This is a genomic window from Asanoa sp. WMMD1127, assembly GCF_029626225.1.
In the GTDB taxonomy this organism is placed as follows: domain Bacteria; phylum Actinomycetota; class Actinomycetes; order Mycobacteriales; family Micromonosporaceae; genus Asanoa.
Window position 1 is genome coordinate 3,244,113 of record NZ_JARUBP010000001.1, and the last position, 57,671, is coordinate 3,301,783.

At 68.1% G+C, this 57,671-nt stretch carries 45 protein-coding genes, 1 tRNA gene and 1 pseudogene (1 of these 47 only partly in view); 25 read left to right on the forward strand and 22 right to left on the reverse strand.

Annotated elements, in window-relative coordinates:
* Positions 1-41, reverse strand: the start of a protein-coding gene (locus tag O7635_RS15520; protein ID WP_278081134.1) for a PIG-L family deacetylase. It extends 661 nt beyond the left edge of the window; 41 of the gene's 702 nt are visible here — the first part of the coding sequence; the start codon lies at positions 39-41; its stop codon lies off the left edge, out of view.
* A 65-nt stretch (positions 42-106) separates the two neighbouring features.
* Between O7635_RS15520 and O7635_RS15525 the strand changes: the two genes are divergently transcribed.
* Together O7635_RS15525 and O7635_RS15530 are read left to right on the forward strand one after the other, a co-directional pair.
* The gene (locus O7635_RS15525; RefSeq protein WP_278081135.1) at positions 107-2,926 is read left to right on the forward strand and encodes a BTAD domain-containing putative transcriptional regulator; all 2,820 of its coding nucleotides are present in this window, start codon (positions 107-109) and stop codon (positions 2,924-2,926) included.
* A 35-nt stretch (positions 2,927-2,961) separates the two neighbouring features.
* A complete protein-coding gene (locus O7635_RS15530) occupies positions 2,962-4,023 on the forward strand; it encodes a class I SAM-dependent methyltransferase (protein WP_278081136.1) in 1,062 nt (353 codons plus the stop codon).
* 64 nt (positions 4,024-4,087) lie between these two features.
* Here O7635_RS15530 and O7635_RS15535 read toward each other — a convergent pair whose 3' ends face one another.
* From O7635_RS15535 to O7635_RS15565, 7 genes are all read right to left on the reverse strand, one after another.
* Positions 4,088-4,861, reverse strand: a complete 774-nt coding sequence (locus O7635_RS15535; RefSeq protein ID WP_278081137.1) for a hypothetical protein — start codon at positions 4,859-4,861, stop codon at positions 4,088-4,090.
* A 70-nt stretch (positions 4,862-4,931) separates the two neighbouring features.
* Positions 4,932-5,693: an alpha/beta hydrolase family protein gene (locus O7635_RS15540; RefSeq protein ID WP_278081138.1), complete on the reverse strand. Its 762-nt coding sequence runs from the start codon at positions 5,691-5,693 to the stop codon at positions 4,932-4,934.
* The gene (locus O7635_RS15545; RefSeq protein WP_278081139.1) at positions 5,694-6,224 is read right to left on the reverse strand and encodes a helix-turn-helix domain-containing protein; all 531 of its coding nucleotides are present in this window, start codon (positions 6,222-6,224) and stop codon (positions 5,694-5,696) included.
* 22 nt (positions 6,225-6,246) lie between these two features.
* A complete protein-coding gene (locus tag O7635_RS15550; protein WP_278081140.1) occupies positions 6,247-7,071 on the reverse strand; it encodes a hypothetical protein in 825 nt (274 codons plus the stop codon).
* On the reverse strand, positions 7,068-7,580 hold the full coding sequence (locus tag O7635_RS15555) for a SigE family RNA polymerase sigma factor (RefSeq protein WP_278081141.1): 513 nt from the start codon (positions 7,578-7,580) through the stop codon (positions 7,068-7,070). The genes O7635_RS15550 and O7635_RS15555 overlap by 4 nt, the downstream gene beginning before the upstream one ends.
* Before the next feature lie 898 nt (positions 7,581-8,478).
* A complete protein-coding gene (locus O7635_RS15560; protein ID WP_278081142.1) occupies positions 8,479-9,018 on the reverse strand; it encodes a hypothetical protein in 540 nt (179 codons plus the stop codon).
* Positions 9,019-9,079: 61 nt separating this feature from the next.
* Positions 9,080-9,991 carry a hypothetical protein gene (locus tag O7635_RS15565; protein WP_278081143.1) on the reverse strand — a complete coding sequence of 304 codons (912 nt, stop codon included), beginning with the start codon at positions 9,989-9,991 and terminating at the stop codon, positions 9,080-9,082.
* A gap of 454 nt (positions 9,992-10,445) precedes the next feature.
* Between O7635_RS15565 and O7635_RS15570 the strand changes: the two genes are divergently transcribed.
* From O7635_RS15570 to O7635_RS15590, 5 genes are all read left to right on the forward strand, one after another.
* Positions 10,446-11,921 carry a hypothetical protein gene (locus tag O7635_RS15570; RefSeq protein ID WP_278081144.1) on the forward strand — a complete coding sequence of 492 codons (1,476 nt, stop codon included), beginning with the start codon at positions 10,446-10,448 and terminating at the stop codon, positions 11,919-11,921.
* A 143-nt stretch (positions 11,922-12,064) separates the two neighbouring features.
* On the forward strand, positions 12,065-13,843 hold the full coding sequence (locus tag O7635_RS15575) for a DEAD/DEAH box helicase (protein ID WP_278085487.1): 1,779 nt from the start codon (positions 12,065-12,067) through the stop codon (positions 13,841-13,843).
* An 866-nt stretch (positions 13,844-14,709) separates the two neighbouring features.
* The gene (locus O7635_RS15580; RefSeq protein WP_278081145.1) at positions 14,710-16,605 is read left to right on the forward strand and encodes an Eco57I restriction-modification methylase domain-containing protein; all 1,896 of its coding nucleotides are present in this window, start codon (positions 14,710-14,712) and stop codon (positions 16,603-16,605) included.
* A gap of 647 nt (positions 16,606-17,252) precedes the next feature.
* Entirely contained in the window at positions 17,253-18,767 is a 1,515-nt protein-coding gene (locus O7635_RS15585) for a PIN-like domain-containing protein (RefSeq protein WP_278081146.1), read from the forward strand.
* A gap of 458 nt (positions 18,768-19,225) precedes the next feature.
* Positions 19,226-21,439: a P-loop NTPase fold protein gene (locus O7635_RS15590; RefSeq protein ID WP_278081147.1), complete on the forward strand. Its 2,214-nt coding sequence runs from the start codon at positions 19,226-19,228 to the stop codon at positions 21,437-21,439.
* 185 nt (positions 21,440-21,624) lie between these two features.
* Here the strand turns inward: O7635_RS15590 and O7635_RS15595 are convergent, their stop codons facing one another.
* The 3 genes and pseudogenes from O7635_RS15595 to O7635_RS15605 all read right to left on the reverse strand — a co-directional run bounded on the left by O7635_RS15595 (position 21,625) and on the right by O7635_RS15605 (position 23,475).
* Entirely contained in the window at positions 21,625-22,032 is a 408-nt protein-coding gene (locus O7635_RS15595) for a zinc ribbon domain-containing protein (protein WP_278085488.1), read from the reverse strand.
* Positions 22,033-22,074: 42 nt separating this feature from the next.
* Positions 22,075-22,491: a hypothetical protein gene (locus O7635_RS15600; protein WP_278081148.1), complete on the reverse strand. Its 417-nt coding sequence runs from the start codon at positions 22,489-22,491 to the stop codon at positions 22,075-22,077.
* A gap of 100 nt (positions 22,492-22,591) precedes the next feature.
* A pseudogene (locus O7635_RS15605) lies at positions 22,592-23,475 on the reverse strand (IS5 family transposase).
* 378 nt (positions 23,476-23,853) lie between these two features.
* On the opposite strand from O7635_RS15605, the gene O7635_RS15610 reads away from it, so the two are divergent.
* Both O7635_RS15610 and O7635_RS15615 read left to right on the forward strand, forming a co-directional pair.
* On the forward strand, positions 23,854-24,267 hold the full coding sequence (locus tag O7635_RS15610) for a hypothetical protein (RefSeq protein WP_278081149.1): 414 nt from the start codon (positions 23,854-23,856) through the stop codon (positions 24,265-24,267).
* On the forward strand, positions 24,264-24,629 hold the full coding sequence (locus O7635_RS15615) for a hypothetical protein (RefSeq protein ID WP_278081150.1): 366 nt from the start codon (positions 24,264-24,266) through the stop codon (positions 24,627-24,629). Before O7635_RS15610 ends, O7635_RS15615 begins: the two co-directional genes overlap by 4 nt.
* A gap of 81 nt (positions 24,630-24,710) precedes the next feature.
* Here O7635_RS15615 and O7635_RS15620 read toward each other — a convergent pair whose 3' ends face one another.
* Both O7635_RS15620 and O7635_RS15625 read right to left on the reverse strand, forming a co-directional pair.
* Entirely contained in the window at positions 24,711-25,547 is an 837-nt protein-coding gene (locus tag O7635_RS15620; protein WP_278081151.1) for an excalibur calcium-binding domain-containing protein, read from the reverse strand.
* A 359-nt stretch (positions 25,548-25,906) separates the two neighbouring features.
* Positions 25,907-26,608 (reverse strand): hypothetical protein, encoded by a 702-nt coding sequence (locus O7635_RS15625; RefSeq protein ID WP_278081152.1) that lies wholly within the window; start codon positions 26,606-26,608, stop codon positions 25,907-25,909.
* Between the two features lie 1,344 nt (positions 26,609-27,952).
* Here O7635_RS15625 and O7635_RS15630 point away from each other — a divergent pair.
* Complete coding sequence (locus O7635_RS15630; RefSeq protein ID WP_278081153.1) at positions 27,953-28,123, forward strand: hypothetical protein; 171 nt, start codon at positions 27,953-27,955, stop codon at positions 28,121-28,123.
* Between the two features lie 592 nt (positions 28,124-28,715).
* Here O7635_RS15630 and O7635_RS15635 read toward each other — a convergent pair.
* From O7635_RS15635 to O7635_RS15650, 4 genes are all read right to left on the reverse strand, one after another.
* Positions 28,716-28,787 (reverse strand) — tRNA-Arg (locus O7635_RS15635).
* Positions 28,788-29,439: 652 nt separating this feature from the next.
* A complete protein-coding gene (locus O7635_RS15640; RefSeq protein WP_278081154.1) occupies positions 29,440-30,090 on the reverse strand; it encodes a winged helix-turn-helix domain-containing protein in 651 nt (216 codons plus the stop codon).
* A 46-nt stretch (positions 30,091-30,136) separates the two neighbouring features.
* Positions 30,137-30,787, reverse strand: coding sequence for a DUF305 domain-containing protein (locus O7635_RS15645; RefSeq protein WP_278081155.1), 651 nt, complete (start codon positions 30,785-30,787; stop codon positions 30,137-30,139).
* A gap of 4 nt (positions 30,788-30,791) precedes the next feature.
* Positions 30,792-31,610 (reverse strand): DUF3105 domain-containing protein, encoded by an 819-nt coding sequence (locus O7635_RS15650; protein WP_278081156.1) that lies wholly within the window; start codon positions 31,608-31,610, stop codon positions 30,792-30,794.
* Between the two features lie 96 nt (positions 31,611-31,706).
* Between O7635_RS15650 and argS the strand changes: the two genes are divergently transcribed.
* From argS to O7635_RS15665, 3 genes are read left to right on the forward strand one after another with little or no spacing between them, the layout of a single operon-like run.
* Positions 31,707-33,371 (forward strand): arginine--tRNA ligase, encoded by a 1,665-nt coding sequence (gene argS, locus O7635_RS15655; protein WP_278081157.1) that lies wholly within the window; start codon positions 31,707-31,709, stop codon positions 33,369-33,371.
* An 8-nt stretch (positions 33,372-33,379) separates the two neighbouring features.
* Entirely contained in the window at positions 33,380-34,765 is a 1,386-nt protein-coding gene (gene lysA, locus O7635_RS15660) for a diaminopimelate decarboxylase (protein ID WP_278081158.1), read from the forward strand.
* Positions 34,766-34,773: 8 nt separating this feature from the next.
* On the forward strand, positions 34,774-36,066 hold the full coding sequence (locus O7635_RS15665) for a homoserine dehydrogenase (RefSeq protein ID WP_278081159.1): 1,293 nt from the start codon (positions 34,774-34,776) through the stop codon (positions 36,064-36,066).
* Here O7635_RS15665 and O7635_RS15670 read toward each other — a convergent pair.
* A complete protein-coding gene (locus O7635_RS15670; RefSeq protein ID WP_278081160.1) occupies positions 36,063-36,545 on the reverse strand; it encodes a tetratricopeptide repeat protein in 483 nt (160 codons plus the stop codon). The genes O7635_RS15665 and O7635_RS15670 overlap by 4 nt on opposite strands.
* A 73-nt stretch (positions 36,546-36,618) precedes the next feature.
* Here O7635_RS15670 and O7635_RS15675 point away from each other — a divergent pair, with 73 nt between their 5' ends.
* The 9 genes from O7635_RS15675 to O7635_RS15715 all read left to right on the forward strand — a co-directional run bounded on the left by O7635_RS15675 (position 36,619) and on the right by O7635_RS15715 (position 49,379).
* Positions 36,619-37,602, forward strand: a complete 984-nt coding sequence (locus O7635_RS15675; RefSeq protein WP_278081161.1) for a DUF5937 family protein — start codon at positions 36,619-36,621, stop codon at positions 37,600-37,602.
* 162 nt (positions 37,603-37,764) lie between these two features.
* Entirely contained in the window at positions 37,765-38,814 is a 1,050-nt protein-coding gene (gene thrC / locus O7635_RS15680; RefSeq protein ID WP_278081163.1) for a threonine synthase, read from the forward strand.
* A 109-nt stretch (positions 38,815-38,923) separates the two neighbouring features.
* Positions 38,924-42,202: an efflux RND transporter permease subunit gene (locus tag O7635_RS15685; RefSeq protein WP_278081164.1), complete on the forward strand. Its 3,279-nt coding sequence runs from the start codon at positions 38,924-38,926 to the stop codon at positions 42,200-42,202.
* Positions 42,203-42,234: 32 nt separating this feature from the next.
* A complete protein-coding gene (locus tag O7635_RS15690; protein WP_278081165.1) occupies positions 42,235-43,461 on the forward strand; it encodes an MFS transporter in 1,227 nt (408 codons plus the stop codon).
* Positions 43,462-43,491: 30 nt separating this feature from the next.
* The gene (locus O7635_RS15695) at positions 43,492-44,340 is read left to right on the forward strand and encodes an SPFH domain-containing protein (protein ID WP_278081166.1); all 849 of its coding nucleotides are present in this window, start codon (positions 43,492-43,494) and stop codon (positions 44,338-44,340) included.
* 2 nt (positions 44,341-44,342) lie between these two features.
* Positions 44,343-44,537, forward strand: coding sequence for a hypothetical protein (locus O7635_RS15700; RefSeq protein WP_278081167.1), 195 nt, complete (start codon positions 44,343-44,345; stop codon positions 44,535-44,537).
* 42 nt (positions 44,538-44,579) lie between these two features.
* Positions 44,580-45,530, forward strand: coding sequence for a homoserine kinase (gene thrB / locus O7635_RS15705; protein WP_278081168.1), 951 nt, complete (start codon positions 44,580-44,582; stop codon positions 45,528-45,530).
* Positions 45,531-45,769: 239 nt separating this feature from the next.
* Positions 45,770-47,821, forward strand: a complete 2,052-nt coding sequence (gene rho, locus O7635_RS15710; RefSeq protein WP_278081169.1) for a transcription termination factor Rho — start codon at positions 45,770-45,772, stop codon at positions 47,819-47,821.
* A 241-nt stretch (positions 47,822-48,062) separates the two neighbouring features.
* Positions 48,063-49,379 (forward strand): nitric oxide synthase oxygenase, encoded by a 1,317-nt coding sequence (locus O7635_RS15715; RefSeq protein ID WP_278081170.1) that lies wholly within the window; start codon positions 48,063-48,065, stop codon positions 49,377-49,379.
* Between the two features lie 1,515 nt (positions 49,380-50,894).
* Here O7635_RS15715 and O7635_RS15720 read toward each other — a convergent pair.
* On the reverse strand, positions 50,895-51,803 hold the full coding sequence (locus O7635_RS15720; RefSeq protein ID WP_278081171.1) for an AAA family ATPase: 909 nt from the start codon (positions 51,801-51,803) through the stop codon (positions 50,895-50,897).
* A 153-nt stretch (positions 51,804-51,956) separates the two neighbouring features.
* Between O7635_RS15720 and rpmE the strand changes: the two genes are divergently transcribed.
* Together rpmE and prfA are read left to right on the forward strand one after the other, a co-directional pair.
* Entirely contained in the window at positions 51,957-52,178 is a 222-nt protein-coding gene (gene rpmE, locus O7635_RS15725) for a 50S ribosomal protein L31 (RefSeq protein WP_278085489.1), read from the forward strand.
* Between the two features lie 84 nt (positions 52,179-52,262).
* Positions 52,263-53,351, forward strand: coding sequence for a peptide chain release factor 1 (gene prfA, locus O7635_RS15730; protein WP_278081172.1), 1,089 nt, complete (start codon positions 52,263-52,265; stop codon positions 53,349-53,351).
* Here prfA and O7635_RS15735 read toward each other — a convergent pair.
* Both O7635_RS15735 and O7635_RS15740 read right to left on the reverse strand, forming a co-directional pair.
* A complete protein-coding gene (locus tag O7635_RS15735) occupies positions 53,337-53,843 on the reverse strand; it encodes an endonuclease V (protein WP_278081173.1) in 507 nt (168 codons plus the stop codon). The two genes, prfA and O7635_RS15735, sit on opposite strands and share 15 nt — an antisense overlap.
* On the reverse strand, positions 53,840-54,538 hold the full coding sequence (locus O7635_RS15740; RefSeq protein ID WP_278081174.1) for a Clp protease N-terminal domain-containing protein: 699 nt from the start codon (positions 54,536-54,538) through the stop codon (positions 53,840-53,842). The genes O7635_RS15735 and O7635_RS15740 overlap by 4 nt, the downstream gene beginning before the upstream one ends.
* Positions 54,539-54,633: 95 nt before the next feature.
* Between O7635_RS15740 and O7635_RS15745 the strand changes: the two genes are divergently transcribed.
* Positions 54,634-56,148 carry a DUF11 domain-containing protein gene (locus O7635_RS15745; protein WP_278081175.1) on the forward strand — a complete coding sequence of 505 codons (1,515 nt, stop codon included), beginning with the start codon at positions 54,634-54,636 and terminating at the stop codon, positions 56,146-56,148.
* Here the strand turns inward: O7635_RS15745 and O7635_RS15750 are convergent.
* Positions 56,045-57,586: a GGDEF domain-containing protein gene (locus O7635_RS15750; RefSeq protein WP_278081176.1), complete on the reverse strand. Its 1,542-nt coding sequence runs from the start codon at positions 57,584-57,586 to the stop codon at positions 56,045-56,047. The genes O7635_RS15745 and O7635_RS15750 overlap by 104 nt on opposite strands.
* Positions 57,587-57,671: the final 85 nt, after the last annotated feature.

Sequence of the window (57,671 nt, forward strand, 5' to 3'; positions counted from 1 at the left end):
GCCCAGATCGACACGATCGTGCCCAGGTCGTCAACGTCCATGCGTACAGCTAAGCGCCACCCCCTTGCCCGGCGCTGTCACCTCGCGGTCCGTTCACAATGAACGAGTGACGGCGCGCCTGGAGATCAGCCTCCTCGGCCCGGTGACCCTTCGCCGCGACGGGGCCGAGGTGCCGCTGGCGAGCGTCCCGCAGCGGGTCGTGCTGGCCCGGCTCGCGCTGTCGGCCGGGCGGCTAGCGTCACCCGCCGCCCTGTTCGAGGCGTTGTGGCCCGACGAGCCGCCGCGGAACGCGACCGGGAACCTGCACACGTACGTGTCGCGCCTGCGGCAGGTGCTGGGCTCTGACCGGATCGTGCGGGAGCCGGGCGGCTACCGGTTGGCCGGAGACGTCTCGTTGGACATTGACCGGGTCTCAGAGCTGCTGGCTGCGGCCCGGCGGCCGGACGAGCCGGATCCGGCCGGGCGGCTCGGAGCGGCGCTCGCGCTGTGGCGGGGTGAGCCGCTCTCGGATCTGCCTGATCCGGCCGCGTTCGCGCCGGACCTGGCCCGGCTGGCGGCGTGGCGGCGCCAGCTGGAGTCGGAGTGGTTCACCGCCCGGCTGGCCGCTGGTGGTGCGGCCGAGGCGCTGCCGGACCTGGAGCGGGCGGCGGCGGCCGATCCGCTGCGCGAGGACGTCCAGGTGTTGTTGGCGACGGCGTTGTACCAGGTCGGGCGGGGGGCAGATGCGCTGTCCGCCGTTGCGGCCTACCGTCGCCGGCTGGCCGACGAGCACGGGCTGGACCCCGGGCCTTTGCTCAGCGAGTTGGCCGGCCGGTTGCTGCGGGAGGATCCGACGCTGCGCCCGCCGGCCTCCCGGCGTCGAACCTTCGCCCCGGGCGACCGGTTCGTGGGCCGGGGCGACGAGCTGGCCGCGACCGAAGCGGCGCTGGCTGCCCATCGGGCCGTGACGCTGGTCGGGCCGGGCGGGGTGGGCAAAACGCGGCTCAGCCTGGAGCTGGTCGACCGGCTCGGCGGGCCCGGCCCGGTCACGGTGGTCGAGCTGCACCAGGTGTCCCGGCCCGACGACGTCGCGGTTGCCGTGGCCACCGCTGTCGGGCTGCAGGGGTCGACCGGCGCTGTCCAGCGTCCGGTCGAGGCGGTGGCCGACCTCATCGGTTCCTCGCCGACCCTGCTGGTGCTGGACAACTGCGAGCATGTGCGACCGGCGGCCCGCGACGTCGCGGCCGAGCTGCTGGCCCGCTGTCCCGAGCTGCGGGTGCTGGCCACGTCGCGGCAGCGGCTGTCGTTGGCGGGGGAGAAGGTGCTCCGGCTCGGTCCGCTGCCTGGTGCGGACCAGGTGGAGCTGTTCTGTGACCGGGCGGCGTTGCTGCGGGACGACTTCGCGGCGACGGCATCGGTGCGGGCGGTGGCGGCGCAGATCTGCGCCACGCTCGACGGCCTGCCGCTGGCGGTGGAGCTGGCGGCGAGCCGGGAGGCGGTGTTCGGCGTCACCCAGTTGCTGGAGCGGCTGACTTTGGGGCTGGAGGTGTTGGAGCCCGTCCGGGACGCCGATCGGGCCAGCGCCGTGACCGCGACGGTCGAATGGTCGTACCGGCTGCTCGATCCGGACGCCCAGTTGCTGTTCGACCGGCTGTCGGTGTGCCAGGGCTTACCGCTGGAGGCGGTCGGCTATTTCGCTTCCGGCCCGGCCGCGTTGGCCGAGCTGGTCGAGGCGTCCCTCGTGGTCCGCGACGGCGACCGCTACCGGCTCCTGGAGACGATGCGGCGGGTCGGCAACAGCCACCTCGATGTGGGCGGCGTCCGGGCCGCGCAGGAGATGCGGGTGGCGTGGATGACCGCGTACGCCGATCGGTTCCATGCCCTGCAGCACTCACGCGCGCCGTCGGCGGCCGGGGTCCTTCAGGCTGAGCTCGTCAACTTGCGTGACGTTCTGGGTTGGACTGTCGACAGTGGATGCTGGGCGGCCGCGGGTCGGCTGGGTGCGACCGTGGCGTTCGGGTTGATCGACCATCCGGAGCTCGGGCTGATCGCGCAGCTGGCGCGGTTGGCGGGAGTGCCGGACGATGTCGAGCCGGCTGTCCGGGGTCGCTGTCTGCTGGCCGCGGGGGCGGCGTACTGGCTGCAGGGTGATGTTCGCACGGCCGAGCGAGTTCTTACCGAGGCGTTCGAGCTGGTGCCGGACGATGACCCGCAGCGTTGGGTGGCCCGGTATTTCCTGGTCGTCACGCACATGTTCGCGGGCGCGCCGGACGCGGTGCACGCTGACGCTCGGGCGCTGGTCGCGGATCCGGCCACTCCGCGCGGTGCTGCTGCCGGGGCGCTGTGCTGTTCGGTGCTCACCCACATCTTCACCGGTCAGCTTTCCGCGGCGGAGTCGTTGTTGGCTTCGGAGGCCGATCTGGTCGGTCAGATCGAGGATCGGGACGGAATCGTGGCCTACACCCGGGGCGAGCTGGCGGCGGCGAGCGATCCCGCCCGCGCGTTGGCGGAGTTCACACGGTCTTACGAGCTGTCGGACGGTCAGGGGCACCGGTACATGCGGGAGGTCGCCCTGATCGGTCGGACCGCTGTGCTGATCCGGCTCGGGCGGAGTGCGGAGGCCGCGTCGAGCTGTCGTCGGTCGCTGTCGAGCCTGCGGTCCAGCGGGATGTGGCCGCAGTTGTGGACGATGTTGCGCTTGTCGGCGGAGTTGCTGGTGTCGTCGGGTTCGGCGGAGGTGGCGGCTGTGTTGTTGGCGGCGGGGGAGCGGGATCCGTTGGCGCCGGCTGTCCATCCGCCCGAGCAGCGGCGGCACGACGAGCTGTGGTCGGTCATCGCGGCCGGGCTCGGCGTCGACGGGGTGGCGGCGGCCCGGGCGGCGGCGGCCCGCATCGACCGGCCGGGAGCGGTTGACCAGGCGATCAAGGCGCTGGCAAGCGTGGAGTGAGCCGCCAGCAAGGCCGGCCCGGCACCGTTGCGGTCATGACTGACTCCCAGATCGCAGTTGAAGATTTCGTCGGCCGGGTGCTCACCGACTTCGCCGGCGCGACCACCACGGCCGCGACCGTGCTCGGCGACCGGGCGGGCCTCTACAAGGCCATGGCCGGCCTCGGCTGGACGACCGCCGACAAACTCGCGGCGACCACGGGCCTGAATCCGCGGCTCGTACGCGAATGGCTCGCCGTCCAGGTCGTCTCGGGCTACGTGACCTACGACGCGGCGACCGGGGCGTACGAGCTGCCGGTGGAACACGCGATGGTGCTCGCGGTGGAGGACTCGCCCGCCTACATCATCGGCGCGGCCGACATCATCGCGGGTGAGTTCGAGATGCTGTCCCGGCTGGAGGCCGCGCTGCGCTCGGACGGCGGCGTCGCCTACCGCGACTATCCGTCCACTGTGCACACAGGCATCGAACGCTTCTTCCGGACGGCGTACGTGCATCAGCTCGCCCAGGTCTGGTTCCCGTCGGTGCCGGGCCTGGTCTCCCGCCTCGAGGCCGGCGCGCGGGTCGCGGACTTCGGCTGCGGCCATGGCGTGGCGACGCTGCTGATGGCGTCGCTGTGGCCGGCGTCGACGTTCGACGGCTTCGACAGCCACGAGGCGTCGGTGGTCACCGCTCGGGCGCGCGCCGTCGAGGCGGGCAGCCCGTCGAACGTGGCGTTCCACGTCGCCGCGGGCGACGCCGTGACTGACGGCCCGTACGACGTGGTGGTCTTCTTCGACGCCCTGCACGACATGGGCGACCCGCCGGCGGTCCTGCGCCGGGCCTACGACGTGCTGGCACCGGGCGGTGTGGTGGTCGCGGTCGAGCCGTGGTCGGTCGACAACCTCGCGGACGGCATCGGGAATCCGATCGTGCGCCTGAACTACGCGGCCTCGACGCTGCTCTGCACGCCGAACTCGCTGTCGCAGCCGGGCGCTTACGGCCTGGGCACGGCCGGCGGTCCCACCCACCGGGTCCAGCTGCTGGCCGACGCCGGCTTCCGCGACGCGGCCGTGGTGGCCGACACGGGCCACAACCTCGTTGTCGCCGGGGTGCGGTAGCTAACGCGGTGCGGCCGCGGGCTGGGTTGCCTGCGGGCCGCACCGCATTTTCCTGAGGTCTGAGTCAGATCTGGTCGTAGAAGCTGGCCGGGGCGGGAACGATCTCGCCGGCTGCCGGGGCCGCCTCCGGCGTCACCTGACCGTAGTCGCTGTAGTTCAGCTCGATCGGGTAGAGCCGACCCGCGCTGGGTGCGACGAGGTCGAGCACCAGCTTCGTCAAGCGGCCCTGGTCGTCCACGGTGGCGACGAACGGGACCCGGTGGACCGAGTTCGCGATCGCGGCGAGCGTGTTCTCGTCGAGCGCCGGAACCCCCTGCGGCTTGGCCAGGTCGACCATCCCGGTCAGGTCGCCCCGGGTCTCCACCACATCGGTCGCGGTGGCCAGAATCTCCGCGGCGCCGGGGGTGTCGGCGTCGCCGATGTACGCCAGCAGTTCGCTCTCGGCGGTCTTGGCCGGATCGAGCTTCAGCCACTTGCCGTCGCCCGCAACCGGCTTGTCGTCGACGACGATCCGGGCCAGCGTCGCGTCGGCGGCTTTCCGCAGCTGCGCGGAGACGTTCCCGTCGGGCCCCTTGTAGGCCAGGTCCAGGGTGCTGCCCTGGCTCGGCTTGTGCACGTAGCCGGTGCCCGTCACCAGGTCACTCTTGAACGTGAAGCGGTAATTCCCGGCCTCGATCTCGGTTGTCGACGCCTTGAGCCGCTGGGCGGGATCCGCCGGTGCGGTGGTGGTGGCGGCCGCGGTGGGCGCGCTGGCGGCGGTGTCGCCCGAGCTCTCGCCGCAGCCCGCCAGACCGAGCAGGAGGATGGCCGGAACGACCGCCAGTTTCGCCGTACGCACGAGGGATCCTCCAAAGATCATGATCGAAGTCGCCGTAGCGTACCTGGATCATGGATTGTCGGGGATCCCGCTATGCGCTGCCGTCCGCAAGGCCTGGTGCGACGGTGCGGTCGGTGACCCACGCGGCCACCATGTCGCTGAACAGGTCGGGATGCTCGGCATTCCAGGCGTGATGGGCGTTCGGGGCGACGGCGACGGTTGCCCCCGCCGCCGCGAACGCGTTCAGGCCGCGCCGGATCAGGGCGGCGTCGTGGCTGGCCGCCACGGCGAGGACGCGCTCCAAGCGGGACGGCGCGCGAAACGGGACGATTTCGTCGTAGATCCGCCTGGTGGTCGCCGCGGACAGCACGCGCGCGTCGGCCGCCATGGCCGCACGCGCGTCCGACGGCATCCGCAGGGCGACGCCGTACGCCCGGCACAGGGTTGGTCGGCGCATGATGACCGCCCCGGCCCGGGTCGCCAGCCGGTAGCTCCAGGCCGGCGTCATCGGCGTGGCCGTCACCCCGCTGACGACGACGTTCCCGACGAGCTCGGGGTGGCGGGCGGTGAGCGTGAGTGCGACGTAGCCGCCGAGGGAGAGCCCGACGACGTGGGCCCGACCGCTTGGCGTGCCGGCGACAACGTCCGCGACCGCCGCGGCGGTGTCGCCGAACGACCGCCAGGGCACGCCGTGGCTCGCGCCGTTGCCGGGCAGGTCAACGGTGACGCAGAAGAAGCGGCCGGAGAGCTGCTCCACCTGTTGTGTCCACATCCAACTGCTCACACCGAGCCCGTGCAGGAACACGATGGCGGGGTCGCGTTTGTCGCCGGTCGCGTAGACGTGCAACGACATCTAGCTCACCGCCGGGATGACGCAGGACGCCAGGTGGTATCGGCGGCGGTGCCGCGCCGGCGGGATCGCAAGCACCTCGGCGACCAGCGCGCCGAACCGCTTCCCGAAGGCGTCCATCTCCTTGGTCGAAAGATTGACCACGGCGCGGTTGTACGAGAGCCCGTCGGCGCTGGGCACCGCCTTGCCGGAGTCGACGTACGCCGCGAAGGAGTCGACCAGCGAGGCGGCGAAGACGGAGAACACCCGGCGGTGCTCGGCGGCTGACAGGGAGTCGACCTCTTCGGCGGGTATGCGGTCGGCGCCCTGTGCGACCCGGTAGATGCGCTCGCTCGGGCCACGGGCGGCGCGCTCACCCACCTGCTGGAGGACGCCGCCCTCCAGCAGCGCGGCGACGTGTCGGTAGAGCGTCGCCTGCGGGACGTCGGGCAACGCCTCGGCCAGCTCCCGAACCGTCCGCTGCCCACCGGTGAACTCGCTGACGATCCGCAGCCGTACGGGATGGAGCAACGTCCGGGCGGTATTCTCATTCATGAGAATACCGTAGTAGCTCAGCTCACCGATAGAACGAGATGCGTCGATCGAGGGCGATCGCCAACACCTGCTCGACGGTCAACACCGCGCCAGCCGGACTGTCCACGTTGATGCTCACCATGGATCCATCCGGCTTGTCGACCCGCATGTCGATGACGACGCGTCCCGGTGCCGGCCCGACGAGCGTGGTCGTCACGACGCGTACACCCCCGGGTCCTGCTGTCTCCACGCACGACCGCTCGGGCGCGGCGACGGGCGAGGGCGGCAGCCATTGCGTGCCGCGGTCCTCGCCGTTCGGCTCGCAGAAGGAGTCCTCGATCAGGCGCTCCGTGGAGACGCCGATGCTGCCCTGCTTGCCCGCTACCTCGACGGTCAGCGGCTTCGGCATGTCGTAGAAGAACCTCGCCGGATAGGTGCCGCCGGTCCCGGTCGGGGTGGACGGCACGTTCCGGCGAATGACCGTGGGCATGCCGTCGATCCGCACACCCGGCACGGCGTCGCGGATCGCTCGCGGAACAGCGGCCTGCAGGCGCGCGATGGCCTGCGCGGCGCTCTCCTTGGAGTCGACCCCCCGCAACGTCGAGGGAACCGGGGGCCGCGGGCTGCGCGCCGCTTCGGTCGTCGGCGTCGGCGTCGCGATCGCCACCGGCCCCGACGAAGGCGGTGGCTTGGAAGCGACCGCGAAGCCGCCCGCCGACGCGGCGGCGACGACGGCGATCCCACCGGCGGTCGCCCCGATCCGCTGGAGCGCGAGCTTTCGCCGCGCCCGCCCGATCAAGGCGTCCACCGTGTCCTGCGGCGGCGGCTCGGGCGGAATGGTGGCGTCGAATAGAGTCCGGTAGCTCATGGGATCCGCCTCATCTCGTGGTGTGTCGACGACAGCGCGCGCAGGGTCTCGAGCCCGCGCGCGGTCTGGCTCTTGACCGTGCCGAGCGATACGCCGAGCACGTCGGCGGTCTCCTCGACGGACAGGTCGCAATAGAACCGAAGGACGAGCACGGCCCGCCGGCGCGGCCCAAGCCGGGCGAGGTAGGAGTCCAGCGTGAGCCGGTCGACACTGTTCGCGTCGGCGGCATCGACTGTGCCGTCCGCCGGGAACTCGTCAACCAGACGCTCGCGGCGCCAGGGCCGACGCGTCTCGTCGATCACCGCCCGGGCCAGCATCCCGTTCACGTAGGCGTCGACGTCGTTGATCTCCGAACGGCGGCGCCAACGACGGTACAGCTTGCCCAACACCGTCCCCACTAGGTCGTCGGCCAGGTGCCAGTCGCGACACATCAGGTAGGCGGTCCGTCGCCAGGCTGCCATCCGCGCACCCACGTAGTCGCGGAACGCCGCCTCGTCCGAGGTCGTCATGCGGTTCACTTGCGCCTCATGCTCAAGGGACGGACGCGATGGCGGCCGAGGTTGCCGTTGACAAGGAGTCGCAAGCCGCGCACTCAGAGAACCGAACTGATCACTTTGCGTTTGCATCGGATATGCCCAGCACAAGGCCGCGCGAATCGCGCCCGCCGAGGCGCCGTACCTAGTGGAAGGCAAGGCGGCCACCCGACTTGCTCGAACGCAAGCCCTGTGGATTGAAAGTCCCCTGACCGCCGCTTTCCGACTCTTCCCGAAGATGAGTCCGGGCATGACCAGGGAACGTAGCTGAGCATCCGAACGTGTCCGCGCTGGTCGCGCTGCCCTTCCTCGGGATGCTTGTGGGCGAACTAAGCCACACCTGTGAAAGCCGTCTGCCAGCGTGCCACGCTGTCCGCCTCAACCTGTCGACATCCGAGCCACCACGGAGCAACCAGGCTGTGATGCTCAAGGGGATAGGGGGACCGGCAACGACGTCGAACCACCGCCCAGATCAGCGATGAGGGTCGTCTTCGGGATTACGCGAGTTGCGAACGCCCGAGCGCCATCGGAGCAACACGCGATCCACGAGAACTGGAGCGCTCTTAATTCCCACGACTGGCAAACTGACATGCCGACCGAGTTCTGCGATGGATCGCGTGATGGCCGCCGTTCGAATGGGAAGCGGCGCGTCGTGCCCTTCCCCTACTAGGGCCGCTCGCCAGGCCCCGGCCGGTCCGAACCATCGCGGGGTAGGAATCTCCACAGCGAACCGGTCCACAATGTGGAACATGCCGTCGGTCTCAGCGCGGCGCGACCAGCTTGGTGACCACCTGCAGGGGCCGCGAGCTTCTGTATTACGGGGTTGCCCAGGACCGCTGGGATGCCGCGTCAGTGATACACGACGACCTTCTAGCTACGGGACGCGTTCGGTGTAGTCAATACGCAGGGCTCTGAACATTGCCCTGACACGCTTCAAGACCATGAAAATTGTAAGCAGCATGTGGATGCCCACCATGATGATCAGCGCGGTAAGCGTCCGGTCCAGCGGTTTGTCAGTGTCTGCAAACATGACTAGTCCACCGAGGTAAGTCGTGAACAGAATACCGACAAACACTGCATAGCTGACCTTCGCACGGAGCTCGTCAGCCAGCTGATCGACAATCTCCCGAGCGTGCATCGGGAGACGATCCGTTGCCCTAGCCGTCAGATCGAAGAGAAGGACGAACACGTTGAAGATCAGGCCGGTGAAGATTGCGACCGCAGCGAGGACATCTGGGATGTTTCGAGCACGCCCCTCAAACCACCACGTAACGGCCGCAATGAGCACCGGTGAGCCCAAATAAACCAGGTAGTCGGTCGGGCGAGGTTGCTTGGTATCGAAGTTCCGCAGTGTGTCGAAGTGGTCGCGGACGAGCACAACGGCAGAGAACTTGCTGTTGTTCGTGCCTCGCATCAGTTGGCTCCTCGGGCGTGAGCTGGAGTGCGAGCGTCTCGTCCGACCAATCTCCAGTGTCCTACCCGGGTACGACAGTCATGCCAACGGCTCGGGACACCTCCTCGACATTCGCGTGGACCTCCTTGTAGAAGGTCTCGTCGTCAGGTCGCAAGTGACCAGGCAGGTCGTACACGAAGGAAGGCACACGATCCGAGGTGATACTGAGGGTGGTGCTCCTCTGACCTACGGTCATCGCTACGTTCAGCTCGTCAAACTCGATCCCAGAGAGGTGCAACAACCGCATCCGCGCGGAGCTATCGTCGCCGCGCAACTTGGCGATCAGCCTTCGCTGAAACTGCTTGACCTTGCCCGGCGTGATCTTGAGTTCGAGGCGCCCGGTCTCGGCGTCTTCATCGGACAAGTCGACGGCGTCCGCGATGTCTGCCGGGAGACCATGTCGCCTAAGCGTGATTTGATGGGCATTCGCCTCCTCTAGCAACCTGGCGAGACCGGCTTCGTCGACCACCGCAGCAACGTCCAGGATGTAGTTTCCGCTGAACTCCTTGAAGCGTCGCGACAACGCTGGCGCCAGCAGAGATTTGGCGCCCGCCCTGCCCTGTACCTCGAGAACAAGCAGTCCGGTCGTCGACTGCGTAGGGGCGAGCACGAGGCACCTCAGTGTCGTGTGTTCAATGTGATGGTCGTCGCGGACGAAGAGGACGGTCTCCTCGTCGTCCTGATGATAGAACTCCGACGTCTGCCCGCTGGCTCCGACATAGATCGAGAAGCGCACCGAGCGCCCAGCCGGCGTGACCTGCTTCAGTCTCAGATGCCGCTGCTTGTCGGTCACCGGGTGGGTCGAGAGGCCACGAAGGATGCCGTAGAGCAGCGGAAGCGCGTCCTGCTCGCCGTCGAACTTGCCCAGTGGGGCAGGGCTGCCCCCGTGCGAGTGCACGCGGAACGCGTACAGCGAGTACCCGTGTCTAAGCATCCGGCGACTTCCTCGAGGATCACCAAAACTTGTCTCGACATGCGAAAGTTGGTTCTACCAGCCATAGATGATCTCCCGCCGGCGGCCTCACCTTCCAAAGGAGATGGTCGCAAGCATGTTGAGCACGGCCGCGCGGGCGGGCCAGACGTGCCTCCACGGTCTTCTGGCTGCGCTCTACTGCAGGCGGCTTGACCACCGCCACCACCAGGTCGGTCCCCGTCAGCGGCACCTGCTTCGGTCGGAGCCAGAGGGTCCGTTGCTAGGGGCGGGTCGGCTAGTGACGCCAGTTTGACTGCGTGGTGTGCCGAGGCCCCGGGGCCTGCACATCCATCGTCCTTTCGCCTCAGGCCGCCCATTCGAGGGCGTGAAGTGTCAGGAGCAGCGTGCAGAATGGACCCATACAGCTGTGAGGGCAGCACAACACGAGAGCGTCCATCCCCAACTTGGAGAAGCGGTGACGGAGAGTAACCGTAAACAGTACCTCCTACGAGCGTTGTCCGATCACAACCACGAAAGCGATCCTGAGACCGTAAGGATCCCCCTCCGAAACACGAAAGTGCTTCCAGTAATCGAGGTGCCTCTTGGCCTTCCCCTCCTCAACGCTGACAGCTTTCGCATCGCGCCACAGCTGGCGGAACACCCCGACCGCGATCTCGTCCTCGCCGATCCTAGTTCGCAAGAGGCGCAGCAGATCGTCGCAGAACTTGTTCGAACCTCTCATCGTAAGGCCGAAGAGCTAAAGGCAAACCTGCTCGCAGAAGGCGGGCAAACGCAGCCCGGTGTGATCACACGCGAAGGAAAGCTGATCAACGCAAACACGCGCTGCGTTCTGTTGAGAGAGCTCCAGAGTGAGGGCCGCGGGCCCACGGGGACACTGCGCGTAGCTGTATTGCCGAGCGGCGTCACAGACGCTGAACTACTTGAACTCGAAATGGTGCTTCAACAGCAGATTGAGCTCAAGGACAAATACCGCCTTGTCAGCGAATTAATGATGATTCAACGCCTCTACGGCGAGGGGTTCACCGACGAGCAGATCGCTCGCAAGCTCCGAAAGAAGGGCAAGGATGTTCGGGAAAGTCGAGAGATCCTTGCGCTCATGCATCGCGCACGAAGTTTGGTCGAGAATGTCCTTCCGTTGACTTCATTCGACGACACAGAGGATCGCCGCCAAAACTGGGCCGAGCTACTACGTGACACGAAAGCCCTAGACAACAGCGACGGCTACCCGGCCGGCGACATGCACATTAAGCGCTGGCTGATTGCCTACTTCTCGCAAGTTGGGTCTGTCCACAAGCTCCGGGGAGCCCAGGACGACTGGGTGGAGCGCGACGGCGTGGTAGAAACGCTCAAGAGCCACGAACAACTGCGATCTCTTCTCCCTTCTAATCAAAGTGAAGCCAATGACCCAGACGCGGCGATCCAAACCGCGAGCGGCAATGGCGTTAATCAAGTCGTGCCGGGGCAAAGGGACGTTGGCAGCGGTGATGATCTGGGACTTGACGTCCTCGGAGATGAGCCCGACGCCCCCGAGACAGTCGCGACCGCTCAAGTTGACGCAATCCTGAATCTTGTTGTAGCTGCGAATGAGGCTGGCGACAAAGACGTTCAACTGCCCGACGGTTCAACTATTGTCGGCACAGAAGTCCTTGGCGTCGTGCGGCAAAGTGTAGAGCTGGCCCTCGATTCCGCAAAACGTAGGAAGCGTTCGGGCGGGCGGTTCAATCGGCCAGTCGCTGAGCTCGATCGTGCCCGTCTGGCATTGAAGTCAGCATCGGACGCTTTAGAGGAGGTGAGTAATGACCCCGGCTTCAGGCCGCTACTCACCCGCGCCGCGCAGACGGCCGAAGAGCTATCCGGTCTACTCAGCCAGATTCGAGCCCAGCTTGACCGACAGGTGTCGAACACGATTCTCGTAGGTGAGGAGGCGTGACAGACACCTCGGGACCACGCCTAAGCATGACCTTGTCGGGCACTCCCGTCCGTATCTATTTTGAACGGCACAATCTTACCGACGACCAATGGGCGGAACTCGGACTCCTTATCGCGGAAGAGCAGCCGCGGCCTGGTCAGCGAATGAAGGTACGTCCAGAGACGCTTCTTGCGCGCCGAGGCGGGCTGCGGGGTCTGCTGGGTAGACATCAAATCCGCCTAGACCCTGACCAGGCGGTCCGGCGTCTTCTCGAACAGACCAAGGCGGACGACCAACTCGCGCTGACGTCGCTCGACTCCAGCCGGGCAGACTCGGAGCTACCTGCAGCGCCGTTCGTGGGACTACAGCGGGTCCAGTCGAGGCGGCTACGCCGCGAGCTTCGCCGGTTCCAGCAGCGTGACCTTGAGAAGCTTCAAGGGCTAGCGCACGGCGCCAACTTTTCCGTTCCTGGAGCGGGCAAGACCACTGTCGCCATCGCCCTACACCTCCATGCCCAAGAACAAGGTCGCGTCGACCGGCTCTTGGTGGTGGCGCCTCTCTCAGCCTTTGACGCGTGGGAGGAGGAGGCACAAGGCATCGTCGACCCACCCTTGTCAATCGGCCGCTGGCGTGGTGGCGCACTCCCAGCGACCGACGTCGTCTTGGTCAACTACCAACGGCTACCAAACTCAACAGACCGTCTTACGGAGTGGATGACTCGCGAGCGAGTGCACCTTGTCGTTGACGAAGCGCACCGAGCGAAGCGTGGTGCGGCCGGCGGGTGGGGCAGAGCGCTACTGGACCTTGCACCGTTGGCGGCACGCAGAGACATACTCACCGGTACGCCTGCGCCTAACCATCCGCGGGACCTGAGGGCGCTCCTGGACATCCTGTGGCCAGGCGGAAGGGTGTCGGCGCGGCTACCTCGGCAGGCGATGCAACAAGAGCCTCCAATGACCGCCATGGCCTCGGTTGCTGAAGCGATTCGCCCGATCTATGTCCGGACCAATAAGCGCGAGCTTGAGCTTCCCGACGTAGTCGTTGGCCGCATACGCGTAGCGATGAGTCCGCTGCAACGTCAAATCTACGACGCGATGTTAAGCCAATATGCCGGTATGTTCGATCTCGACCGTCGAGATCGCACAATGTTCGCGCAGATGGGCGACGTCGTCATGTACCTATTACAAGCCGCATCTAGCCCCCAGCTTTTGGCACGAGGCGCGGGTCAAAGCCAGAGTTATCGCTATCCCCCGCTCGCTATCCCGGCCGGAAGTCGGCTTGCGAGGCTGGTTGAAACGTATGCGGCGCACGAGGTTCCGGCCAAGGTTCAGCGCGCCTGTGCGATCGTCTACGAGAATTCTATGGCGGGTAGAAAAACGCTTGTATGGTCCAATTTCCCCGACAACCTTCTCGCATTGGAGGTACAACTTGCGGGACTCTACCCTTCCGTCATTTATGGTGCGATTCCGAGTGACGAGACAGCGCAGCCAGGGGTTCGGACTAGAGAACGTGAGCTCGAACGCTTCCGCAGCGATCCCAGATGTATGGTGCTTCTGGCAAATCCCGCAGCGATGTCAGAAGGCGTGAGCCTTCACAGGACGTGTCACGACGCCATCTACCTGGATCGAACGTTCAATGCCGGCCAGTATCTTCAATCCCTTGATCGAATTCACCGCTTGGGCCTCTCTCCCGACGTTCAAACGAACGTGACACTATTGCTGGCCGATGGAACGATCGACGACCGTGTCGATAGGAGGGTCGCAGAGAAGACGAGACGGCTGTCGCAGATGCTCGACGACCCAGGGCTAGTGCAAATGGCTCTCCCGGACGACGACGATTCGGGAGACTTGGTCGACGATCCGGAAGACTTGGAGGAGATTCTTGAGCATTTGGGTGGCGCTCGAACGGATGTATCGGAGCGATGGGAGGTCCAACCCGCATGAGGCAGCAACTCCGTGCTGCGCTCTATGTCGCGAGGACCATAGACACAAATGGAAGCCACATAACTGCCGTCGCTCGAGCGTACGCAAATGCCACGACAGGCGGCGTCCACCGGTCCGAGGAACTGAGAGAAAGCGAACGGGCACTTTTGTCGGCTGGACTGCTTCGGCGACTAGGCGAGCGCATCGTGCCGGTCCCCTTGCTTTGCGCCATATCGGAAATGGCGGATGACGACGCTGTTACCGTACTCGCGCCACTCCTCTATGCCGAGTTTGAAGGTCGCCGTGCCACGGCATCACTAGGCGCAGAGGGGCCGGTCGAAGCGGGGCTTTTCGATGATCGTAAAGCCGAGGTCGGTGCGGCGGCAGAAGTTGTCGTCCTCGAGTATTGCCGTTCACAGTTGTCAGGACTTGGGCGTGACGACCTCGCGCAGAGGACTCAGCGGGTCAGTCTCATATCGGATTCGCTAGGTTTTGATGTTCTTGCCCCAACCATCTCTGGGCCAGCTCGACAACTCGAGGTTAAAGGCCAAAGCGCCCTTCCAGGTCCCACGGCCCGCTTCTTTATCAGCAGAAACGAGTATGAAGTCGGCAAGCGTACCGAGCACTGGGCACTCGTCTGCTGTGCCTTAACAATCGGCGCCGCGTCCTTGGCCTGGTGCCGCGCCAGAGTCCTGGGGCCATACCTGCCAGTAGACCGAAATGGCATATGGACAGAGGCGTTAGTTACGCTCCCACGGGGCGCCCTGACGGCAGGGGTGCCTGATCCACTGTGACACAAACATTCTTGATCCATGTCGCTCGGACCCGTACAATGCAGCGCTGTATGACCAAATGCGCTGTTGCGGACAGAAAGAGTCGCCTTTCGGATGGCGCCTCCAGGAAAGAGCAAGTTCGAGCAAAGGAAAAGGCCTGTGTCGCCGCAGTATCCTGAACAACTCACGATTATCGACGCCGATGATGTCGGCGACGTGCGCTCAGAGAGGAGAGTGCGCGTCTGGCCCAAGTCGGTATCGGATATTGCGGCATGGTGCAGGAAGCAGAAGCTCGAACCAATTTCGCATAAAGAGGTCCCAGGAGCCAACCATTTCGAACGTCAGCAGCTAGCCGCGCTGGGAGGCGTCGCGGCAGCTTTGGCCAAGCGCCGTCCGGGACGTCAGTCGATTCGCCAATTTCCCGAGGCTGTCCGGCAATGGCTCAAGGCCTCGGAAGAGCCGCCGCCTCAGCTTGTCGATGCCATCTGCGAAGACATTGCAGCCGGCGCAGACCCACTCGCCTTGATCTATGAACGGATCGTGTCTGGGCCGCGCCGGCGGTTGCTTGGCACCTTCTTTACGCCGACTCCGGTGCTCGACTACATGCACCACGTCCTTAGGAATCTGCCCGAACCTGCCGCCGTGGCCGATCCAGGAGCGGGCGTTGGTGCTTTTACGATCGCGGCCCTTAAGTGGTGGCGAGAAAGCGAGGTTCATGCTGTAGACGTAAATCTCGTCACGCTCGGCTTGCTCGCTGCCCGTCCGGATCTCGATCGTCGCCCGTCAGACGGTTTGAATAGATCTCGGCTTCGGTTGCGGCACGAAGACTTTTTAGAGTGGCTCATAACCCGCTGGCCAGAACTCGATGGGGCGCGCTTGTTATTGGGAAACCCGCCCTACACCCGCCATCAACAGCTCACTGCTTCGGAAAAGTCCGCGGCGCGGGCGGCAGTTGGAAGCCTTGCTCCCGGACTTCGGTCCGGCCTGTCGACGTACTTCCTGGCAGCTTCGCTCGCGGCCCTCAAGCCTAAGGACGCCCTTTGCCTCCTACTCCCCGCTAATTGGCTCGAGGCAGATTATGCGAAGTCTGTTCGACAGCGACTTTGGTCGGTTGGGACGCGGCCCACAGAGTTGCATCTGTTTCCCAATGACTTGAACGTATTCCCCGGAGCCCAGGTCGCGGCCATGGTGTTGTACGTAGGGCCCGAGCGGAGCCGTCGACAGAAGTTGAAAGTTGTGCGGGTCGCCGGCGACTTGGAGTCTGGTTTCCGGGCATCTGTAGTGAACGACATCGAGCGGGTGGGTGTCACCCCTCCTAGCTTCAGTCCCCGGAAGCTGCTTGCCTCTCACGTTGCCAATCGCCGCGCTTCTGAGGCCACGCCGCTGGGAGTACTTGCGAATATAAGAAGGGGCGTGGCGACGGGAGCCAACTCCTTTTTCCTTCGCACCAGATCGGAGGCAGATGAGTTGCCTCGCCACGCATATCTGCCGGCTATAAGCAGGCTACGGGACTTGATTGGCGACGACCTTGATGAGAAGGAGCACCTTGAGCTGAGCTCCAAAGGTGTTAGGTGCTGGATGTTGAATCTCCAGACTGGAGACGCAAGTGACCCACGGATTCAAAGGATCATCGACGAAGGGGTTGCGTTGTCGCTTCATAAGAGGCATCTCTGCAAAATTCGCGATCCTTGGTATTCACTTGAGACCGTCCCCACGCCCGACATTCTTGTGGGGCCGATGGGCAAGGAGAAGTTCCGGGTCGTCGTAAACTCTGTCGGCGCTACTCCCACAAACACGCTCTATGGAATTCAGTTGAAGCGAAGGTCGGACGACGTGCTACCGGGAGCGATTAGCGAACTTACGAATTGGCTTCGAAGCGACATAGGGCAAGACGCACTGAGGTCTGCGGCGCGGGGTCATCACGGCGATGGCCTTGTAAAGCTCGAGCCCGGAGCGCTGAAACAGGTTCAGGTGCCCGCACACATCGCGAAGTTCCTGGAGGACGGCTGATCCTCATACGTCCAATTCCGTTTATGGACCAGGACGCTTTTGGTCGATTACCTTGTCATAGCGGCCGCCGGGCTGCGCCAGGCCCTAAGTCAGTTGACGGCGCCGTCCGATGTGGGCGTCGGTGCCAGGGCGAGCTCCAACGCCTTGGTCTATCACGTCGATGCCCCCTCGCGATTGGCGACCCAGCCGCGAGGTGAGTAATCGCTAGGTGTGATGGTCGAATCCGCAATGAGTCGATGGTCCAAGCCGACTGGGTCTCAGCGACCGTCCACTGAGTGTTCACGTCAACAGCATCTGACCCGTCCGCGACGGCGCATAGGACCCGGCAGCGCTGCCATACCCTGGATGTCAACGGCCTGGGCGCTTATGATCTGCAGGCCGGGCCAGGTCACGACCGCTGTCGTGGTATTGATTTTGTGGTCCGATCACTCCGGCACGCATCGACCGCATGACTAGTGCGTCGGCACCGTCCTGGACTGCGCTGGGACGAGTCCGCGAACCTCCACCCACTGTGCCCGCTGCGCCGACGATGTTGGTGTTACCCACCGAGCCAAGCGAGACGCGAGCATGGCGTACAGGGCAGCGTGTCGCTGAAGTCTTGAGTGCGAGGAGCGCGGTGAGCACCTCTACAGGCGTAGTCTGCAACGATGCCTGGCCTCTTCGACGGCTTCGAAGGTTACTTCATCCATGGGAGCCCGGACGTGGACCGAGCGTTGACGTCGGCTTTGATAGCCGTGGACGCCAACGTGCTGCTAAACCTCTACCGGTACAACGAGCGCACGACTGAGGACCTGCTGACGATCTTTGACAAGATCGGCCATCGACTGGTCATTCCTCACCAGGCGATGCGGGAGTTCCATCGCAACCGGCTGGCGGCAATCGGGAACCCGGCCGGGGCGGCACAAGACCTGCGCAACACGCTCGACAGGAATCAGCGATCGGCAAGCGACGCGCTCGCCAGGTGGGCGAAGCAGGTGGCGCTCGACGACCAAGAACTGAGCCGCTTGCAGGACGGCGTCGGCGAGGCATTCGACCGACTTCGCGAAGCAGTCGACCGTGGCGAACCGAACCGTGTACGTGCCGACTCTCCCGCCGCCGAAGACCGCGTGCTCCGCAGGCTTGAGGTCTTGCTGGACGGCCGGGTGTTGTCCTGTCCTTCAGACGAGGCGGACCTTATCGTCGAGGGGAACCGACGGGTCGAGGCTCAGGTGCCGCCCGGGTATCTCGATGCCGACAAGGGCGACGTTAACGCAGAGGGGGCCGCCGGCGATTTCCTTGTGTACCGACAGGCCTGCGACGAGGCCACCCAACGGGGTCTTGACCTGGTGATCATCACGGGAGATGAGAAGGAGGACTGGTGGTGGCGTCATCGAAACGTCGCCATCGGGCCTCGTCACGAGATGGTCAAGGAGTTCTTCGACCGTAGCAACGGTCGACGACTCTTCCTGCTAACTCCGCGCAGTCTGCTGCAGCGCTCTGGGGTTCTCGACGTTGAAGTCAGTCCTATCTCCGTGGAAGACGCAGCCCGCCCACTCGAAGACCTCCAGCAAGACCACGGGTGGACGACCGAAGGTATCCGTGAGCTCCTCCGGCGCCTCGAGATGCAGGGCTTCCCGCACGCCGCTGTCATTTGGTCCGCGGCTGACCTCGGTGGCATTATCGATCGCGACACGGTTTATGACATCTGTGGCTATGAAGAATCAAGAACACTGCGGGGGTTCACTACCCCGGTCGCACGCATTACTTCAGAGCTCCAAGGCGAAGGCCTAGTAGCCGAGCGCGTGACACCGATGCTCGTTGCTGTCTACCCTAACGATGAGAAGGCCGCTGGATTCCGCATTCCAGACGAAGTGGTCAGCGTTCTCTCCAACATGCAGTCCAACGCGTCGAGCGAGGCGACATCGATGGTCGGTGTGACGAGCTGGGGGAAATACCTGCCCTTGACGGCCTGGTTGCGGGCACAGTCCGCGGACGACCTTCCGCTCAGCTTTGGAGAAATCGAGGAGATTCTCGGCGCCGACCTTGCAGGCTCAGCGAGGAAACATCCGCCATATTGGCGGTCCTCCACAAATTCTCTCGGCAAGGCGATCACGGCAGCAGGCTTTAAGGCCAGCCGAGTTGACTTAGACAACGAGACAGTCCGATTTGTTAGACGAGCATAGGTTCTGGACAGCGATCGCCGTTAGGCCGAAGCCGTATCCGACTCCCGCACTCTGTTTCGCAGGCTCCCGTCTCGCCAGTCGTCGGGATTTCTGCCGGGTAGGAACACACTGCCGAGAACGATGTGCGGGCGTTTGATGGCCAAACGGCGAGTTCGTCGCAGGGTGGCTACACCATAAGAACGATTATGGGCGGTTGTCGAGCTGCGCCGCCTGCCAACGATTTCCTTAACCTCTTCGCTGACCCTCCTGGCGCAACGCCGACAACCGGCTTGATGGTCAGCCACGAACTCCGTAGCGGGGACCGACTTCGGCTACCGTGCAAGGTTGCGAGCACGGCCGTGCTTGTTTTGGAGGTTTGTCGGTCTTCGCGAGGCGGCAGCCAACCTCCAGGCGATCCGTAAGCCAACGGCTACGATCGCTTGTCTCCACCTCTGACTCGATTGCAAGGAGCACGGTCCATGGGGTTGTTCCGCCGAACAGGCAAGGGCAGTGACCCTGTCAGCGAAACTAGGAATCGGCGGATGCTTCCCCGCAACCGCGGCAATCTCTATGCCGACGATCCAGTGGATGAGGTAAATGACCAGCTGGACCGCGGTCGGCTGGCAGCGCAGTTGACCCGATCCATCGAGGCTGTATCAAACCAGTCTGACAGTGCCGTCGTCGCGCTCGTCGGCCCCTGGGGTAGCGGCAAGTCGAGCCTGCTTATCGGCATAGAGGCGAATCTGCGAGAGGAGGGCTGGTACCTTGCGCGGCACAACCCCTGGGCATACTCGTCGTACGAGAGGTCGGTCGCAGGCTTCTTTGCGGAAATCCGGGATGTGGTGCCCGACGCGGTCATGGGACCGGACCGACGGAGAGCACTCGGCGAATGGGTCGAGCGCCTGGCACCGGCCGGCACACTTGGCACTGCGGTCGGTGTCAACGCCACGGGTGCGATGACATCAGCCGCGTCGCTCATTATGGGCGATCGAAGCCCAGAACGGCTTCGCAAAATATTCGCGGAGGCGTTAGAAGGTCTGGATCATCCAGTCCTTGTAATTCTAGACGATCTAGATCGGCTCCAACCCGACGAGTTATTGCTTACCTTCAAGCTGGTCCGATTGATCGGTCGGCTGCCTAACGTCTACTACCTGCTCGCATACGACGAGGCGACGCTCGCCGAAGTACTACAACACACTCAGCTTATCGGTTCGGGTCCCGGAAGAGCACGACAATACCTGGAGAAAATGGTTCAGGTCCGCCTCGATATTCCGCCGCTACTCGAGGACCAACAGATCAACCTTGTCAATGAGGGAATCGATGCGTTTTGTGCAGCGCATGGCGTTGAACTCGCCCCCGATGCTCGTGCTCGTCTCCAATCGGCGTGGTCTGAATGCCTAGTTCGGTATCTCGATCAGCCGCGGGCCGTCAAACGACTGTTCACACAGGTTGACGCGTTGTGGCCAGAGGTGCATGGTGAAGTCGATTTTGTTGACTTCCTCCTCATGACGTTTCTTCGAACCTTCGAGCGTGACGTACATGAGCTGGTGATCAACCATAAGTCTGAACTGCTCCAAAGCTCGTTCGCTTTCGGGCGGCATAGCGAAACAAACCCCGAACGGTGGGAACGTTGGAAGAATCGCATCGCCGAGGAAGGAAAGCCGCGACACGTTGAATCGATCGCCGCTCTGATGTCCGAACTTTTCCTCTATCTGCGAGGTGCGCGAGAAAACACCTCGTATGCTGCCTCTTATCGGGAGGATGTGCGGCGCCGCCGCGGAGTGGACAGTGATGAGTTCTTCGACCGATACACCCAGGTCGGCGTGCCTGCCAGCGATCTCGCAGAGAAACTTGTTGCCGACGCCGTTAACGAGATGCGAGCAGGAGCCTTTGGGCCTTCGATCGAGCGACTTCAGAGCTGGTTCGACAAGGATGCCGGCAAGGTAGCCCGAAAGCTGTATCGCGTCGATGAGCAATCCCCGCTGCCAACGGGCCTGGCACTTAGCTTGTTAGGAAGAAACTACCTCCCGTCCAGCGACCAGCGGTCAGGCATACTTGGACTACGGGGCGATCGGGAGATTCTTCGGGTCGCGACGAGGATTGTCCTCCGCCTAGATGGCGATGACGCCCTGACGACCCTTCACGCCTTGGCCGTCCGTGGAACTTCAGAATTGGCGATGGCGGCTGATGTCGTCAGAATGGCGAAGCGTGCTGATTCCGGTCCGCCGCCGACTTGGCTATTCGATGGAGTGCAGGCTGTCTCGTCCCTGGTGGAGAAGCATTTGCGGGCGGCCTCGCAGGAGGCACTCACCGAAGCGCCGGATTTACCACGATTCCTTTATACATTCCTTGAGCTGCAAGGATCGGCGGCTACCCAAGCGCTGTTGTGGGGGGTGCTTGAGTCATCGTCGTGGCAGCTAGAGGATCTGCTCGCGTCTCTCGTGCCGGTTGGTCAGACAAGTAATGGTCGACGGACCTGGCAGTCCTTGGGCGAGCTGCGGGTCGGGGACGTCGATGAGCTACTTAACATCGCCCGAGTACTCGCTGCGCTGCCGTCGACCGCCGGCGAGCAGCCCATAGATGAAGACGACGAAGTCGACGTGACATTCGAGGGGCGCAGAAGGTATGCACTACGGGTCATGGAGCGCGTTCGTGCCGAGCGCAGCACCGCCGAGCCCGAAGCCGCACCTTAACCGGCGTCGTTCCCGGCGGGTCTCCCTATCCAGGGAACGCGCTCGGTCGACGCACCGCGGGGAGGCCATACAGCAACCCAGTGTTACACGACTGTGTCGGCGGGGGCGACCAGTCGAACCTACGGCGACGCACCATAAGGCCAATTGTGTGGGGGTTCCTCGCGTTCACCGCAGCCCGGCTGCGGTCAGCCGACGACGAACTCGGCCTGCTTCATCGCCGGCCCGTCGGCCTCACCGGAGACCGCCTGCGGGACCAGGACTTGAAAGACCACCGTGTCCCGGTCCCAGTGGTAGGTCAGGGGCAGCCCGCAGCGCGCGTATGCCTCCGCCTGGCGGGCCGCCGCGAGCTCTGTCTCGCCGTCCGGAGAGTTCGCCTCGTTAGCCGCGGTTCGGTCGACCGCCGCGTCGACGGGGCGCCCGGTCCGGCGCAGGAACGCGTTAACACGGGCGGTCAGTGCGTCCTGCCGCAGGTAGACGGTGGGCGGGTGGTCCGCAGGCGGATCGGTCAGGTCGGCGGCGACGCAGCGGTAGTAGATGTGGCCGTGGTGGACGCCGGCGTTCATTCGGCGCTGGCACAGACCGCAGGTGAGCAGGCCGCGGAATAGGTAGGGCCGGAATCGCTCGTCGCTCGACGGTCAGCCAACAATTGGAATCGCTAACCAGCGAAAGTCACCGTTGCGACCACCCAGCTGGGAGTAGGGCTGCCACACGATCGGGTAGGTACCACGTAGGGACCTGTTGTTTGACGGGAAGTCTCCTTCGCCCCACACCAAGGTTCCCGTCAAGGTTCGGCCTTCGTGTATGCGAAAGTTCCGGTCGCGGGTCCGCCGGTCGCCGGCTGGCAGGTTCCACATCGCCCTGGCGTTGGTCAGCATGATGGCCAAGCCATTGGTCCGCGACTGCTCAGCAGCGCAGATCTGTTCAAGGCGGGCGATGTCGGCAACGAAGTGGTGCCGTGCCAGGTCATCGGCGCCGTGGTGTCGCAGTCGGACAGGCTCTCCGGTGACGGGGTCGCCGCCATCCCACGAAGCCCTGATGTACTTCAACTCCACAGCTGTGCGCCCATGATCGCCCCCAACAGAGGAGATCAATGGCGCGCCGCCTCCCATCCGGCGCGGGCCTGGGCCTCCAGACGAATGTTGACAGACGGCGCTAGGCCGTGTTCCGTAGGGCTCGGAGCCATTGGTTGATGGCCGCGATGGTCAGGGTGGCTTCGTAGCGCACGGCGAGTTTGTCGTACCTGGTGGCCATGGCGCGGTGGTGTTTGAGCTGGTTGATGCCGCACTCGACGGCGTGATGCGCCCGGTAGAGGTTGGGGTCGAAGGCGGGCGGACGCCCGCCTCGGGAGCCCTTGGCCTTACGGTGTTCGTCTTGGTCGGTCTTGCTCGGGATGCAGGCTCGGATGCCGCGGCGGGGTTGGCTGCGGAGGTGTACGCCTTGTCTGCCAGGACGGTGTCCGGGCGGGTCCGGGGCCGGCCGCCATCGGCGCGCGTGACACGCACTTTGGCCAGCACGGGGATGAACTGAGGGCTGTCGCCGCGTTGGCCGGCGGTGACTATCGCGGCCATCAGTTTGCGGCCCTGCTCGCAGGCCAGATGGGTCTTGGTGGTCCAGCCGCCCCGGGACCGGCCGAGCGCGTGATCTGCCGGCTCGCTCTGCGTTCCGCCGGGCGGCTCCTTCTGCCCGTCACCGTCGCGGCGGGCGCCCGCGGCGTGCTGATGGGCGCGGCTGATGGTGGAGTCCACGCTCACCGTCCAGCCGATCAACCCGGCCGCGTCCGCCCGGGCCTGCAACACCGCCAGAATCTGCGCCCAGACCCCGTCGCGCTGCCAACGGCGGAACCATCGATACAGCGTCTGCCACGGCGGATACACCGCCGGAACCTCTCGCCACGGCGAGCCGGTCCGGACCCGCCACCGGATCCCGTCGATGATCATCCTCATGGTCCATTTGCGGGGCTGATCACGACCGGTTCCCGCCGGCAACGGCGGCTCGAGCACCGCCCACTGCACGTCGGTCAGGTCATGTCGCCTCACTGCCGCTACGCTCGGCACGAGGTCTCCGGTGTGAAGTTCTAGCTTGGTCGCTGAACCAACTACCGGAGACCTCTTCAGTTATCGATCACCGACACGCCGCAGCATCGACGCCCTACGAAACACGACCTAGTCGCTGGACTGACCAGGCGAACGCGTGCTGCAGGTCGGCCTCGGAGTGGAAGACCCTCCGACGGTCATGGAGCTCGGCGAAGACCTCTGAAACCTCGACGACGCCCGCAATGTGGGTCATCGGCACACCTTGGCCGTCCACTCGGGCGCTGCCCATCAGCCGACGGGCCGAACCCTGGCGGGGAACAGGTCGCCTGTTGCCGCCTAAGGGGCTGTTGCCGCTGGCATCGACGCGACTAGCGTTCGTCCATGTCCTCGCTGCTCCAAGAAATCGCAGATTTTTGGGACCACCATGTCGCCGACTGGCTCGCAGGCGCAGATCCGATGGCGGCGCCGTTGCCGGCCTGGTACAGCAGCTACACAGGAAGCGGTCCGGGCACGCCCAGCCGCGACGGCTTCCCCGAGCCCTACATCGGAGATCTGCGCGGGACCAGCACGCGGCCGCGGATGGTCGTGCTCGGCCTCAACCCCGGCGCCTACCAGCCGCCGTTCCAATCCCGTGACGGAATCTTCGCCAAGCACATCCAACGGCTCGGCTCGTACAGCGCCTGGAGTAGCACCGGGCCGTACACGGCGGCGAGTGGGACGCGACGATGGGACCTAACCTCTTCCACCGTTCCCGCGTCCGCTTCGCGCGCAACTGGCTCGGCGATCCCCGAGTGAGCTTCGCAGACCTGCTCATCATGGAGCTTTACCCGTGGCACTCCACCTCGATCACTGCGCCGATGGCACCGCCACCTGAAGTGATCGACCGCTTCGTATGGCAGCCGATCGCGGACATCAACGTCACCGACGTGTTCGCGTTCGGTCGGCCATGGCAGGCAGTCGCGGAACGACTCGGCCTGCCGTTGACCGCCTCGCTGGGCGCGGGAGGTCACCCGTATGGATCAGGTGTAGCCAGCCGAGCCGTACGTACCTACGCCCTGCCGTCAGACCAAAGGCTCGTCATTGAGTGGCACGCTGGCAGCGCCGGCCCGCCCAGCGCTGCGGAGACCACACTCTTGCGGCGAGCACTCGACCCCTAGCTGTCCAACACCGAATAGCTTAGGTATGGCTGCCGGTCGGCAGCGGGATAGCGAGCGCGCCCCGGTGTGGCCAGATGACCGTCAGGCCGGGCGCCACTGCCCGCAGCCCTCGGCGTGGAAGGCGAAGTCGGTTGATTTGATGGTCACCTCGACGCGTCGGGCGCTGGTCACGAACCTATTGGCAATGATGTCGCTGGTCTTGGTCTGCCGCTCCCAGTAGCAACCCTTCACGTCCGTGACGACGTAGGTGCCTGGCTTGATGTCTTCTCCGACGAGGAAGGTGCCGTCGTTAAATATCCGTCCGTCGTTGGCTAGCTGCGCGTCCGCCCGGCTTCGCTTGACGGCTTGACGCCACTCTCCGGCCTGCGGGTGTGTGGGGCACAGGGTGAGCGCGCCGTTGATCTCTGGGATCTGTTCGTTGCTGGCGGTGAAGCCGGGTGAGGCGTAGACCTCGTCAGGATCGTTGGCGGCGCAGATGGTGTAAAGCGTTGCGACGTCGCCGTCCCTGTACTTGGCGGTCTTGTAGGCGGCTTTCTCCAGGGCCGTGGTTGGGACGACGGTGGCATGGGCTTCGCAGGAACGTGCTCTGGCTGACCATGGCGCAGCGAAGCTCGGTCTACCTGCGTTGTCTGTCGCGATGGTGTAGCTACCACCCTGCAGGAAGTCGTCGTCCGTGTAGCACTCGATGTAGATGGGAGCTCTCGCCGGCGCCAGAGCGGCCGAGGTTGGTGTCGGGGGCGAGGTGACAGTCGCCTTGCACGCCTCCCCGTCTTCGTCTAAGTCGAGGCCGCGACGGTAACCGGGTGCTCCGCTGCGGAGTGGCACGGCACCGGCCTTCTCGGCTTCGTCGCAGCTATCGAAATACACGGCAGATGGGCCCGACTCGGCTGTGTCTGCCTCAGGCAGCGTGACCACCACGACGCCAGCGACCGCGAGAGCGAGGACTATTGCACCTGTGATGGACCATAGCCGTGGGGCACGTCGGACAGCCGCTAACAGCTGGTCGAGCCAGGGCAAGAACATGAGAACAAACCTCGAAACATCGCAGCAGGTGATGAGCTCAAAGCGTTCAGCTGGTTCCCGAGTATTTCCGAACCGACAGCCAGACCGCAGGCACTCACCCGTTAGCGCGACGTCACGGACGTCCGAGCCCTAGTCCGGCACGGTGCCATGATCGCCGGCACATCGTGTTTCTAGGTCCAGTGCCAGGATTCGGACAGACGCCGGCCGGACGCCAGCTAAATCTACATGATGCCGTCGGGTCGCATGCCCAAACGTTATCTAGGCACGAGTTGCCAAGCACGTACAATTGCGTTCGACCCGCGAAGGCTCATGACGCACGCAACACAAAAAAGTACGCCAACTGCCGCGGCTGTTCCGGCGACTTGCAAATAATATTTATCCGCGGCGTCAATGTCGTCGGAAACTAACGTCCCGGCTATCCCCAATAGAGCTATCATGGTGAACCCGATGACCGGGAGGGTCAGAACCAGACCGGCGGCCCAAAGTCCACGGTAACTCAGAAAGATAAACAACGCTGCGAGCGCGACATATACCCCTGAAACCCAGTCCATTGACAGTGCGCTTTGAGGAGACCCCACCTCCAACACCTCGAACCGGTTCGTCACAATCAGTTGGTCTATGCGCGCTTTGCGTTCGGCGTCGTCGTCAAACAGAACCGAGAAGAAGTTTCCGATCACGTACGTCATGTAGACGACGAGCAGTTGGGCAAGAACGACCAGGGTGGTTATGGCAATGGAAGCGGCCACACGTGCTGGCCCGTTCCGTTTGGCAGCGGCGGTCGCTCTAGACCAACCAGCTGGGACCGTTCGAGCTACCACTGCAGCTTGACGCAATGGCCCAATCCAGGATTGGATCATGAATGCCAGCGCGACCATGAAGATAATCGCGCTATTGACGCCTAGATACTCAAGCACCTTCTTGAGCACCGCATCAAACTGCAGCTCACCCGGATCCATGGAAGCCCAAGCGTTGTCGGAGCGGACGGCATAGCTACGCCGGCGAACCGTACCACCATCGGAAGCTGGTCGGTCTATCTCATTACTGACAGCACGCCGATCGTGTCACACGCTGTCCCCAAGACTTCCGTTGCCGGTAATCCCTGGGAGATCAACGCGCGCAGGTGCCATCACGCCGCGCTACGGCGGTTTGCGCCCTGGCCGAATGCCGGTCGCAAGCTTGGGATTAGTGGCCGACGGTTCGTTCCTGCGCCTTGATCGCGTTACGGCTGAGGATTTGACGGGCGGCGTGGTTGCGAGGGACCTTACTGCAACGACTCAGGCGCTCTCGTTACGGAGACCGTGCCCGCCACCACTGTCGAGGGGCCACGGCCGGACAGCTGATGGAGACTTGGCTAGTCGGCCCTCTTGACCTTGGACATCAAACTTCACACTGGCAGAGGCTGCTCGCAAATCTGGCCCAGGGGCTTCACCCTAGCCCCACGTCGTGAGTACTGCAGCCTTGGCCGGGAGTCAGGTCGAGGTCGATGGGTTGCCGGCCTGGCGATTGAGGCGAACACCCGCACAAATCGGGTAGGCATAAAGAGGCGTTTTTGGCGAGTGAGAGGCGATCGCATGGCATGCGCTTGGTGCGGCACTCTACTAAGAGCACAGATCGTCCCGGGCTACTACCAATGCCTCGGCACTATCATGCGACCCGTGCCGACGATGACCGGCGTGGGCGTTGCAATGATTCACCAGCCCACGCCCTGCGGAAATCGATACCACCTAGACATTCCTGGGGTCAAGTCTGCAATTTGCGGCTGCGGCAATCGCGCTGTCGCAGCGTGCGCCGAATGCACAAAATGGACGTGCCAATCATGCAGGGACGCTGGGGTGGATGGAAAGTGTTCTTCGTGCCTCCGAGAGGCAGAGCGGGTAGCTGCAAGCGCGGCACTCGAAGAGCGGAAACGAACCCTTGCGTCGCTCTCACAGGTAGTCGATCCGATCGAGAGGCTGTTGCGGACTGCGGCGTATCTTCATCCTCCGATCTACGTTCCGATGGGCCGAGGTGAAATCATTGATTCAACCTCCCCCGATGTATACCGGGATCTTGCAACTGTATGCCCCGATATCCCGCGTCCGGTAGCCCTTGCATATCAGTCTCCATACGAACGTATTCGAGGAGACCATCCTGATAAGGTGCCGTGGAACTCCGAGCGCGTGGCACGTTGGTTCGCCGGGCGTGCTGGATCTGGCGGAATTGTGCCAAAGTCGTACCTGGTTCGAGGTCGCGTCCTCAAGACACGCTTGCCGTGTTGGGAAATCAGTCGAGGTAGCACCCATCGCGAGAAGGGATACTCGGTGACCGCCTACATTCTTCCTGATGGAAACGTCCTACGGGTCACCAAGGGCAAGACCGTTCACAGGGTGGTCAGAGGAAGGCCAATTATCGAGCACGTGGCGATAGAGGTGGGCACGACCGCCCTGAATCTAGTAGCACTCTCGTTTATGGCACGCATCCTCAAGTTCTGACTCTGCGAGATTGCCTGGGGCCGAGCTGCTGAGCTGTGAGCTGAACAGCTCGGCGCCACCGGTGGACCGGTCGTATAGCTGGTGGCGACTTCGCCGTCCTCCAGAAAAACATTGCAACGCGCTGTTGAGCGAACTGCTGGCCGGCGTAGCGCGGGTCGCTCGGATGTGCCGCCCTGTCAGGATTCTTGGAGCGGACGTCCACGCTCTTGAACGGCACCGAGCATGCCCGTCCTCAAGACTGTCGTCGGTGAAGCGGTCCCATCGGGTTAGCAGCGCGCTCGCCCCACGTTGGCTACTTCGGTTGGTACACCATAAGGACAGTTATGCGTGCGTCGACCGACCTCCTAGGTGGTGTTGATCGACTACCGCCGTGGCTTCCCGAAGGTGCGCTTGCCATGTGCGGGCAAGGTCACCAAATGCGAGGGTGCTTGCTTGGTTGAACTGCCCAGGAGCAAGCGCCCGGCGCAGCTTGCGCTGGCGAGTGCTAGGCGACCCGAGGTGAACGGCGGGAGTGACCACCGGCGTGGGGTCTGGGGCTCGGTCCCAGGGAGGAATCAGCACAACTTCTTGCTCGCTCGCGAGGAAGAAGTTGTGCCCCCGGCAGGATTCGAACCTGCGCTCCCGCCTCCGGAGGGCGGTGCTCTATCCCCTGAGCTACGGGGGCTCAGCGACCGAGAAAGAGTAGCAGGGATCCCACCCGTGGCGTGCGGGGCACCCGGGTCGGGTCGTGACATGGGGTCCGAGCTGCGGGGGAAGCTGTCCCTTCAGCGGATGCGCCGGGTATCAGCCGCCGAGAAGCATGTGTCGTCCGGGCACGTAAGGAGGCTGGAGGATCATGCGTTGGCGGCCAACCCTGGCACTCGCTGTGGCGGCGAGCGGGTCTGCGCTGCTGTCCGGGCCTGCGCTGGCCTCGTCCGCGGAGTCTCCGGCGCACGCCGCGGTCGTGCGGCAGGTTGAGCCGCGTCAGGCGGTGCCGGTCTCCGTGGTGAGGCGCCGCGACGGTGTTCTGCCGACGGCCACCGCGGTTGTGCCAGCGTCCGCTCCGGGGACCGGTGGTGGCGACGGTGGCGGCGGGGACGCCGGCATGGCGGTCGGCGTCGTGCTCTTGATCGGGGTCGGCCTGATCGCCGCCGCGGTGGCCCTCATCGGTCTTCGTGGCCGACGCGACACGGCAGACCTTTAGGGCCTGCCCGGGAAGCCGGGCCAGAACTTCGTCGGGTCGGGCGGCGACCGAACGCGTCCTGCGGGGGCGCTGGGTCCTCGACCAACACGCAGGAGCTGCGTCCTCGCACGCCATAGCGCCGCCCCGATAGCGCTCAACGGCGCTCGCAGCTGGGCATCGGGTGCAGCACCACCCGGGGCGGGAGCCGGCGGGGGAGCTGCCAGCTCGCCCATGATCCGTCCACGATGGCGTGGGTCGTTCGGCCTGAGCCGACGAGAGCCAGGAAATCCCAGGGGAGCGTCGCCGACGGGCCGCCGGGGGCGATCATGAAGGCTACCCGCTGACGGCCCTCCGGGCCCGAGACCGCCGTCACCACGTCGGCCGCGGGAGAGATCCCGCACAGCCGCGTCCGACCGACGAAAGCCACCTCAGCCCGATGCGCCGCCGCCTTCCCGGCGATCACCGGATAGGTCGTCTCCAGCCAGTCGGCCACCGCCCCCGCGCACATCCGGCAGGCCCGGTCCGCGGGCGCACGCACACCAGCACCCCAACTGGCCAGCAACCGTGTCACCCGCAGCGGGGGCAGCGCCACGTCCAAGAGGCTGAGCGCCAACGCCCGCACCGACCGCCGCGTCCATAGCTCCCCAGGGAAACCGCCCCGGATGGCGTCGATAAGGGCGACTTCCTGGGCACGGCTGAGAATGGCGAGCCGTCGCGGGCCGGCGGCCAGAGCCCCGTCACCGCCGATGCGCTCGCGGCGGCACCAGCTCAGCGCCGAGCTACGCGGGTCGAGAAGGGCCCCCATGCCAACTCAACGACGCACCACCACGGAAAGTAACCAACAAACTACGCTAAGCACCGATCTTGGTGATGATCTGCTGGATGAACTCCAGCTCCGCCTTCTGGTTGTTGACCATCGACTGGGCGAGCCACGACACGTCCGGCTCGCTGGTCTCGGCCAGCACGCCCTCGGCCATGTGGATGCCGCCCAGGTGGTGCTGCTGCATCAGCTTCATATAGAGGGTGTCGAACTCGTGCCCGGAGAGCGCCCGCAGCCGCGTCATGTCGGCCGCGCTGGCCATGCCCGGCATCCGGCCGTCCTGCAGCAGCGCCGCGCCGTCCTTCATCCAGCTCATCGGCGGCCGGTGCCCCGTCGGATCCAGGCCCCACTCGCGCAGCCAGGTCTGCATCATGCCGATCTGGGCCTGCTGGGCCTGGACGATCTCGCCGGCCAGCAGCCGTAGCTCCGGATCGACACCCTTGTCGAGCGCCAGCATCGACATCTCGACGGCCTGCGCGTGGTGCGACGACATGTCGCGGGCGAAGCCCGCCTCCACCGAATCCTCGCCGGGGTGGCTGCGCGAGTGCGCGAACCACCCCGCACCGAAGACCGCTACGAGCACCAGCACGGCGGCCACCGCGGCTACCGCGAACGTCAGCGGCGAACGCCGCCGCGACTCCGGCGGCGCCACATCAAGGGAGGCGTCGTACGTGGTGCTCATGAAATCACTGCCCCTGGGGCTGCTGCTGAAGCTCCCGGGGGGTCGTCCCGGTCGCGGTGACGCCGCCGGAGCAGCCGACACCCGGCTCCTGCGTGGCGTTGACCCGAAGCGCGCGGATGAACTCGTCGATCCGCTCGTCGCTCGCGTTGTCGACCTTGAGCTGGTAGCCCCAGGCCTGCAGCGAGATCGGCTTGTCGAGACCCGGGAAGGGGCTCATCATCGTGAACTCCTGGCCCTGGATCTTGGAGGCCAGCGCGTCGACCTGGTCCTTGGGCAGATCTGGCTTGTACGTGATCCAGACCGCGCCGTGCTCGAGGCTGTGCACCGCGTTCTCGTTGGCGATCTGCGCGTCGTAGACGTTGCCCATGCAGTTCTGCCAGCTCACGTTGTGGTCGCCGGCGACCGGGGGCGTCACCGAATATTGGATCGAGCCGCTCTTGTGCGAGCGGGTGTTGACTAGCGTCGGGTCGCTCTTGTGGAAGTCGGAGATCCCCGAGATGCCCTCGGCCCGGTCCTTCCAGTCCTTGGGGCCGGCCGCGACGGCGTAGATGCCGTAGCCGATGATCGCCGCGGCGATCACACCGACCGCCACGAACAGCCCGATCGGGCCCCAGTTGCGGCCCTGGCTGACCTTGACCGGCGTGATCGGCTTGCGGGGCCGGCCGCCACCGCCGCCCTTGCCCCCACCGGATGGGCGGCCACCGCCACCACCGGGCCGGGAGCCGCGCGCGGCGGGAGGACGGCCGGCGCCGGCCGTGGCCTTCTTGGCGGCGGGCGGCGCGGTCTGACGGCTCGAGTCGCCGGCCGGAGTGCTGATGCTCATGGTGCCTCGTCAGTTCGGTCGGTGATGGGGGGATGCATCATCGGGCGCGCAGGGTCGCCACCGAGTGACAGAGTCTACCCCCGCTAGCATGGATCAGTGACTCCCGCCAACCTCGCCGAGGTCGTGCTCGCCGCCGCCCGTGCCGTCTTCACCGCGCGCGGCCTCGACCCGACCGTTCTCCCCGCGAGCACGGCGGTCGAGCGTCCCCGCAACCCCGAGCACGGCGACTACGCCTCCACGCTGGCACTACAGCTCGCCAAGAAGATCGGCGTGGCGCCCCGCGAGCTGGCCGCGGAGCTCGCCGACGAACTCAGCCGATTCACAGGTATCAAATCGGTAGAGATCGCGGGTCCGGGCTTCCTCAACATCCGGCTCGACGCCGCCGCGGCGGGGCAGCTCGCCCGTGTGGTGGTCGAGGCCGGTGAGGCCTACGGGCACAGTGACCGGTTCGCCGGCGAGCGGGTCAACCTCGAGTTCGTCTCGGCCAACCCGACCGGTCCCGTGCACATCGGCGGCGTCCGCTGGGCCGCCGTTGGCGACGCGCTCAGCCGCCTGCTGCGCGCCACCGGGGCCGACGTCACCACCGAGTACTACTTCAACGACGCCGGCTCGCAGATCAACCGGTTCGCCCGGTCGCTGCGCGCCGCCGCCCGCGACGAGCCGACGCCGGAGGACGGCTACCCCGGCGACTACATCCGCGAGATCGCCGACGCGGTCGTCAAGGAGCACCCCGACGCGCCGAACGAGCCCGAGGCGCAGAGCCTGGAGACCTTCCGGGTGGCCGGCGTCAACATCATGTTCGACGAGATCAAGTCGTCGCTGGCGGACTTCGGCGTGCACTTCGACGTCTACCTCAACGAGAAGCAGCTCCACGACGCGGGCGAGCTCGACCTGGCGCTGGAGCGGCTGCGGGCGGTGGGGCACGTCTTCGAGGCCGACGGCGCGGTGTGGCTGCGCACCACCGACTTCGGTGACGACAAGGACCGGGTGCTGCGCAAGTCCGACGGCGACTGGACCTATTTCGCCGGCGACTGCGCCTACTACCTCGACAAGCGCGAGCGTGGCTTCGACCGGGTGGTCATCATGCTCGGCGCCGACCACCACGGTTACGTCGGCCGCATGCGGGCGATGGCCGCGTGCTTCGGCGACGACCCCGACGCCACCCTCGAGATCCTCATCGGACAGTTGGTCAACCTCGTCGAGAACGGCGAGCCCGTACGCATGGCCAAGCGCGCCGGCAACGTCCTGACGCTGGAGGACCTCGTCGACCGGATCGGCGTCGACGCCGCCCGCTATGCGCTGGCCCGCTATTCCAGCGACTCGCCCATCGACATCGACGTCGACGTCTGGACGCGGTCCACAAGGGACAACCCCGTCTACTACGTCCAATATGTCGCCGCCCGCACCGCCAGCGTCAACCGCAACGCGGCCGACGTCGGGCTGACCCGCGGCGACAGCGAGGCGTTCCACCCCGAGCTGCTCGACCACGAGAAGGAGCTCGAGCTGCTCAAGTCGTTGGGCGACTACCCGGCCGTGGTCACCACCGCGGCCGAGCTGCGCGAACCCCACCGGGTGGCGCGCTACCTCGAGGACCTGGCCGGCGACTACCACCGGTTCTATGACAACTGCCGGATCCTGCCCCGTGGCGACGAGGAGATCACCGACACGCACCGCGCGCGGCTGTGGCTCAACGACGCCACCCGCACGGTCATCGCCAACGGGCTGGGGCTGCTCGGCGTCACCGCACCTGAACGGATGTAACAGGAACCATGAGGGCGCACGAAGCCGGCGCGCTGCACGGCGAGCTCGGCAATCGGGGACCGGCCTGGCTGCGTACCCCTGACGATGTCAACGCGTTGGTGCCGCAGCTCTGGCCGCGTGGGGTGAGCCGCGACGCCGCCGGCGCGCTGACGGTCGCGGGGCTCGGCATCGAGGAGATCCGAGGCGAATACGGCACACCGGCGTACGTGCTGGACGAGGACGACCTCCGGGCCAGGGCGCGCGAGTTCCGGGCGGCGTTCGCCGGCCACGACGTCTACTACGCCGGCAAGGCGTTCCTGTGCCGGGCCGTGGTGCGGGCGATCGCCGAGGAGGGCCTGTTCCTCGACGTCTGCACGGGTGGCGAGCTCGCGACCGCGCTCTCGGCCGGGATGCCGCCGGAGCGGATCGGCTTCCACGGCAACAACAAGTCCCCGGCCGAGCTCGAGCGGGCGGTCGACGCGCGGGTCGGCCGGATCATCGTCGACTCGTTCGACGAGATCGACCGGCTCACCGCGCTGGCCCGCGACAAGCAGATCCGCCAACCGGTGCTCGTACGGGTGACCGTCGGCGTCGAGGCGCACACCCACGAGTTCATCGCCACCGCGCACGAGGACCAGAAGTTCGGCTTCTCGGTCGGCGGGGGAGCGGCGTTCAAAGCGGTCTGCAAGATCCTCGACGACGACGTGCTCGACCTGCGCGGCCTGCACTCCCACATCGGCTCGCAGATCTTCGACGCCAGCGGCTTCGAGGTGGCCGCGCGGCGCGTGCTGGCCCTGCAGGCCCAGATCCGCGACGCGCGCGGCATCGAGCTGCCCGAGATCGACCTCGGTGGCGGCTTCGGCATCGCGTACACCACGCAGGACGATCCGGCCGCGCCCGCCGACCTGGCCGAGCGCATGATCAAGATCGTCGACGACGAGTGTGCGGCGCGCGACCTGGCGACGCCCAAGCTGTCGGTCGAGCCCGGCCGGGCCATCGTCGGTCCCGCCATGTTCACGCTGTACGAGGTCGGCACCGTCAAGGACGTCGACGGCCTGCGCACCTACGTCAGCGTCGACGGCGGGATGAGCGACAACATCCGGACCGCGTTGTACGACGCGTCCTACTCGGCGACGGTCGCTGGCCGCGCCTCCACCGCCGACCCGATCCTTGCCCGGGTGGTGGGAAAACATTGTGAGTCCGGGGACATCGTGGTGAAGGATGAATTCCTGCCCGCTGACGTGCAGCCCGGAGATCTTCTCGCAGTGCCCGGCACCGGCGCCTACTGCCGGAGCATGGCGAGCAACTACAACCACGTGCCCCGGCCGCCGGTGATCGCGGTCCGCGACGGCCAGGCACGGGTGATCGTCCGGCGGGAGACCGAAGCCGACCTCCTGGCATTGGATGTGGGATGAGTAAGAGCGTGCGTCTGGCTTTGCTCGGTTGCGGCACCGTCGGCTCGGAGGTCGTACGCCTGCTGCACGAGCAGGCCCCCGACCTGACCGCGCGGGTCGGCGCGCCGCTGGAGATCGCCGGCATCGCCGTGCGCCGCCCGGGCCGTGACCGCGGCGACCTGCCCGTCGACCCGGGGCTGTTCACCACCGACGCGCTGGGCCTGGTCAAGCGCGAAGACGTCGACGTGGTGGTCGAGGTGGTCGGCGGCATCGAGCCGGCCCGCACCTGGCTGGTCGAGGCGCTGCGCGCCGGCAAGAGCGTGGTCACCGCCAACAAGGCGCTGCTGGCCGAGGACGGCGGCACGCTGCACGACGCGGCCACCGACGGCGGCGCCGACCTCTACTACGAGGCCGCGGTCGCCGGCGCGATCCCGCTGCTGCGGCCGCTGCGCGAGTCGCTGCAGGGCGACACGATCAACCGCGTCACCGGCATCGTCAACGGCACGACCAACTTCATCCTCTCGGCCATGGACACCAGTGGCGCCGGCTTCGAGGAGGCCCTGGAGGAGGCGACCGCGCTCGGCTACGCCGAGGCCGACCCGACCGCCGACGTCGAGGGCTTCGACGCCGCGGCCAAGGCCTCGATCCTGGCCTCGCTGGCCTTCCACACCCGGGTCGGCGCGGCCGACGTCTATCGGGAGGGCATCACCGCGGTGACCGCCCGCGACGTGGCCAGCGCCAAGCAGATGGGCTGCACGATCAAGCTCCTCTGCATCGCCACCCGGGCTGTCGACGGCGACGGGAAGTCGTCGGTCAGCGTCCGCGTGCACCCCGCGATGATCCCGCGCAGCCACCCGCTGGCCAGCGTCGGCGACGCGTTCAACGCGGTCTTCGTCGAGGCCGAGGCGGCCGGCCAGCTGATGTTCTACGGCCGGGGCGCGGGCGGCGCGCCGACGGCCAGCGCGGTGCTCGGCGACATCGTCGCGGTGGCCCGCAACCACCTGGCCGGCACCCGCGCGGCCAGCGAGTCGAACTACGCGGCGCTGCCGATCCGCCCGATGGGCGAGGCGGTCACCCGCTACCACGTCAGCCTCGATGTCGCCGACCGCGCCGGCGTGCTGGCCACGGTCGCCGGCATCTTCGCCAAACACGACGTCTCGATCGCGACGGTCCGCCAGTCCGGCCGCGGCGACGACGCGGTCCTGGTGATCGTCACCCACGGCGCGCCGGACGCGGCGCTGGCGGCCACGGTCGACGAGCTCCGCGGCTTGGACATCGTCCGCGCCATCGCCAGCGTCCTGCGCGTCGAGGGCGCCGTCTAAGCGACCAGGGTTTGGGCGTAGTTGCCCAGCGACCGCTGATACCGCGGCAGGTGCGGAGCCAGCGCGGCGAGGGCGAGGGAGGCGGCCTCCCGCTCCCGGCCTGCCTCGACCAGCGCGAGGGCCAGGAACCCGGCGACCGCGTCGTCGAGCTCGTCGCTGCCGGCGTCGCGTTCGGCGGTGAGCAGCGCGACGCTCTCCTCGACCCGCCCGACGTTGCGCAGCGAGCTGGCGAGCTGGATCACCGCGCGCCGGCGCCGGATCCCGGTCAGGCCGACCGCGAGCGCCTCCCGGTAGAGCGGCACCGCCCGGTCGGAGTGCCCGGTCGAGTCCCAGGCGCAGGCCCGCTCGAACAGCCCGACCGCGCTGCCCGACGGCAGCTCGTCGGCGAGGGCGCCGATCAGGCGTACGAACTCGTCCTCGGTGTGGTCGTCCAGCTCGGCCCAGGCGGCGGCGACGCGGCGTTCCCAGTCTTTGTGCATGGGGCACACGGTGCGCTGCTCGCTAGACTGGGCGCCACTGATTCGGCCGAAGCCGAATCTTCGAAAGGACACCATGGCGGCCACCCTGCGGTTCAGCGCCGCCGACCTGCTGCGGTGCCGCTTCGCGATCTCGCCCGCGTTCGAGACCCTGTCGGCGATCCGCCTGACGCTGCCGGCCGAGTCCCCCGGCCAGCACCAGCCGTGGCTGGCCGGCCTCACCGACAGGCTCGACCTGCGGCCGATCACGCTGCTGCAGCCCCGGCGCGGCTACACGCCGGACTTCCTGTCGCCGCCGCCGACCGGCCCGCACGCCACCTTCGACGACGACCTGGCCCGGATCGCCGCCACCCCGCCCGACCGGGTGGCGGCGGAGATCGCCCGATCGCTGGCCGACACGCCCGGCGCGGCGGACTCCGCGACGGGCCGTCTCCTGCGCGGCGACCCGGCCGAGGTCCTGGCCACGCTGACCGATTTGATCCGCGCCGCCTGGCACGAACTGGTCGAGCCCGTGTGGCCGCGGGTCCGGGCGCTGCTCGACGCCGACGTGGGCTTCCAGACTCGGCGGCTCGCCGAGGGCGGGCTGGACCGGCTGTTCGCGGAACTGCATCCGAGCCTGCGCTGGCACGACCACACGCTGATCAGGGCGCACGGCGACGACGACCACCGCGACCTCGCCGGCGCCGGGCTCGTGCTGATGCCCAGCGCGTTCAAGTGGGACCAGGTGGTCGTCGTGCTCGACGAGCCGTGGCAGCCGACCGTGATCTATCCGGCCCGCGGCACCGGCGGCCTGTGGCAGCCGGCGCCCGGCCCGGCCGACGCCGCCCTGGGCCGCCTGATCGGGCGTACCCGGGCGGCGTTGTTGATCGGCCTGACCGAGCCCGCCACCACGACCACGCTCGCCCACCGGCACGCCCTGGCCCCGGCCACGGTCTCGGAACACCTCACGGTCCTGCGCGACGCGGGTTTCGTGGTGGGCGAACGTCACCGCCACGAGATCCGCTACCGCCGCACAGACCTGGGCGCCGCCGTCGTCAACGGGACCGGCGCACGAAGGTGAGAAGCAAGGCATTCAAACGGGAGTACGGCCTGTCGCCCCGCGAGCGGCGGGCCCAGCGCGGCTGAACCGCGATCCCGAGCGGTGGAAATCGGCGGCCCGGCGGATGAAGATCACTTAGCGTGTGCCTACGCTGGCGGTGACGGATCTGACGAGGAGATCGCCATGTGGCGGGGACTGATCGACGCCTACCGGGACCGGTTGCCGGTCACCGACGCGACCCCGGTGGTCACCCTCTATGAGGGCAACACGCCGCTGCTGCCCGCGCCGGTGCTCTCCGCGCGGATCGGGGCCGAGGTCTTCCTCAAGGTCGAGGGGGCCAACCCGACCGGCTCCTTCAAGGACCGCGGCATGACGGTCGCGGTGTCCAAGGCGGTCGAGGCCGGCAACAAGGCGATCATCTGCGCCTCGACGGGCAACACCAGCGCTTCCGCGGCCGCGTATGCCGCCCGGGCCGGGATCACCTGTGCCGTGCTCGTGCCGCAGGGCAAGATCGCGCTGGGCAAGTTGGCGCAGGCGCTGGTGCACGGGGCCAAGCTGCTCCAGGTCGCCGGCAACTTCGACGACTGCCTCGGGCTCGCCTCGAAGCTGGCGGTCGAATACCCGGTCGCGCTGGTCAACTCGGTCAACGTCGACCGGCTGCAGGGGCAGAAGACGGCCGCGTTCGAGGTGGTCGAGGGTCTCGGCGACGCGCCCGACATCCACTGCCTGCCCGTCGGCAACGCCGGCAACATCGCCGCCTACTGGCTCGGTTACCAGGAGGACAAGGACGCCGGGCGGGCGACGCGTACGCCGAAGATGTTCGGTTTCCAGGCCTCCGGCGCCGCGCCGATCGTGACCGGCAGCGTGGTCCGCGAGCCGTCGACGATCGCCACCGCGATCCGGATCGGCAACCCGGCGAGCTGGACCAAGGCGGTCGACGCCCGCGACGAGTCGGGGGGCCTGATCCACGCCGTCACCGACCGGGAGATCCTGGCCGCCTACCGGATGCTGGCCCGCGAGGTCGGCGTCTTCGTCGAGCTCGGCAGCGCCGCCAGCGTGGCCGGCCTGCTGCAGAGCGCCGACGCCGGCCTGATCCCGCGCGGCTCCACCGTCGTCTGCACCGTGACGGGCCACGGCCTCAAGGACCCGGAGTGGGCGATCTCGACGGCGCCGTCGCCGACGACGATCCGCAACGACGTCCTCGTCGCCGCCCGCGCCCTCGACCTCGGCTGAGCGCCGCGGGTTAGGAACGGACCGTTCCTATGCGGAAACCGTTAATAACGGGCCGTTCCTTTGCACCCCGCGCGGCGGGGGCGCAACACGCTAGGCCAAAATCTTCCGCATGTCGCTACTCGCCCGGCTCAGTCTTGCCAACCGGGGCCTCGTCGCGCTGATCGCGGTGGTCGCCACCCTGTTCGGCGTTTTCACCCTGCCCCAGCTCAAGCAGCAGCTCCTGCCCTCGCTGGAGTTTCCGGGCGCGTTCGTCATCGCCGCCTACCCGGGCGCCTCGCCCGAGGTGGTCGAGCAGCAGGTCACCGAGCCGCTGGAGAACAGCATCCAGGGCATCGACGGCCTGAAGAAGGTCACGTCGAGCAGCCGTGAAGGCTCCACGACCGTCCAGGTCGAGTACGAGTTCGGCACCGACCTCGACAACGCCGTCAACCAGATGCAGACGGCGATCAACCGGATCCGCCCGCAGCTGCCCGACGACGTCGACCCGACGGTCTTCGCCGGCAGCACCGACGACCTGCCGGTGCTGGTGCTGGCCGCGACGATCCGCGACGACGAGCGGGCGTTGGCGGATCGGCTGCGCACCCAGGTCGTACCCGAGCTCGAAGGGGTCGACGGCGTCCGCACCGTCAACGTCTCCGGCGCCCGTGAGCAGATCGTGAAGATCACGCCGAACCCGGCCAAGCTCGCCGCGGCCAAGGTCGGCCCGACCGCGATCCCGACCGCGCTCCAGGTCAACGGCGTCACGGTGCCGGGCGGCACGATCAGCGACGCCGACCAGACGTACGCCGTGCAGACCGGCGGCCAGATCGACTCGCTCGACGACCTCAAGGGCATCTATCTCCAGGCCGCGCCCGGCAGCCCGCCGGCGAAGCTGGGCGACGTCGCCGACGTGGTCGAGGACCTCGCCCCCGCGACGTCGTTCACCCGCACCAACGGCACGGCCAGCCTGGGCATCGAGATCTTCGGCACGCCCGACAGCAACGCCGTCGAGATCTCCCACGAGGTACGCGACCAGCTGGTCGACCTCGGCAACGCGACCAACACCGAGATCTCCGTGGTGTTCGACCAGGCGCCGTTCGTCGAGAAGTCGATCGACAGCCTGACCACCGAAGGCCTGCTCGGCCTGCTGATGGCCGTGATCGTCATCCTGGTCTTCCTGCTCTCGGTGCGCTCCACGCTGGTCACCGCGGTCTCGATCCCGCTGTCCGTGCTGGTCGCGCTGATCGTGCTGTACCTCGGCGACTACTCGCTCAACCTGCTCACGCTCGGCGCGCTGACCATCGCCGTCGGCCGGGTCGTCGACGACTCGATCGTCGTGCTGGAAAACATCAAACGACATCTCGGGTACGGCGAGAGCAAGCGCACCGCGATCCTCACCGGCGTACGCGAGGTCGCCGGCGCCGTGACCGCGTCGACGCTGACCACCGTGGCCGTCTTCGCGCCGATCGCGCTGGTCGGCGGCTTCGTCGGGCAGCTGTTCGCCCCGTTCGCGATCACCGTGACGGTGGCCCTGCTGGCCTCGCTGCTCGTCTCGCTCACCGTGATCCCGGTGCTGGCCTACTGGTTCCTCAAGCCGGCCGGCGCCGGCGCCGACGAGGAGCGCGTGCGGGTGGAGGCCGAGGCCAAGGAGCGCGACAACCCGCTGCAGAAGGCCTACCTGCCGGTGATCCGGTTCGCCACCGTGCGGCGCTGGACCACGGTCGCCATCGGCCTGCTGGTGCTGATCGGCACGTTCGCGCTGGGCACCAGGCTGGAGACCAACTTCCTCGACGACAGCGGCGGCAACACCCTGTCGATGCAGCAGGAGCTGCCGATCGGCAGCGGCCTGGCGCAGACCGACGCGGCCGCCAAGCAGGTCGAGGGGATCGTGGGCCGCATCGACGGCGTGGAGTCCTACCAGGTCACGGCCGGCGGTTCCGGGCTGCCGTGGGAGGGCGCGGCCGGCGGCCGGACGGCCACCTACTCGCTGACGCTGCGCGAGGGGGTCGAGTCCGAGGACGTCGAGGCGACGCTGCGCGACGAGGTCGCCAAGCTGAGCGACGCCGGCGAGTTCACCTTCGGCAACGGCGGGGCGGCCGAGGCAAACCAGCTCGCTGTCGTGGTCCGGGCCGCCGACCAGGGCACCCTGGCGACCGCGGCCGAGCAGGTGCGGGCCGCGCTGGCCGAGACGCCGGGCGTGGTCGACGTGCAGAGCGGGCTGGCCGACAGCTCGACCCGCTACGACATCACGCTCAACCGGGCGGTGGCCACCTCGTACGGCCTGACCGACGCGTCGGTGGGTCAGCTCGTCGCGGCCGCGATGCGCGGCGCGCCGGCCGGCCAGATCAGCGTCGACGGTCAGCGGGTCGACGTGGTCGTGCAGGCCGGGGTCGCGCCGACCACGGTCGACGAGCTGCGCGCCCTGCCGGTGGGTCCGGTCCGCTGGAACGGCCGCCCGGTGACGCTCGGGATGGTGGCCACGGTGGAGCCCGTCCAGGGCCCGGTGGCGATCGACCGGATCGACGGCGACCGCAGCGTGACCGTCACCGGCACCGCGACCGGCTCCAACCTCGGCAAGACCACCGCCGACCTGACCAAGCGGCTCGACGGGCTGACCCTGCAGGGCGGCGCGAGCTGGGAGATCGGTGGCGTCAGCGCCGACCAGGCCGACGCGTTCCGCCAGCTGATCCTCGCGATGCTGGTCGCGATCGCGATCGTCTTCGTGATCATGGTGGCCACGTTCCGCAGCCTCGTGCAGCCACTGATCCTGCTGGTCTCCGTGCCGTTCGCGGCCACCGGCGCGATCGGGCTGCTGCTGCTGACCGGCACCCCGCTGGGCGTACCGGCGCTGATCGGCATGTTGATGCTCGTCGGCATCGTCGTCACCAACGCGATCGTGCTGATGGACCTGATCAACCAGTACCGCGAGCAGGGCATGAGCGTGCGCGACGCGGTGGTCGAGGGCGGCCGGCGCCGGCTGCGGCCGATCCTGATGACCGCCGTGGCGACGATCTTCGCGCTGCTGCCGATGGCGCTCGGCCTGACCGGCGAGGGCGGCTTCATCTCGCAGCCGCTCGCGGTGGTGGTGATCGGCGGCCTGATCAGCTCGACGCTGCTGACGCTGGTGCTCGTGCCGACGCTCTACACGATGGTCGAGGGCACCAAGGAGCGCCGTCGGCTGCGCAAGGCGGGAGCGGCCGCGAGCCCGGACCCGGCGACCAACGGGCACGCGCCGAAGACCTTCGACGACGTGGCGCCCAACCAGGTCGCCACGCCGGCCGGGTCGCCGCTGCAGCGCACCTCCGACGCGGAGCCCAGCCGGCCGTCGCCGGCGCTGTTCGAGGGCACCGACCAGTTCGAGGTGCTGCGCCTGCCGCGTAACCGGCCCCGGCCGCCGAGCGAGGACTGAGCCGTTCGTAGGTGCGGGGGTAACTTCCTTGAGTGCCCCCGCTCCTTTCCCTTCTGGCCCGCCAGCCCGACTTCCGTCGGCTGTTCGTCGCCGAGCTCGTGGTCTTCGGCTCCGACTGGTTCGTCATGGTGCCGTTGCTGGTGCTGCTGCCGGAGCTGACCGGCAGCGGCACCTGGGGCGCGTTCGTGCTGGCCGCCGACACCGGCGTGACCGCCCTGGTGCTGCCGTACGCCGGGACCATCGCCGACCGGCTCGACCGCCGCAAGGTGATGATCGGGTCCAACCTGGCCTGCCTCGGCGTGCTGCTGCTCCTGCTGTTCGTGCGCACCCCCGGCACCGCCTGGTTGGCCATCGCGGTGGTCGGCGGGATGGCGGTGGCCAAGGGCTTCTACTCGCCGGCTGCTTCCGCGGCACTGCCCAATGTGGTCCCCGCCGACCAGTTGGGCCTCGCGACCACGCTGGGTGGTTCGGCCTGGGGCACGATGGCAGTGCTCGGCGCGTCGCTGGGCGGCATCCTGTCCGCGGTGCTCAGCCCGTACGCCTGCTTCTGGATCGCCGCCGCCGCGCTGGCCGGCGCGGCGCTGCTGGCCGGGCGGATCCGCGGGCCGCTGCAGGCGCCGCGGGACGCGGGGGAGCCGGTGACCCGCGCGTTCACGGCGATCGGCGAGGCGCTGCGCTACATCGCCGGGCGACCGACCGTGCGGGCCCTGGTCACGGTGAAGTCGGCGGTCGGCCTGGGCAACGGGGTGCTGACCGTCTTCCCGCTGCTGGCCGCGGTCTACGGCGCCGGGCCGATCGGGGCGGGGCTGCTGTTCGCGCTGCGCGGGCTCGGCGCGCTGGTCGGCCCGTTCGCGCTGCGGCCGGTGCTGACCCGGCGCGCGCTGTTGCTGCCGGGGCTGGCGTTGTCGATGTCGACCTACGGGCTCGCGTACCTCGGTGTCGCCGTTCTGACCTGGTTCCCGCTCGTGCTCCTGCTGGTCTTCCTGGCCCACTTCGCGGCCGGCAGCAACTGGACGATGTCCAACTACGCGCTGCAGACCGAGGTGCCGGACCGGCTGCGCGGCCGGGTCTTCGCCACCGACCTGATGCTGGCGACGCTGGCGATCTCGATCAGCCAACTCGGCGTGGCCGCCGTCGTGGACACCCTCGACGAGCGGGTCATCCTGGCCGGCTGCGGCGCGGTCACCCTGCTGTACGCGGTCGGCTGGTGGCTGGCGACCCGGCGGCTGTCGCTGACGAGCGCTCCTGCGGTATCGTAGTGATATCACTCTGATACTGGGAGGGTATCGATGGAGAAGCGCGCCTTCCGGCTACCCGGTTTCGCCGCCCTGCTCTTGCTCCTCGTGCTGGCCGCCGTCGCGGTGGTCGTCATCGTCGTGGCGCCCGGGCCGGCCACCATCACCGTGACCAGCGTCCTCGGCTTCGTCGTGCTCGTCGGCGCGACCGGGTTCATCGTGGTCAACCCCAACGACGCCCAGGTCGTGCAGTTCTTCGGGCGCTACGTCGGCTCGATCCGCGACGCCGGCTTCCACTGGACCTGGCCGCTGACCGACCGGCGCCGGATCACCCTGCGCGTGCGTAACTTCGAGACCCAGAAGCTCAAGGTCTCGGACGCCGACGGCAACCCGGTGGAGATCGGCGCCGTGGTGGTGTGGCGGGTGGTCGACTCGGCCAATGCGGCGTTCGGCGTCGACGACTACGTGCGCTACGTGGCGGTGCAGGCCGAAGCCGCGGTACGGCACATGGCCACCACCTATCCCTACGAGGCGCACGAGCCCGGTGCGACCAGCCTGCGCGACTCCACCGTGGTCAGCGAGCAGCTCACCGCCGAGCTCGCGGAGCGGTTCGCGCTGGCCGGTGTCGAGGTGCTCGAGTCGCGGGTGACGCACCTGGCCTACGCGCCGGAGATCGCGCAGGCCATGCTGGCCCGGCAGCAAGCCTCCGCCATCGTGAGCGCCCGTTACAAGATCGTCGAAGGTGCGGTCGGGATGGTCTCCACCGCGCTGGAGCGGCTCAGCGAGGAGCACGTGGTCGAGCTCGACGAGGAGCGCAAGGCGCAGATGGTGGCCAACCTGTTGGTGGTGCTCTGCGGCGACCGGGCCGTGTCGCCGGTGGTCAACGCGGGCACGCTCTACTGAGCATGGCCGAGCGCAAGAAGCTGCTGCTGCGCCTCGATCCCGCGGTCTACGACGCGCTGGCCCGTTGGGCGGCCGACGACCTGCGCAGCGTCAACGCCCAGATCGAGTACGCGCTGCGGCAGGCGCTGCGTGCGGCCGGCCGGCCGGTCCGGTCGCCGGCGGAGGCGGAGCCGGAGTTCCGCCCGCCAGATTCCTGACGCGCCGCTTTTCTGTCGGGGGTGGGTTCTAAAGTGCGGGGCATGGGAGTGACCTTCGTCGAGGGCGCTGTGCGCGTGCGGGTGCCGGCGACCAGTGCCAACCTCGGTCCTGGTTTCGACTCGCTCGGGCTGGCCCTCGGCCTGCACGACGACGTCGCCGCCTGGGTCACCGACCGCGGCTGGCACGTCGACGTGACCGGCGAGGGCGCCGGCGAGCTACCGACCGGCGCCGACCACCTGGTCGCGCGGGCGATGGCGGCGACGTTCGAGCGGCTCGGCGGCCAGCCGCCCGGCGTCGCGATCGAGTGCGTCAACCGCATCCCGCAGGCCCGGGGGCTCGGCTCGTCGTCGGCGGCGATCGTCGCCGGCGTCCAGCTCGCCCGGGCGCTGGTCCGCGACGGCACCACGCTGCTCGACGACGCGGCCGCGCTGGCGCTGGCGGCCGAGCTCGAGGGCCATCCCGACAACGTCGCGCCGTGCCTGCTGGGCGGCTTCGTCATCGCCTGGTCCGACGAGGTCACCGGCGGTTTCCGCGCGGAGCGGCTGACTCCGGCCGAGTCGATCCGGCCGACGGTCTTCATCCCCGACGACCGCGGCCTGACCGCCGAGGCCCGGGCGGCGCTGCCGGCGACGGTGCCGCACCGCGACGCCGCCTACACCGCCGGCCGCGCGGCGCTGCTGGTGCACGCCCTGACCAGCGCGCCGGAGCTGCTGTTCCCGGCCACCGCCGACAAGCTCCACCAGGGCTACCGGGCGCCCGGCATGCCCGCGACCGCGGCGCTCGTCGATGAGCTGCGTGGTCGCGGCGTGGCGGCGGTGGTCAGTGGGGCAGGACCCACCGTGCTGGCGCTGACCAGCCCACCTCGTGACCTGGAAATGGGAATACCGTGGCGTGCGGTCGAGTTGGCCATAGACGTAGCCGGCGCCAGGATTGGTTCAGGTAGACTCGGACACGCCGAGCGGGCCCCTGTTGCCGCAGGTCGGAAGAGTTGATTACGCTCTAGACCTAGCACAGCCGCGAAGCATGCGATCTGCGGGGCGGCGCATCCCCGAAGCTATCGACGGCACGTCCGTCAATTTCTTGCCTCGGCTTACGCCGCACCACATGAGCCCGCGATGAGTTGGCGTGCGAAACCCCGTGACGCGTCAAGCGAGGCGGGTGCACCGAGGCCGCCCGGCCACCTGATCTACCCAAACCCGGGCAGCCCCGGCCTATCGAGGGAAGGAATCCATTGAGCGACACCACCGGCGTGACGTCGGATGTCACCAACGTCGCTGACGACGCCACGACCACCGGCACCCGACGCCGGCGCGGCAGCGGTCTGTCCGCGATGCTCCTGCCGGAGCTGCAGAGCCTGGCCGCGTCCCTCGGCATCTCCGGCACCGCCCGGATGCGCAAGGGCGAGCTGATCACCGCTATCTCCGAGCGTCAGAACGGCGCCCCGGCCGGCGGCACGCCGCGTCCGCGGTCCGAGTCGCAGGCCTCGGCGTCCGAGAGCGCTCCGGCCCAGGCCGACACGGCGCCCGCGGGGGGCGGCGCAACGGCTCCGGCGGGTGTGGCCGCCGCGACCGCGGGGGCTCCGTCCGCCGTGGCGACCATCGAGGCGCCCGCGACCGTCGCCGCCGAGGGCGGCCAGCGGTCCCGGCGCACCCGCACGTCGGCGTCCGCCTCGGCCACCGTCGAGCCCAAGGTCGACGAGCGCGAGGAGGAGCGGTCCGACCGTGACTCCCGGGGCGACCGTGACTCGCGGGGCGACCGTGACTCCCGGGACGGCGGCCGTGACCGTGGCGACCGCGGCGACCGGGGCGACCGTCAGGAGCGTGGCGAGCGCACCGACGAGCGGTCCTCGGGCCGCAACGAGCGGGGCGACCGCGGCGAGCGCGGCGACCGTGGTGACCGCAACGAGCGCGGCCAGCGCGACGGCCGCCGGGGCGACGGCCACGGTGACGGCCGCCGCGACGGCCAGGCCGACAGCCAGCGCGACGGTCGCGACAACCGCGATCTCGATGGTGACGACGACGGCGAGGGCGGCGGTCGGCGCAGCCGGCGCAGCCGCTTCCGTGACCGCCGGCGTGGCCGGGGCGACCGGGCCGAGGGCGGCGGCGAGGGCCGTGAGGGCCGCGAGAGCCGTGACCCGCAGGTCAACGACGACGACGTGCTCGTGCCCGTCGCCGGCATCGTCGACGTGCTCGACAACTACGCGTTCGTCCGCACCACGGGCTACCTCTCCGGCCCCAACGACGTCTACGTCTCCATGTCCCAGGTCAAGAAATACGGCCTGCGGCGCGGCGACGCCGTCACCGGCGCGGTGCGCCAGGCCCGCGAGGGCGAGCAGCGGCGCGACAAGTACAACCCGCTGGTCCGGCTCGACACGGTCAACGGCATGGACCCGGAGGAGGCCAAGCGCCGCCCCGAGTTCTACAAGCTGACCCCGCTCTACCCGCAGGAGCGCCTGCGGCTGGAGACCGAGCCGCACATCCTGACGACCCGCGTGATCGACCTGATCATGCCGATCGGCAAGGGGCAGCGGGCGCTGATCGTGTCGCCTCCGAAGGCCGGCAAGACGATGATCCAGCAGGCGGTCGCCAACGCGATCACCCGCAACCACCCCGAGGTGCACCTCATGGTCGTGCTCATCGACGAGCGCCCCGAAGAGGTCACCGACATGCAGCGCTCGGTCAAGGGCGAGGTCATCTCGTCCACGTTCGACCGGCCGCCGCAGGACCACACCACGGTCGCCGAGCTCGCCATCGAGCGGGCCAAGCGGCTGGTGGAGCTCGGTCACGACGTGGTCGTGCTGCTCGACTCGATCACCCGCCTCGGCCGCGCCTACAACCTGGCGGCCCCGGCGAGCGGCCGGATCCTCTCCGGCGGCATCGACTCGACGGCGCTCTACCCGCCGAAGCGCTTCCTCGGCGCGGCCCGCAACATCGAAAACGGCGGGTCGCTGACCATCATCGCCAACGCGCTGGTGGAGACCGGTTCCATGATGGACACGGTCATCTTCGAGGAGTTCAAGGGCACGGGCAACGCCGAGCTCAAGCTGGACCGGAAGATCGCCGACAAGCGGGTGTTCCCCGCGATCGACATCCACCCGTCCAGCACGCGTAAGGAAGAGATCCTGCTCGCGCCGGAAGAGCTGGCGATCACGCACAAGCTCCGCAAGGTGCTGCACTCGCTCGAGTCCCAGGCAGCGCTCGACCTGCTGCTCGACCGACTCAAGCAGACCCGCACCAACATCGAGTTCCTACGCACGATCGCCAAGTCGACCCCGGGAGAGTGACCCCGGTCGCGACCGCGACGCTCGAGAACGGCCCTACCTTCGCAGGTAGGGCCGTTTTCATGTTTTCCCAGCCCAGGACTTGTCGCGCGCGCGGGCCACTCGATCGCACAAGCTGTCCGATCAAAGCATGACCCCAGGTGAAACTCTCCTCACACTGCGCTCCGAGGGCTGCCCCCCGACTGCGGCGGCATCACTGTGCGCGCGTGCGTCTGTTGACGACGTCATCAATCTGGGAGGCGCGATGACGACACCGGGTTACCGCGACATGCCCTCCGAGGGCTGGGATCCGGACGCTCCGGTGGACTTCGCCGAGGCCGAGGACTTCCTGCGGATGTGCTACGCCGACAACCGCAAGCTGGGGTCGGTCGAGCCGCGGCTGGCGGTGGTGCGGGCACAGATCGCCGCCACGGGCACCTACGTCCACACGCCGGACGAGCTCGCCTACGGCGCCCGGGTCGCGTGGCGCAACTCGAGCCGCTGCATCGGCCGCCTCTACTGGCGGAGCCTGGTGGTGCTCGACCGGCGCCGTGCGCGTACGCCCGAGGAGATCTTCGCCCTGGTCGTGCGCCACCTGTGCATGGCCGGCGGCACCGCGGCGGCCAACCGCGAGCCCGGCGCCATCCGCCCGGTGATCTCGATCTTCCCGCAGGCCCAGCCCGGCCGCCCGTACGCCCGGATCTGGAACGAGCAGCTCATCCGCTACGCCGGCTACCGCGACGTCAACGGCGGCGTCACCGGCGACCCACGCGCGGTCACCTTCACGGAGTCGATGCGCGACCTGGGCTGGCGCGGCAAGGGCGACGCCTTCGACGTGCTCCCGGTCGCGATCGAGACGCCCGCGCACGGGGTGCGCCTGTTCGACCTGCCGGAGCGGGCGGTGCTGGAGGTGCCGCTCGCGCATCCCGAGTTCGGCTGGTTCGCGGAGCTCGGCCTGCGCTGGCACGCGGTCCCGGCGATTTCCAATATGCGCCTGACCATCGGCGGCGTGCACTACCCGCTGGCGCCGTTCAACGGCTGGTACATGGGCACCGAGATCGGCGCCCGCAACCTCGCGGACCCGGACCGCTACAACATGGTGCCGGTGGTGGCGCGGTTGATGGGCCTGGACACCTCGAAGCCCAACACGCTGTGGCGGGACCGGGCCCTGGTCGAGCTCAACCGGGCGGTCCTGTGGTCCTTCGAGCGTGCGGGCGTCAAGATCACGGACCACCACACGGAGTCGGACCGCTTCCTGGCACACATCCGCAACGAGGCCAAGGCGGGCCGCGAGGTGCCGGCCGACTGGACGTGGATCGTGCCGCCGATGTCCGGCGGGGCGACCGGCGTGTTCCACCGCTACTACCACGAGGCCGACCAGCGGCCGAACTTCTACCTGGACGCTGACGCCCGGGCTTTGGCTCTGCATGGGCATCGGGCGCATGCGCAGCGGGCGCCGGTCTCGCCTGCCGTTGTGGCTGGGCCGCGGCCGAGCATTCCGACGCAGGCGGTGCCGCCGGCGGCGCCGTCTCGGGTGGTGCCGTCACCTACGCTGCGGCCGGCTTGTCCGGTGCGGCACTAGTTCTCTTTGGTTGCGGTCCGTGTGGGGGTGGAGTTCCTCGTCGGGCTTCGCCTTAGGGCACCAGGATCTCCGGACGGGGACAAGGTCGTTCGTCCGGTTGGGCGCTCCACCTTGTCCCCGTCCGGAGATCCTGGTTTCTGCCGGGCTGCGCCCGACGAGGAGCTCCACCCCCTGCCTCCGGGGGAGGGGTGGGGGCACGGGGTTTGTCTCGGGCCTGGGGTTGTCGCGCCTGTCGCGGTTATGACTTCGCACGATCTTTGCCGTGGCGCGGAGTGGCGGCGGCGCTGCCGGTGATCATGTGTGTTGGGTCGGGTCCGCGGTGGCGTGTCTGCATGATCGTGTGTGCGTGGTCTGGACGACACGCCGTGCAGCGCCCAGGCGGGCTGCACACGATCATGGCTAGGCGGCGCTGATTCCCGGCTGGGCTGCACTGGATCAAGCTGCCATCGCTGGATGGTCCAGGTCAGGCGCGCGGGTTCAGCGCAAATGGCTGAGCTGAACCAACAGACTGCCGTGAGGCGCCTCCGTGCCGGTGCGGAGGTCGGCGATCACGGGCGTGTCCCGCTTCGCAGGTCACCGTCTGGCCGCTCGCGACCGCCCGTGTGGGTTCTGGTCTGGGGTTATCTCGGCGCCTGGCGTAAGCGTCGAAGGCGATGTCGGGCCGCTGTGCGCCCGCGTCGATCAACTGCGGGCCTGGTTTAGCGGCGCTGCCGGTCGTGGCGTGGCGCGCGGTAGTGAGTTGGTGGTGCGAGCCGGGTCGCGGTTCGTGCCGGTCGGGGTCGTCGGCGCGGTGGTGAGTTGGTGGGGCGGGCGGGGTCCGCGGTCGTGCAGGTCGGGGCGCGGCGCGGGGTGGTGAGCTGGCGGTGCGGGTCGAGGTCGGCGGCTTGGGTCGGTCGCTGCGCTGCCGGCCGCGTGGGTTGGCGCGCGGTGGTGAGCTGGCGGCGGGCCGAGGTCCGCGGCTTGGTCGGTCGCTGCGCTGCCGGCCGCGTGGCGTGGCGCGCGGTGGTGAGCTGGCGGCGGGCCGAGGTCCGCGGCTTGTGTCGGTCGTGGGCTGGCGCGCGGTGGTGAGCTGGCGGCGGGCCGAGGTCCGCGGCTTGTGTCGGTCGTGGGCTGGCGCGCGGTGGTGAGCTGGCGGCGGGCCGAGGTCCGCGGCTTGTGTCGGTCGTGGGCTGGCGCGCGGTGGTGAGCTGGCGGCGGGCCGAGGTCCGCGGCTTGTGTCGGTCGCGGCGTAGCCAGCCGCGATGACCCGGCGCTGCGGCCAGGCTCGTGTCGGTGATCGCGCAACCGGCGCGACCACCCCCGGCCACGAGACCAACCCCTTGCCCACCCCTCTCCCCGGAGGCAGGGGGTGGAGGTCCTCGGCGGGCGTAGCCCGGCACCAATCAGGATCTCCGGATGGGGACAAGGTGGAGCGCCCCACCGGACGAACGACCTTGTCCCCATCCGGAGATCCTGATGCCCTGAGGCGAAGCCCGACGAGGACCTCCACCAGAACCACGAGCCGCAACCAGAGACTCAGAAGTCGCCCTCAGCAACCTGAAACACCGTCAGCCCAAGATCGCGCCACATCTTCACCACGTGTTGACGGTCGTCGAACACCCCGACCACCCGATACTCAGCCGCGATCTCACGCTGGAAGATGTCCCGCTTGACGACCGCGTCGCGGCGGCTGTCGCCGTACGCCCTCATGTGCAGGGTGATGTAGGGGACCGCGACGTGCTCCGCCAGCCAGGCCTCCGTGTCGGCCCGCGCGCTCTCCTCGCGCCCCGTGCAGTAGATGACCCCATAGCCCGCCGCGTGCATGGCGCGCACCGCGGCGATCACCGCGTGGTTCGGCTGGTCCTCGGTGACCCGATGCAGATCGAGATGGTGGCGATCCCCGAGCAGGGCGACCGTGCCGTCGATATCGACCAGGACCACCTCAGGGGCCGCGGGAGGCGGCGAGTAGCGGTCCAGCGGCGGCGCCTCCGCCACCGTCGGCACCGGCAGCGGCAGCGGCCGCCCGAAGAGGTAGCGGCGCCACATCGAGCGGATCGCCGCCTCGCCCACCTGCTCGTCCTTGGGGCGGGTGGCGTCGCGGCGTACGCATTCGTCGACCGGCACGTCCGTGAAGTCCTGCACCGAGAATGTGGCGCCGTGGCGGGCGGCGAGCCAGGCCCAGTCGCGTACCAGGCGTTGGCGCAGGTTGGTGTCGTCGACGCAGACGTCGATGCCGGCGCCCAGCAGGTTCTCCACCAGGGTGAACGAGGCGACCGTGACCGCCCGCTCCGCCCGGTCCGTCAGCAGGGGCTCGCCGTGCAGCATGCGGCGGAGGTCGTCGCGGTTGACGCGGACCACCCACGGTTGCAGGGACCTCGCATAGGTGGTCTTTCCGGACGCGGGCAGGCCGCGGGTGATGATCAACCGGGGCGCGCGGGGCGGCATGGGATCAATCATCGCCCACGGGAATGGGTGGTCCGGGGGCCGCGTTACACCGGGCGGACCAGTGCATGGCAGACTGGTCAATCGGCCAAGGTTCCGGTTCACGTCCGATCGGTGGACGACCCGGCGACCATCGACGAAAGGACCGAGGCGGCTATGAAGCCCGACATCCACCCGCAGTACGTGACCACCGAGGTCACCTGTTCCTGCGGCAACACCTTCACCACCCGCAGCACGGCGAAGAACGGTCAGATCCACGTCGAGACCTGCAGCGCCTGCCACCCGTTCTACACCGGTAAGCAGCGCGTTCTCGACACCGCCGGCCGCGTGGCCAAGTTCCAGCAGAAGTACGCCAAGGTTCAGGCCAAGAAGAAGTAGCTGCGCTGACGGCGCCCCTCTCGCGAGTTCGCGGGGGTGGGCGCCGTCGTCTGTTCGCAAGCGAAAGGCCCAAAGGAGCGCAGGATGAGCGTGGATCGACTCGCGGGGCTGCTCGACGAGTACGACGAGCTGGAGAAGCGGCTCGCGGACCCGGCGATCCACGCCGACCAGAACACGGCGCGCCGCGTCGGTCGCCGGTTCGCCGAGCTGGCGCCCATCCGCAAGGCCAACGACGAGCTCGAGCAGACCCGCGCCGACCTGACCGCCGCGCGCGAGCTGGCCGCCGAGGACCCGTCGTTCGCCGGTGAGGTCGAGGCGATCTCGGCCGGGCTGCCGGCGCTGGAGGAGCGGCTCGCGGAGCTGCTCATGCCGCGCGACCCGCACGACGCCAAGGACGTGATCGTCGAGATCAAGGCGGGCGAGGGCGGCGAGGAGTCGGCGCTGTTCGCCGGCGACCTGCTGCGCATGTACACCCGCTACGCCGAGCGGCACGGCTGGGTCACCGAGGTGATCGACGCGCAGGATTCGGACCTTGGCGGTGTCAAGGACGTCTCGCTCGCCGTCAAGACCAAGGGCGTGCCCGAGGGCGGCAACGGCGTCTGGTCCCGCCTCAAGTGGGAGGGCGGCGTGCACCGGGTGCAGCGCGTTCCCGTGACCGAGTCGCAGGGCCGGATCCACACCTCCGCGGCCGGCGTGCTCGTGCTGCCCGAGGCCGAGGACGTCGACGTGACGATCGATCCCGGCGACATCCGGGTCGACGTGTTCCGCTCGTCGGGCCCCGGCGGTCAGTCGGTCAACACCACGGACTCGGCGGTACGCATCACGCACCTGCCCACCGGCATCGTGGTCAGCTGCCAGAACGAGAAGAGCCAGCTCCAGAACCGCGAGCAGGCGATGCGGATCCTGCGCGCCCGGCTCCTCGCCGCCGCCCAGGAGGAGGCCGACGCGGCCGCGTCCGACGCCCGCAAGGCGCAGGTGCGTACCGTCGACCGTTCCGAGCGCATCCGCACCTACAACTTCCCGCAGAACCGGATCAGCGACCATCGGATCGGCTACACCGCGTACAACCTCGATCTGGTGTTGGCCGGTGACCTCGACGGCGTGCTGGACGCGCTGACCGAGGCCGACCGGGCCGCCCGGCTCGCGGGGGAGACCGAGCTATCCCGGCAGTGACCGGGCCAGCCGGTCGACCCGGCGCAGCGCGTCCGGGATGCGGTGCGCCCCGGCCATCGCGCTGATCATCGCGGCGGCGTCGGCCACGTCGATGCCGACCGCGGTCACCCAGAGCGGCCGCGCGCCCGCGCCGCGGACCACCGGCACGGCGTGCGTCGCCGCCCAAAACGCCGTCTTGGCGACACCCACCACCGGCTTGCCGACCTCTTCGTGTACGCGCGCGCCCAGCCCCGGCCGGCTCGCCGGATCAAGGTCGACGTAGCCGTCCACCACCAGCAGGTCGACCGGCGCCGCCGTGGCCAGGACCGCGCGGATCGCCGGCAGCTCACGTTCGAAGAAGAAACCCGGGCGGTACGCCGGAACGGTGTCGACCTCGGCCACGTGCTCCTCGGTCAGCGTGGCGAACCGTGGCTCACCGGCGACGACGAGCGCCGCCCGGGCACCGCCGGACGCCGGGTAGTGCGCGTCGACGGCGCCGTAGCGGCTGGTCACCCCTTGGCGCGGTGCTGGAAGCCGAGCAGCGCGGTCTCCACCGTCTGCTTCGTGCGGTCATAGCTGAACCCGGCCTCATGGAGCACCTGGCCCGCCGGCGTCTCCGGCATGCGCAGCAGCCCGAGCAGGATGTGCTCGGTGCCGACGTAGTTGTGGCCGAGGTCGAGCGCGCTCTGGGTCGTCTCTTCCAGCAGCTTCTTGGCGGCGGCGGAGAACGGCACGTGCTCGGTCGCGGTCTCGCCGGGAGCCGCGGGCAGGCGGGCCGTCACCGTCTCGGCCAGCGCGGCCGGGTCGGCGCCGAGCGCGCGGACCAGCTTGGCGGCCAGCGCCTCGGTCGCGCCGAGCAGGGTGACGAGAACGTGCTCGGGCTCGACCTGCCCGTCGCGGCGCTCGCGGGCCAGGGCCTGCGCGTCCTTGACGACCTGGGCCGGCCGCTCGGTGAACCGCGCGAACCGGCTCGTGCCGCGCTGCTGCGCGGCCTGCTTGGAGACGCCCATCGCGTCGCCGATCTGGCTCCACGACGCCCCGCTCTGCCGGGCCGCGCGGATGAAGTGGTCGATCAGCTGGTCACCGAGGTCGCCGAGAGCGCGGGCCCGGGAGCGGGCCTCGCCGACGCGGACCACCGGGTCGGCGTCGGGCAGGTCGCGCTCGAGCGCGATGATCAGGTCGTCGACCGAGACGTCGAGTGGCGCCATGCGTCAATTGTGGGTTGACGCGCCGCCTAGCGTCAAGCCCGACTTGACGCCCCAAACGCCGGACGCCTGTCCGTTATGTGGCTAGTGTGGCTGGTGTGAGGTGGTTTCGGCTCGCGGCCGCTTCCGTGCCGCTCGGGCTCGTGCTCGGGCTTCCTGGCATAGCGCCAGCGGCGCAGCCGACACGTCGGCCGACGGCCTCGCCCGCCCCGCGGCCGGAGGTCAAGCTGCCGCCGGGTGGGCTACCGACCACCGCGCAGCTGACCCTCACCGCCAAAGCAACCCCGACCACGGTCAAGCCCGGCCAGGACGCCACCCTCACCATCACCGCCCGCAACGCCGGTCTGCTGCCGGCCAGCGACATCAAGGTCGCTGTGCCGCTGCCGGCCGGCCTCGCCGTCACCGGCCCCGCCGGGACACAGGGCACATTCGACGGTCTGCTGTGGACCGTCGGCGCGCTCCCGGTCCGCCGGACCGCGACGCTGACGCTCAAGGTGAAAGGCACGACCGCCGCGACCGTCACGGCCGCCGCCGCCCTGGTCAGCTCGACCCCGCCCGACGGCGACAGCCGCGACGACCTGGCCACCGCCGCGATACGAGTCACCCCGCCGGCCGGCGCCCGCCGAACCCGGGCCGACCTCACGCTCACCGCCAAGGTGACCCCGACAATGGCGGGCCCGGGGGACCCGATCGACTACGCGGTCACGGTCACCAACAAGGGCCCCGACCCGGCGACCGACGTCGAGGTCGCCGATCCCGCGCTCACCGGCACCTTCCTGGCCTCGGCGGTGACGGCGGGCCAGGTGACGGGCCTGCCGGTGCGCACGGGCGAGCTCGCCACCGCCGCCCGCTGGCGCGTCGGCACGCTGGCGCCGGGCACCACCGCCACCTGGACGGTCCGGTCGCTGGCCACCGTGCCCGCCAGGAGCGACCCCGCCGTTCTGGTCACCCGCAGCGGCGCCGACGACCCGACGCCGGGTGACACCGTCGGCCGCGCGGCGCCCACCGTCCAGGCCGCCGACCTCGCGATCACGCGGGAGGTCAGCAACGAGACGCCGGTGTTCGGTCAGGAGGTCGCGATCATCCTGACCGTCCGCAACGCCGGCCCGGACCTGGCGCGGGGCGTCACCGTCACCGACCCGCCCAACAGCGGGCTGGCGTTCTCGTCCGCCTCGTTCGACGCGGGCGACTACGACCAGGAGACCGGCCGCTGGCTGATCGGCGACCTGGCCGCCGGCGGGGAGGTGACGCTCACGCTCGGCACGAGGGTTACCGCTCCCGGGCAGCTCGCCGGCCGGGCCGGCGTCGAGGGCCGCCCGGCCGACCCCAACAGCGCCGACAACGTGGCCGAGAACGTGTTGACCGCCAGCGGCGCCGCGCCCCGGCCGGGGCCGCTGTTCCGCACGGGCTTCCCACTGCCGTACACCCAGATCCGGCTCTCCACCGTGGAGGCCAGCGTGGTCGGCGGACTGATGATCGTGCTGGGGCTGCTGCTGCTCAACCTGCGGGTCAGGACGCCGCGCGCGGGCGGCGCTTGGCCCGCAGCATCTCGCGGTCGGCGATCTCGAAGGCCTGCCCGAGGGCGTCACGCAGCGCCGGTCCGGAGCCCTTGACCTCGGCGAAGCCGACGCTGACACCGACCGGCGTGCCGGGCACCAGCGCCTGCCAGTCCTCGGCGGCGACCGCGGCGCCGATCCGCCGGGCCACGTCGGCGGCCTCGGCCATGCCGGCGCCGGGCAGCACCACCACGAACTCGTCGCCGCCGTAGCGGGCCACGAAGTCGCCGCGCCGCATCACCCGGTGGATCACGCCGGCGATGCGCTGCAGCACGAGGTCGCCGGAGTGGTGGCCGTGCTCGGTGTTGACGGCCTTGAAACCGTCGAGGTCGCAGACGCCGATCACGGCCGCCTCGCCGCGGGCGACCATGGCCGCGACGTAGCGCTCGAGCTGGCGGCGGTTGGGCAGCCCGGTCAGCGGGTCGGTGAGCGCCTCGCCGGCCAGTTGCATAGCGGTGCGGCGCAGCTCCTCGCGCTCGATCTGGGCCGCGATGCCGTCGACGTAGACGGTCTGGAGCCGGTCGCTGCGCTGGGCGGCGAGCCGGAACGCCTTGCGGTCGGCGCGGTGCGCGGCGGCGTGGTCGCCGGCCCGGGCGTAGATCAGGCTGCGCAGCCGCTCCGGCTCGGCGGCACCCAGTGTCTGCGGCGAGATGGTGATCGTGCCGAGCCGGGCCAGCGCCTCGATCGGGCGGCCCTCGGCGATCGCCAGGCACACGTCACCGAGCTGGCGCAGGTCGCGGGCGCGGGCCCCGTCGCCGCCGGCGGCCAGCAGGGCGGACACGTCGTCGTCGAGGTCCTCGCCGAGGGCGCCGCGGCGGGCGGCCGCGTAGCCGTAGGCGGTGATGGTCGAAGGGCGCAGGCGCGCCCCGCCGTCGGCCTCGAGGAACCGGCACAGGTCGACGCCGATGTCGCGCAGCACCCGCAGGCAGCCGTCGGAGTCGCCGGAGTGGTCGAGCGCGACCGCGTTGCGCAGCCGGATGCCGGGCGCCGCGAACAGCTCCTCGGGCAGCCCGGTGGACGCGCCGATCTGCCGGGCCCGCTCGATCGCGCCGAGCGCGTAGCCGTGGAAGCTCAGGTAGGAGTAGGCCATCGCCAGGTCGTGCCAGCCCCAGGCGGTGTCGCCGTCCGGGTCCTGCACGCGGGCGAGGTGGCTGGCGCTCTGCACGAAGTGGGTGACGCAGCGGTCGAGGGCGCCCTGGTGGTGGGCGGCGAGCGCGGCGAGGGCGTGGGCGTGGCCGATGAGGTAGGGGTCGCCGGCCTCACGGGCACACTCCAGCGCGCGGTCGACGGCCGCGGCATATTCGGCGGTGCGGCCCAGGTTGAGCACCGCCGACAGCCGCTGGATCAGCGCGTCGGCGCGGGTGTTGGGCTCGGCGGTGGTCTCGAGGACGCGGTCGAGCACGACGCAGGCGTCGGCGGAGCGGCTCTGCATCATCAGCGCGCGCGCCTGGCGCAACGCGTCAACCTGGTCGGGGACCCGGTCGAGCCAACCCACCGAGTGACCCCCTTCTGCAACCGTCGCGTGGTCGAGCGTCAATGATTATCGCGTGACGGGCCGCCGACGACAGCCGACCGAAGGG

What these genes read in the sequence shown, in the direction of transcription:
- O7635_RS15590 (WP_278081147.1), top strand. Translation starts at nt 19,226, where the DNA reads ATGGGGTTGTTCCGCCGAACAGGCAAGGGCAGTGACCCTGTCAGCGAA.
- O7635_RS15555 (WP_278081141.1), bottom strand. Translation starts at nt 7,580, where the DNA reads ATGACGACCTCGGACGAGGCGGCGTTCCGCGACTACGTGGGTGCGCGG.
- prfA (WP_278081172.1), top strand. Translation starts at nt 52,263, where the DNA reads ATGAGCGTGGATCGACTCGCGGGGCTGCTCGACGAGTACGACGAGCTG.
- O7635_RS15670 (WP_278081160.1), bottom strand. Translation starts at nt 36,545, where the DNA reads ATGCACAAAGACTGGGAACGCCGCGTCGCCGCCGCCTGGGCCGAGCTG.
- O7635_RS15720 (WP_278081171.1), bottom strand. Translation starts at nt 51,803, where the DNA reads ATGCCGCCCCGCGCGCCCCGGTTGATCATCACCCGCGGCCTGCCCGCG.
- O7635_RS15540 (WP_278081138.1), bottom strand. Translation starts at nt 5,693, where the DNA reads ATGTCGTTGCACGTCTACGCGACCGGCGACAAACGCGACCCCGCCATC.
- O7635_RS15580 (WP_278081145.1), top strand. Translation starts at nt 14,710, where the DNA reads ATGGCGCCTCCAGGAAAGAGCAAGTTCGAGCAAAGGAAAAGGCCTGTG.
- O7635_RS15575 (WP_278085487.1), top strand. Translation starts at nt 12,065, where the DNA reads ATGAAGGTACGTCCAGAGACGCTTCTTGCGCGCCGAGGCGGGCTGCGG.
- O7635_RS15625 (WP_278081152.1), bottom strand. Translation starts at nt 26,608, where the DNA reads ATGGATCCGGGTGAGCTGCAGTTTGATGCGGTGCTCAAGAAGGTGCTT.
- O7635_RS15530 (WP_278081136.1), top strand. Translation starts at nt 2,962, where the DNA reads ATGACTGACTCCCAGATCGCAGTTGAAGATTTCGTCGGCCGGGTGCTC.
- O7635_RS15685 (WP_278081164.1), top strand. Translation starts at nt 38,924, where the DNA reads ATGTCGCTACTCGCCCGGCTCAGTCTTGCCAACCGGGGCCTCGTCGCG.
- O7635_RS15675 (WP_278081161.1), top strand. Translation starts at nt 36,619, where the DNA reads ATGGCGGCCACCCTGCGGTTCAGCGCCGCCGACCTGCTGCGGTGCCGC.
- O7635_RS15695 (WP_278081166.1), top strand. Translation starts at nt 43,492, where the DNA reads ATGGAGAAGCGCGCCTTCCGGCTACCCGGTTTCGCCGCCCTGCTCTTG.
- O7635_RS15565 (WP_278081143.1), bottom strand. Translation starts at nt 9,991, where the DNA reads ATGCTTAGACACGGGTACTCGCTGTACGCGTTCCGCGTGCACTCGCAC.
- O7635_RS15585 (WP_278081146.1), top strand. Translation starts at nt 17,253, where the DNA reads ATGCCTGGCCTCTTCGACGGCTTCGAAGGTTACTTCATCCATGGGAGC.
- thrB (WP_278081168.1), top strand. Translation starts at nt 44,580, where the DNA reads ATGGGAGTGACCTTCGTCGAGGGCGCTGTGCGCGTGCGGGTGCCGGCG.
- O7635_RS15545 (WP_278081139.1), bottom strand. Translation starts at nt 6,224, where the DNA reads ATGAATGAGAATACCGCCCGGACGTTGCTCCATCCCGTACGGCTGCGG.
- O7635_RS15650 (WP_278081156.1), bottom strand. Translation starts at nt 31,610, where the DNA reads ATGAGCATCAGCACTCCGGCCGGCGACTCGAGCCGTCAGACCGCGCCG.
- rpmE (WP_278085489.1), top strand. Translation starts at nt 51,957, where the DNA reads ATGAAGCCCGACATCCACCCGCAGTACGTGACCACCGAGGTCACCTGT.
- O7635_RS15610 (WP_278081149.1), top strand. Translation starts at nt 23,854, where the DNA reads ATGTCCTCGCTGCTCCAAGAAATCGCAGATTTTTGGGACCACCATGTC.
- O7635_RS15550 (WP_278081140.1), bottom strand. Translation starts at nt 7,071, where the DNA reads ATGAGCTACCGGACTCTATTCGACGCCACCATTCCGCCCGAGCCGCCG.
- O7635_RS15715 (WP_278081170.1), top strand. Translation starts at nt 48,063, where the DNA reads ATGACGACACCGGGTTACCGCGACATGCCCTCCGAGGGCTGGGATCCG.
- thrC (WP_278081163.1), top strand. Translation starts at nt 37,765, where the DNA reads ATGTGGCGGGGACTGATCGACGCCTACCGGGACCGGTTGCCGGTCACC.
- O7635_RS15560 (WP_278081142.1), bottom strand. Translation starts at nt 9,018, where the DNA reads ATGCGAGGCACGAACAACAGCAAGTTCTCTGCCGTTGTGCTCGTCCGC.
- O7635_RS15700 (WP_278081167.1), top strand. Translation starts at nt 44,343, where the DNA reads ATGGCCGAGCGCAAGAAGCTGCTGCTGCGCCTCGATCCCGCGGTCTAC.
- O7635_RS15740 (WP_278081174.1), bottom strand. Translation starts at nt 54,538, where the DNA reads ATGGCGCCACTCGACGTCTCGGTCGACGACCTGATCATCGCGCTCGAG.
- O7635_RS15645 (WP_278081155.1), bottom strand. Translation starts at nt 30,787, where the DNA reads ATGAGCACCACGTACGACGCCTCCCTTGATGTGGCGCCGCCGGAGTCG.
- O7635_RS15640 (WP_278081154.1), bottom strand. Translation starts at nt 30,090, where the DNA reads ATGGGGGCCCTTCTCGACCCGCGTAGCTCGGCGCTGAGCTGGTGCCGC.
- lysA (WP_278081158.1), top strand. Translation starts at nt 33,380, where the DNA reads ATGAGGGCGCACGAAGCCGGCGCGCTGCACGGCGAGCTCGGCAATCGG.